The following is a 55,073-nucleotide window of genomic DNA, read 5'->3' as shown; positions in this document are numbered from 1 at the left end:
TGGTGACCAGGAAGCAGGAGAGGTCCGAATAGTCGCCGGAGAAGCCGGGGCTGGTGGTCTGCACGATGTACCAGTCGGCGAAGCCCCCGGAGGTGGTCCAGGAGGCCTTCTTGGTCACCTTCCAGCCCTCGCCATGGGCCTCGGCTTTCGACGAGATGGGATACCAGAAGTGCGAGCCGGTCTCGGGGTCGGAATAGGAGAGCGTGCCGATCAGCACGTCTTGGTCCAGCCGCTTCAGGATGTCGGTGAGCAGCGGGTTGTCGTGGTGGCGCAGCAGCGCCGCGGCCACGGCGCCGAGATGCATGGTGTAGCACATGGCCGTGGAGGGGCAGCCGTAGCGGGCGATGGTCTCCACCACCATGGCGGCGCAGACATGGTTCTCGCCGAGGCCGCCCAGCTCCGTCGGCACGTTGAGCGAGAGCAGGCCGAGCGCGGCCAGCGCCTCGAAATTCTTGCGCGGATAGATGTAGTCCGCGTCGCTCTCGACAGCATTGGCGCGCAGGGTGGATTCGCACAGGGCGATGAGCTTCGCCTGGAGCGCCTTCTGGGCCGGCGAGAGCAGCCATTGGGGGTCCCACTCGAATCCGAGCCCCCAGAACGGCTCGGCGCCCCACATCTTGGTTTCGGACATCACCTGGCTCCAGCTGCGTCTGCCGCGGGTCCCCGACCCGGCCGTTGAACAAAGGCCACCTGCTCTTCTGAGTGAATTTTTTTGACGGTGCAGAAACACCATGCCACCAGTGACGTAGCGTTCAAGTCGAAGAATTGTGCACCAATCGCCGAAATGTTGGGCGCGCCGTACCTCGATTCAGGCGCGACGGACACTTAGCGGCGCAAGGATCGGGCAAAGAGCGCCGAAAATTTCTTCTCCGGAAAAGTAATTGACACAGAAGATCGCCCCGACAAGGATGCGCGGCCGGAGCAGAACCGCGCACCGGCGCGGCGCATGGGAATCGCAGGACAGCAGGGGGAAGGCATGAGCGAGACCGTCTGGAGGCAATCCATCCTCAACGGGCGTCACCGGGAGCTGGGCTCGATGCTCGAAGAGTCCTGGAACAACATGGCGATCCCCCAGCACTACGCCACCGATCCCTATCTGGAGACCGAGGCGGTGCGCTATCGCGCCGGGCTGATCGACGTGTCGGCGCTGAAGATCATCAATGTCTCCGGCAGGGAGGCCCTCGCCTTCCTCAACCAGCTTCTCACCGCCGACATCGCCAAGATCCAGCCCGGCCGCTCCATGATCTCCTCCATCGTCGGCGAGGACGGCGGCCTGATCGACGACGTGCTGGTCTATGTGGACGGGCCGAACGACTTCCGCCTGTCCCACGGCGGCGGCGCGCTGGAGGAGGCGCTGCCCGAGGTCGCCAAGGGCTTCGACGTCGCCATCGCGCGCGACGACGACGTGCACATCCTCTCGCTCCAAGGTCCGCTGGCGCTCGACATCCTCGCGCCGCACACGCCCATGGACCTGAAGGCGCTCCCCTATTTCGGCCATGGCAGGACCACTCTGTTCGGCACGCCGGTGTCGCTGGCGCGCGGCGGCTATTCGGCCGAGCGCGGCTACGAGGTGTTCTGCGCGGCGCAGGACGCGGTGGCGCTCTGGGACCAGATCCTGGAGGCCGGCAAGCCCTTCGGCGCCATGGCGGTGTCGTGGGACTGCCTCGACATCGTGCGGGTGGAAGGCGCGCTGCTGTTCTTCCCGTTTGACATGCCGCACACGGACACCACGCCCTTCGAGGTGCTGATGGACTGGTCGGTTGACCTGTCGAAGCCGGACTTCCGCGGCAAGGCGGCGCTGGTGAAGCGCAAGGGCACCGAGCGCACCCACCAGGCCGGCATCGAGGTGCTGGCGCCCAAGGCGATCACGCCCGGCGCGAAGATCTTCAAGGACGGGCAGGAGGTGGGCGTGGTGAATTCCACCACCTACAGCCGCCACCTCATGAAATCGCTGGCGCTGGTCTCGCTCATCCCCACCGTGACCGCGCTCGGCACCGCGCTCAACGTGAAGGACGCCGACGCGACCTTCGAGGCCAACGTGGTGCGCACGCCGTTCTACGATCCCATGCGCCTGCGCACCCACCCGCTGGAGGAGCGCGGCTGAGTTCGGCTCACGGCGCGGGCGGGCTCACGGCCGGGCGCAGCAGCGCCACCAGCTCCGACTGGCGGTGGACCCCGCTCTTGCGGAACACCACCTTCAGATGGCCCCGCACGGTGTTGTCCGACACGGCGAGCGCCGCGGCGATCTCGCCGATCGCGGCCCCCTCGGCGAGCATGCGCGCCACCCGCGCTTCCGCCGGCGTCAGGTCGAACAGCGTCTGGATCACCCCGGCGTCGAGGGTCTGCGTCGCCCCCAGCTCGCTCACCACCAGGAGTGCGCCGGCGCCGGCAAAGACGTCGTGCGCGCTGCGGCGCATGGGCACCACGTGGACGACGAGCGGCCCGTGCCCTTCCCCCGCCCGCACCGGGATCGACCCCACCGCCTTCGACCACAGATCGCGATGAAGGCGCGCCAGCGCCTCGCCGAGCAGCGCATCCGCGCCGCGCTCGGCGAGGCCGAGGCGCACGCGGCGGTCCAGGAACACCGTGCCGAGGAACCGGCCGAAGCCGGGATTGGCGTCGATCATCCGCCCGCCCGGCGCCACGGTCGCCGCCGGAATGCCGAGCGCGGTGAAGGTGTTGAGCGTCGCCGCGAGCCGCTCCAGCGCGAGGCGCGTGGAGGCCACCGCCGCCCGCGCCACATGGGGCTTCATGCCGAGCAGCCAGCGCACGGCATCGTCGCCGAACGCCGCCTCGGTGCCCGGCCGCTCCAGGCTGAGGATGGTGAAGGCATCGTCCGGCAGCGGCTGCTTCAGCGCCACCGACCAGCCGACGCCGTAGCTGCGCACGGTCTGGAAATAGGGAAGCGTCTCGATCTCTTCCAAGGTGAAGAGATCCTGGTCGCGGACCACCGGCAGATCAGGCCGCGCCATGGCCCGCTCGATGCGCGGATTGTAGGCCATCGCCCCCGAGGCGACCCATTCGTCGAACTTGGCCTTCAGGTTCGGCGAAGAGAAGCCGTGCGTCTGGCCGGCTCGGGCCATGAACATCACCGCGCCGATGCCGCCGACCTGCGCGCTGCACCGGGCGATGGCCTCCGGCCACAGTTCGGGCAGCACCGCCGCCTCGTAGAGGCCGTCCAGGACATCGAGATCGTCGAATGCCGCCATTGCCGCCCTGCCGCCCCGTCCCGACTGCATTCTAGAGCGTAAAATACAACCGCAGGACACCCTTCTTCAACCTGGATTCGCCGCAACCCCTTGGGCGGATAGGGCCGGAGCCGTGCTATGCCTGCACCGGAAGACTCCACCGCAGAGGGACGCAGGCAGGATGACGACGCCGCACGAGACGCAGATCCCGCATTTTTCCTACGCCCGCTTCCAGGAGACCGCCCCGGCGGCGGTGGCGGCGCTGCGCGCCCTCACCAAGGCGGTGGAGGATGCGGGGCTGGAGAAGGACCTGATCGAGATCGTCAAGCTGCGCGTGTCGCAGATCAACGGCTGCGCCTTCTGCCTCGCTTTCCACCTTGACGTGGCGCGCCGGCTGGGGATCGCGCAGGACAAGCTCGACCTCGTCGCCGCCTGGCGCGACGCGCCGGTGTTCTCGGCCCGCGAGCGCGCCGCCCTCGCCTTCGCCGAACGGGTGACTCTGATGGCAGCGGCGCCGGTGACGGCGGACGCCCATGCCGCGCTGCTGGCGGAATTCTCCGAGGCCGAGGCGATGCACCTGATGGTGTCCATCGCCACCATCAATGCCTGGAACCGGATCGCCGGCGGCCTGCATTTCCCGCCCCTGGCGCCGCGACGGAGCTGAGTTCTCGGACACGCAGAGGCCCGGCCGGGGGGACCGGCCGGGCCTCGTCTTCGGGACCGCCTCACAGCGGCTTGAGATTGGCCTCGATCTGCGCCCGGCGCCCTTCGAGGAAGGGCGGGAGTGACAGGCTCTCGCCCAGCGTCGCCAGCGGCTCGTCGGCGGTGAAGCCGGGCTCGTCGGTGGCAAGCTCGAACAGCACGCCGTTGGGCTCGCGGAAATAGAGCGAGCGGAAGTAGAAGCGGTCCACCTTGCCCGAGTTGGGGATGCGCAATTCCTTCAGCCGCGCCGCCCAGTCGTCATATTGGTCGAAGGTGGGCACGCGGAACGCCACGTGGTGCACCGAGCCGGCGCCCTGCACGGCGGGATCGACGCCCGGCTCCACCTTCACGTGAAGCTCGGCGGCGGGGCCACCCTCGCCCATCTCGAACACATGGACCGCCCGCCCGTCCTCGCTGGCATAGTCGCGCACCTGCTTGAGGCCCATGACGTCCTTCAGGATCACGCCGGTGGAGCGCAGGTCCGGCACCGACATGGTGATCGGCCCGAGGCCGCGCACCTGATGCGTGGCGGACACCGGGCTCTTCTCCCACGGCACGCCGGGACCCTTGCCGCCGTCGACAACGAGGCCGAGGCGCTGGCCCTCGAAATCCTCGAACAGGATCTGGTTGCGCCCGTCGCGGGTCTCGATGCCGCCATGGGCGACGCCGGCGTCGGCGAGCCGGCCGGCCCAGAAATCGAGCGCCGCGTCGTCGGCGACCCGCAGATGGGTGCGCACGATGGAGTGCGTGCCGCGCCGCTCGCGCGCCACCGGCCAGTCGAAGAAGGTGAGGTCGGTGCCGGGATTGGCAAGGCCGTCCGCATAGAACAGGTGATAGGCCGAGGTGTCGTCCTGGTTCACGGTCTTCTTCACCAGCCGCATGCCGAGCGTGCCGGTATAGAAGCGGTGGTTGGCGGCGGCCTGGGCGGTCACCGCGGTGAGGTGGTGGATGCCTGTGAGCTGCATGGTGTCCTCCGGGCGGAGGATCGCCTCCGCGTCTTGTCTGCCCCGAGATAAGACGGTCGGCGCGGCGTTGCGAGAGCGCGGCACGCAAGCGGAATTTGCGCAGACGCAATACCGACTATCCTTCGACTCATCATTCTCGGCAGTAACGCAATGAAATCCACGCCCCGACAACCTTGCGTTAACCCTTTTTTCAACCTCTGCGTCGATGCGGCCGCAAATCGTCGATTGCGCAACCCGCCTCAGGCTCTGCTATAGGCTTGGGCAGGGGGGAAACCCAAGTGGCTGTTACCATGCGTAAGGAAGTCGCGCCGCTGCGCGCAGGAGCGGGGATCGGACGCCGGGCGCGGAGTTGGGCGCCGGGCGTCGTCGCGCTCGCGCTTGCCCTGGGGCTCGGCGGATGCGCCGACCGGCCCGGCCCCGATGCCCTCACCCCGATTGCCATGACCGCCGTGCCCGGCGCCAAGCAGCAGACCGTGCTGGTCGCCTCCACCCGTGCCCGCGACCCGCGGGCCGGCACCTTCTACAACGGCGAGCGCGCGCCGCTCTCCTTCGCCACGGTGCAGATGTCCGTGCCGCCGGCCCACAAGCCGGGCGAGATCGAATGGCCGAAGGCGCAGCCCGCCAATCCCGAGACCGACATGGTGGTGCGCGAGGCGGTCTATCGCGACACGCCGCAGCAATTCCTCGCCGAGCTGAACAGCGAGCTGGCGAAGCGGCCGAAGGGGCAGAAGAAGGTCTTCGTCTTCATCCACGGTTACAACACGCAATATGCCGAAGCGCTCTACCGCCTGTCGCAGATGGCGGCGGATTCCGGCGGCGAGGGCGTGCCGGTGCTGTTCACCTGGGCCTCGCGCGCCACCACCGAGGCCTATGTCTACGACAACAACAGCGCCACAGCCGCGCGCGACGCGCTGGAGGAGACGCTGCGCCTCGCCTTCGCCAGCAATGCCGAAGAGGTCTCGCTCCTGGCCCACTCCATGGGCAATTGGGTGACGGTGGAGGCGCTGCGCCAGATCCGCATCTCCGGCAAGGGGCTGCCGGTGGAGCGCGTCGGCCAGGTGATCCTCGCCGCCCCCGACATCGACGTGGACGTGTTCAAGTCCCAGTTGAAGCGCTTCGGCAAGCCGGCGAAGCCGTTCGTGGTGATCGTCTCGCGCGACGACAAGGCGCTGGGCTTCTCGGACTTCATCGCCGGCGGCAAGACCCGCCTCGGCGCCTACACCAACGACACCGAGCTGGTGGACCTCGGCGCCGTGGTCGTCGACATGACCGACGTGAAGGCGCTGGACAGCTTCAACCACGGCAAGTTCGCCCAGCTTGCCGCCATGGCGCCGGAACTGCGCGGCCGGCTGGCCAAGCAGGCGGGCTCCGGCGCCCTGCCCTCCACGGTGCAGATGGAGGGCGTGCAGATCGTCGGCCTCGACCGGGTGTCCGCCATTCCCGGCGCCCACCCCGCTCCGGCCCCGGCCCCGGCGCAATAGGCGCGCCAGAGACGCGCTGGCGCGCCGCGGGCTTCTCTCGCGGCGGCGGCTGGGCTAAAGGCGTCGGCCCATGGCCTATTCCGTGAAAGAGATGTTCAAGACGCTCCAGGGCGAGGGCGCCCAGGCGGGGCGCGCGGCCGTGTTCTGCCGCTTCGCGGGCTGCAACCTGTGGACCGGGCGCGAGGAGCACCGCGCCGAGGCGCAATGCCGCTTCTGCGACACCGACTTCGTCGGCACGGACGGGGAAGGCGGCGGGCGCTTCGCCGACGCGGCGGAGCTGGCGCGCGCCATCGCCGCCGCCTGGGACGGGGACCGCGCGCGCCGCTTCGTCGTGTTCACCGGCGGCGAGCCGCTGCTGCAGCTCGACGCGGAACTGATCGCGGCGGTGCACGCGGAAGGCTTCGAGATCGCGGTGGAGACCAACGGCACCATCGCGGCGCCCGACGGCATCGACTGGATCTGCGTCAGCCCCAAGGCCGGCACGGCGCTCGCCCAGCGGCGCGGGCAGGAGCTGAAGCTGGTTTTCCCGCAGCCGGACCTGATGCCGGAGGCGGCAGAGGAGCTCGACTTCGCCCATTTCTTCCTCCAGCCCATGGACGGGCCGGAGCGCGCCGCCCACACGCAGGCGGCGGTCGCCTATTGCCTCGGCCATCCGCGCTGGCGGCTGTCCCTCCAGACCCACAAGATGATCGGCATCCCATGACGCGCGTGAGGATCACCCAGGGCTTCACCTTCGAGGCCGCGCATTTCCTGCCGCGGGTGCCCCAGACCCACCGCTGCTTCCGCATGCACGGCCATTCCTACCGCGTGGACCTGACGCTGGAGGGCGAGGTGGATACCGCGACCGGCTTCGTCGTCGACTTCTTCGACGTGGAGGCGGCCTTCGCCCCGCTGCTCGCGCAGCTCGACCACCACTGCCTCAACGACATCGAAGGGCTGGAAAACCCCACCGCCGAGCTGATCGCCGTGTGGATCTGGGAGCGCGTGCGCCCGCGCCTGCCGCAGCTCGCGCAGGTCCGGGTCTATGAGACGCCGCTTTCGTTCGCCGACTATAGCGGCTGAAGCGCCGGTCGCGCCCCCTCGTCGGCCGCCGGCGCGCGCTCCTCGCCCGCCCAGATGCCTTCGATGGCCCGCAGCGCAGGAATGGCGAAATCGGTGAAGGCGCGCACCGCCGGCCGCATGAAGCGCACCGACGGATAGGCGATGAAGGCTTCCGTGGGCTTCACCTCGTAGTCGGCGAGGATGCGCACCAGCCGCCCCGCGCGCAGGTGCTCGCTCACCAGCAGTTCCTGCACCGGGCCCGCCGCATGCCCCTCCAGCAGGGTTGCCGCAAGGGCGTCCGCGGCATTGATCCGCAGCCGCGGGCGAACCATAACGTCGATGGTGCGTCCGCCCCGCACGAGGGGCAGCGTCTCGCATTGCGAGAGCACGCGGGGCGTGGTGACGAGGTCGATCTCGCCCAGCCGCTCCAGGGTCTCCACCGGCCCGCACCGCGCGAGGAAGTCGGGCGAGGCCACAAGGATGCGCCGGATCAGCCCGAGTCTGCGGACGATGAGGTTCTGGTCCTCGGGCCGGCCATACTTCACCGCCAGATCGAAATTCTCGTAGACGAGGTCCACGCCGCGGTTTTCCAGCACCAGATCGACCGTCACCTGCGGATGACGCCGCTGGAACGCCATGACGATGGGATGGAGGTGCCGCGCGCCGATGCAGGTGGGCGCATGCAGGCGCAGCGCGCCGTCGACGGCGCCCATGTCGCGCCGCACGCCTTCCACCGCCGCATCGATGGCGGCGAGCGCCGGGCGGCTGGCCTCGTACAGCGCCTGACCCTGCGGGGTGGCGCGCACCAGCCGGGCCGAGCGCTCCAGCAGCCGGGCGCCCACATGGCGCTCCAGGTTCCGCAGATGCTTCGTCACCGCCGGCTGGGACACGCCGAGATCGCGCGCCGCCGCGGTGACCGAACCGCGCTCCACCGTGCGGATGAAGGCGCGCAAGGCGAGGGAGATGTCCATGCATATCCGTAAGCTATGATCGTCATTACTCCATAATGTCTGGACCTGTCGGCCTCAATGCCTTTCCTTCGGCGCGCCGCGATCAGGCGGGCGGAGGAAGCACGGAGCATGATGGACAGACGCACGTTCGCCTTGGGCGGCGCGGCCTTGCTGACGGGATGCGCCGGCGCGGAGAACCGGAGCCTCGACGCCGCCGCGCCGCTGCCCGATCCCGCCCATCTGCGGATGTATGCGGCCGTCGCCGGCGAGCCGTTCGAGGTGCCGGCGGTGGACCTATCGGAGGTGGATGCGCGGTTTCTCCGGCGCGAGGTCGCCTATGCGACGCGGGAACAGCCGGGCACCATCGTCGTCGATCCCGGCGCGCGCTATGCCTATCTCGTTCTCGAACGCGGCCGCGCAATCCGCTACGGGGTCGGCGTGGGCAAGCAGGAGGGATTCAACTTCGAGGGCGCCGCCACCATCGCCCGCAAGGCCGAGTGGCCCCATTGGACCCCCACCGCCGCCATGATCCGGCGCGAGCCCGAGCGCTACGCCCAATATGCCGCCGGCCTGCCGGGCGGCCCGGGAAACCCGCTCGGGCCGCGCGCGCTCTATCTCTACCGCGACGGGCAGGACACGCTCTACCGCCTGCACGGCACGACCGAGCCCTGGAGCATCGGCACCATGGTATCGTCGGGATGCGTGCGGCTGCTCAACCAGGACATCATCGACCTCTACCGGCGCGTGCCGGTGGGATCGAAGGCGGTCGTGCTTCCGGCGGGCGGGCAGAATTCGGCCTGAGCCGCGCCGCCCCCCTAGAGATGCTTCTCCACGAAGGTCTTGAAGGCGGCGAGCTGCTTGCCGACGAAGGCGGAGGTGCCCTCGTCGACGATCGCGCCGTCCTCGATCTTCTTGTTGGCCTGGGAGATCATCACCTCCGGCATGTTCATGACCGGGGCGTCGAGCGCCACCAGCACCTGGCGCAGGTGATACTGCGCGCGGGCGCCGCCGAGCGCGCCGGGCGAGGCGGAGAGGATCAGCGTCGGCTTGCCCTTCAGCGGCTGGCGCTCCTTGATGCGCGAGAGCCAGTCGAGGGCGTTCTTCAGGCCGCCGGGCACCGAGTAGTTGTATTCCGGGGTGACGATGACGAGGCCGTCCGCGCCGGCGATCTCCCGGCCCATGGCCGTCACCGGCTCGGGCATGCCGGCGGCCTCGATGTCGCCGTCATAGATCGGCAGGCCCGCCACCGAGCCCAGGAGGTCCACTGCGACGCCTTCCGGAGCGAGCGCGGGCAACGCGCGGGCGACCGCCGCATTATAGGAGCCCTTGCGCACGCTGCCGACCAGCACAACCCATTTCATGACCTGTCTCCTCGCATCGGGCCGACCATAGCCACCCGCCGCAGGCGCCACAACGCGGGAGCCGGCGCCCTGGTCGGAACGGCGCGGAGGTCGGGGCGGTTCCCCGAGAGGCTGCCCCGCACCCCTGAGGGACGAGCGTGGGCGCCCTATCCTGGACGGCGGCCGTGCGCCGAACAGGGTCAGTAGGACAGGAACAGCGGGACCTTGGTTTCCTTCAGCATGCTCTCGGTGACGCCGCCGAGCACCCATTCGCGCATCAGCGAATGGTTGAACGCGCCCATCACCAGCATGTCGGCGCCGAACAGGTCCAGCTGATCGGCGATGGTCGCGGCGATGGAGCCCTGGGAGACGAGGTTCTTCACCGTCACGTTGACGCCGTGGCGGGCGAGGTGCGGGGCCAGCTCGGCGCCGGGGATGGACTTCGAGAGTTCCTTCTCGGAGCCGACCGCCAGCACCTCCACCGCCTCCGCCGCCTTCAGAAAGGACATGGCGTCGTTCACGGCGCGCGCGGCGCGCGGGCTCGCATCCCAGGCGACGACGATGCGCTTGCCCTTGAAGGTGTCGCAATGCTCCGGAATCACCATGACCGGACGGCCGCTCTCGAACAGCAGCGCCTCGATCAGGCCGCGGTCCGCGTTCACGGTCGCCGTCTCGCTGTCGACGATGGCGATGTCGTGCACCATGGCCTGGGCGACGAACACCTCCACAAGCTGGCCATAGGCGAGCTGGGGCGTCTCCACCGAGGCCGCGACGCCCGCTGCCGCCGCATCGCCGCGCGCCCGCTCGCCCACCGCGGCTGCCAGCTCGCGCAGGCGCCGGTTGTGCGCAGCGACCAGGTTGGCGCCCATGGAATTCACCAAGGTGCTGCCGAGCACGACCTTCAGCGACGCCGCCTGGATGGTGGCATGGGCGCCCGACTTCTCGGCCAGCGAGATGCCATAAGCGAGCGCCGCCGACGGCTCGTCGATGCCCTCTTCCGTCATGCCGATGAGTACGCTCTTGATGTTCTGCAGCATGAGCCTTCCTCCCTAAAGTACGGATTTCGTGTACCGGGAAGCGGTGTCGAAGCGCGTTGCGTTCGGTCAACCCGGTACCGGAATTTCGCTTCTTGTATCGCCGGGCCGTAACCGCCCGCCCACGGCCCGCCGGCCGCCCACAGCGGCGCCCGCGATGCCGGCCTGTTAAGCCAAGCTTGAAGATGCCATAGGTAGCGGCTTGAGGCACGCGGCATCACGACCGATCGCCGGGATGGCGCCGCCGGGAGCCGGGATCGATGACGCCGGGACCGATGACATGGTGTTGAGACGGGGCGCGGCCATCGCGCTCGCCATCGCGGTGGTGCTGCTCAGCCTCTATTTCGCGCTCGCCATCCACTACTGGCTGCCCTGGCCGGCGCCCGTGCGCACCTCCGGCGCCATCGCCTTTCCCTTGGCGGTGCTGGCGCTGTGGTTCCTGCCCGGCCGCCGCAGGACCGCCCGCCGCATCGCCGCCGCCGCCGCGCTCATCGCCATCGGCACGGCCTATGCGACCAAGCTGCCGCCGGAGCAGGACTGGGTGGCGCTCCAGGCCGAGCAGGCGCACGCCAGCATCGCCGGCGACACCATCACCATCTCCAACCTGCGCGATGCCGTCCATCGCCCCGGCGCCCCGTCCGAGCCGCGCTGGATCACGGAGCGCTTCGACCTGTCGACGCTGGAGGGCGCCGACCTCATCATCCAGCCGTTCGGCGGGGTGAAGGCGCTCGCCCACATCATGCTCTCGTTCCGCTTCGCGGACGGGCGGCACGTGGTGGTCTCCATGGAGGCGCGGCAGGCGAAGGGCGCAGCGTTCGATCCCGTCGCCGGCTTCTTCCGCCGCGACCAGCTCTATCCGGAACTCGGCACCGAGCGCGACCTGATATGGGAGCGCCTCGCCCGCACCCCGCCGGACGAGGTGCAGATCTATCCCGTCAAGGCGAGCCCGGAGGCGGTGCGGATCTATTTCCGCCGCATCATCGACTTGGTGAACGAGAGCCACCGCCAACCGCGCTTCTACTCGACGCTGCGGGAAAGCTGCATGACGACGCTGATGAACCTCGCCCCCGAGAGCTTCGCCCACGTGCCCTGGCGCGATGTCCGGCGCTGGATCCCCGGCTATTCCCTGAGCCTGTTCCAGCAGATCGGCCTCGTCGACGGCACGCTCGACGCCGACGCCCTCGCCCGGCAGGCGCGGCTGCGCGACGGTATCCGACCGCCGTCGGAATTTGCTACGGATGCCGCCTGGAGCCGCTATATCCGTGACGGGCGCCCCTGAGCCGCCGCGCCCGGCGCTTGCCCGGAGACCGAGATGATCGAGGACCTCAATCTCTTCGCCACCCAGATCATCACCCTGTGGGTGGTGCTGGAGCCGGTCAGCCACCTGTCCATGTTCCTGGGCGTGACCGGCCATCTCGACAAGGCCGAGCGGCGCAAGGCGGCGGCCATCGGGCTCGCCTTCGCCGGGCTGATCCTGGTGGTGTTCGCCGTCATCGGCCGCATGCTGCTGGAAGCCATGGGCATCTCCATCATCGCCTTCCAGATCGCCGGCGGGCTGATCCTGCTGTTCTTCTCGTTCTCGATGATCTTCTCCGATGCCAGCTCGCACGGCCCGGTGGAGGTGAGCGAGGACCGCTCGGCGGCGAGCGTCGCGGTCTATCCGCTTGCCATTCCCGTGGTGGCGGGGCCGGGGGCGATCCTCTCCGTCGTCCTGTTCGCCGACAACAACCGCGGCTCGCTGGAGGCGCAGATGGTGACGCTGGCGGCGCTGGTGACGATGATGCTCGTGCTGCTGATCGTCTTCTGGCTCGGCGACTACATCGTGCGCCTGATCGGCAAGAGCGGCGCGAACCTGCTGCGGCGGGTGATGGGCATCCTTCTGGCGGCGCTGTCGGTGAACCTCGTCCTCAACGCGCTGCAGATCTGGCTGGGCCTGCCGCCCATCTGACACGGCGGGCGCTTTCCCGGTTGGGGAAAACACCTATCCTATAGGTGAGGGCGCACCCGCCGCCCCCACACTGGACCCCGCACCGGCCGCGACCGCGGCCGGCGCGGCCCGAGGAGGACCAGCCCTTGCCTTTGCCCGCCCTGCTCGCCGAGCGCCTGCCGCTGCCCGCCATCGCCGCGCCCATGTTCCTGGTGTCAGGTCCCGACCTTGTGGTCGAGACCTGCCGCGGCGGCGTGCTCGGCACCTTCCCGGCGCTCAACGCCCGCACCACGGAGGGCTATGCCGGCTGGCTCGACGACATCGCCGCCCGGCTCGCCGCCAGCCCCGGAGCGGCGCCGTTCGGCGTCAACCTCATCGTCCACAAGTCCAACGTGCGCCTGGAGGCGGACCTCAAGGTGACGGTGGCGAAGCAGGTGCCGCTGGTCATCACCTCGCTCGGCGCGGTGCGCGATGTGGTGGACGCGGTGCACGCCTATGGCGGCCTCGTGTTCCACGACGTCGTCAATGCCCGCCATGCCCGAAAGGCGGCGGAGGCGGGGGTGGACGGCATCATCGCCGTGTGCGCCGGCGCGGGCGGGCATGCGGGCACGCTCTCGCCGTTCGCCCTGGTCTCGGAGATTCGCCGCTTCTACGACAAGACGATCGTGCTCGCGGGCTGCCTCACGGGCGGCGCCCAGATCGCGGCGGCGCAGATGATGGGCGCGGACCTCGGCTATTTCGGCACCCGCTTCATCGCCACCCGCGAGAGCCTGGCGCCTGAGGGCTACAAGCAGATGCTGCTGGCCTCGGCCGCCGACGACGTCGTCTATACCGATGCCATCTCGGGCGTGAACGCCAACTTCCTGAAGCCGTCCCTGGTCGCCGGCGGGCTCGACCCGGCCAACCTGAAGAAGCACGGCGAGCTGGACATGGCGAACGAGCACAAGGCATGGCGCGACTTCTGGTCGGCCGGCCAGGGCGTCGGCGGGGTCGGCGACGTTCCCCCTGCGGGCGAATTGTGCGCCCGCCTTGCCCGCGAATACGACGCCGCGCTCGGCGAGGCGGCGTCCCTGCTCGCGGCGCGCCTCAGCCGCCCTTGAAGCGGGCGCGGATGCGCTGCTCCAGTTCGTCGCGCACGCGCCGGTAGGCCTCCAGCCGCTGCTCGCGGTTGCCCGCCTCCAGCGTCGGGTCGGAGGTGGGCCAGTATTCGACGTCGAGGGCGTTGGTGCGCGTCAGCTCCAGCGCCTTGTGGTGTGCGTCGGGCGCCAGCGAGACCGCGAGGTCGAAGCCGAGGCCCTCGTATTCCTCAAGGTCGTCCAAGGTCTTGGCGCGGTGCTTCCTCACGTCGAGGCCGATCTCTTCCATCACCGTGTCGACGAAGGGATCGTGCTCGCCCGCATTCACGCCGGCCGAGCCCACATAGAGCGACTTGCCGAACAGATGCCGGGCGAGCGCCGCCGCCATCACCGAGCGGACGACGTTCTGGCTGCACAGGAACAGGACCGATTGCGGCCGCGCTGAGCGCCGGGTCGCCGCCGGAGGCTCCATGCGGCTACCCCTTCCAGTGCAGCGCGCAGACGAGGGTGAACAGGCGCCGGGCCGTGTCGAAATCGACCTCGACCTTGTCCTTCAGGCGCTCGCGCAGCAGCTCGGAGCCCTCGTTGTGGAGCCCGCGCCGGCCCATGTCGATGGCCTCGATTTGGCTCGGCGAGGCGGTGCGTATGGCGGCGTAGTAGCTCTCGCAGACCAGGAAATAGTCCTTCACCACCTTGCGGAAGGGCGTGAGGGAGAGATGGTGCTGCACCACCTGCTCGCCGGCCTCGCGCTTGATGTCGAACACCAGGCGGTTGTCCATCAGCGAGATGTGGAGCGCGTAGGGGCCGGTGCCGGGATCGCCGCAGGGGAAGAAGGCATTGTCCTCCACGAGGTCCCAGATGGCCGTGGCGCGCTCGTGCTCGATGTCGGGCGTGGAATGGCCGATGGAGGCCTCGTCCAGCGTGACGGCGATGAGCCGGGTGGACGGCTTCTGGGCCTTGTCCGTCATTGTCCCCCCTCCGGCGGCAAATTGGTGCGGATCGCCACCGAGCGGCCATGCGCATCGAGCCGCTCGGCGGCGGCAAGCCGCATGGCCGCCGGACCGAGCACCGCAAGCGCGTCCGGCGCGCACTTCAGGATGGACGTGCGCTTCATGAAGTCCAGCACCGAGAGGCCGGAGGAGAAGCGCGCCGAGCGGGCAGTGGGCAGCACGTGGTTGGAGCCGCCCACATAGTCGCCGATCGCCTCGGGGGTGAAGGCGCCGATGAAGATCGCCCCGGCATGGCGCACCTTGGCGGCCAGCGCGTCGGCGTCCGCGGCGTGGATTTCCAGGTGCTCGGGGGCGACGCGATCCACCAGCGCGATCGCGGCGTCGAGGCTCTCCACCTTGATGATGGCGCCGTGGTCGCGCCAGGAGGCGCGGGCGATCTCCTCGCGCGGCAGGCGGGCGAGCATGTCCTCCACCGCCGCCGTCACGTGGGCGGCGAGTTCGTCGGAATCGGTGACGAGGATGGACTGGGCGGCGGTGTCGTGCTCGGCCTGGGCGAGCAGGTCGGCGGCGACGAAGTCGGCGCTCGCCGTGCCGTCGGCGAGAATCAGCACCTCGGAGGGGCCGGCGATCATGTCGATGCCCACCTTGCCGAACACCTGGCGCTTGGCCGCCGCCACGAAGGCGTTGCCGGGGCCGACGATCTTGTCCACCGGGGCGATGGTCTCGGTCCCATAAGCGAGCGCCGCCACCGCCTGGGCGCCGCCCACCCGGTAGACCTCGTGGACGCCGGCGAGCTTCGCCGCCGCCAGCACCAGCGGCGCGATGACGCCGTCCGGGGCCGGCACCACCATGACGATGCGCGGCACGCCGGCGACCTTCGCAGGCACCGCGTTCATCAGCACCGAGGAGGGATAGGCCGCCGTGCCGCCGGGCACGTAGAGCCCCACCGCGTCGACGCTGGTCCAGCGGTGGCCGAGGGTGACGCCGAGCGCGTCGGTGTAGCTGTCGTCCGCCGGGCGCTGGCGCGCGTGGTGGCTCTCGATGCGCGCCTTGGCCAGTTCCAGCGCCGCGCGGGTCTCCGCGTCGATCGAAGCGAGCGCCGCGTCCAGCTCTGCGTCAGGCACGCGCAGGCCGAGCGCGGCGAGGTCCACCCGGTCGAAGGTGCGGGAATAGTCGGTGAGCGCCGCATCGCCCCGCGCCCGCACGTCCGCGATGATGGCGGCGGCCTTGTCGTTCACGTCCACCGAGACCTCGCGCTTGGAAGCGAGGAATTCGGCGAATCGCTGGGCGAAATCGGCGCTGGCGGTGTCGAGACGGATCGGCATGGCGCCTTGCTAGAGCAGGACGGCGCCGGTGGGAAGCCCTACCCCTGCGGGCGGGGCGGCGCGCCTGCGCTCAGGCGGCGCTGCCGGCGGCGTGCTTGGGCACGTGGGCGCAGCCCCAGGCCGGGCCGAGATCCTTCAGGCTCGCCTCGATGCATTCCACTTCGAGGCGCACCTCGGCGCCGCCGGAGAAGGTGAGCAGCACGAAGCCCGAGGGCGTGTCGGTGATCTCGAAGGTGACGGCGAGCAGGTTCAGCACCCCCTCGCGCTGGGCCTCGTCCAGGCCGCGGCACTTCACCTGCCGCACGCGCTCGAAATGCAAGCCCGCGCGGCGGCGCACGGTGTCGCCGGTGGCCGCCTTGTGGTCCCAGTCGAACCGGTTGAGCAGCAGTGCGAAGCGCTGCACGCGCGGCAGGAAGCCCATGTCGGCGCGCTTGACCAGCGCGTCCTGGAGATGGGCCGAGAGGATGGCGAGGTCTTCCTCGTCGAGGGCGAGCAGTTTCAAGGAGTTCATGGGCGCGGCCGCCTGCTTTGTGTTGAGGCGCAGATAGCGACGATGGGCCGAAGGTTCAAGGCGCGGCGCGCACTTTGCGCAGGTATCGCCTCAGGAGTGCCGCCTCAGGACAGCGTTGCCGCGGCGCCGTTCGGGCCGGCCGGCGGGCGGGCGACGGCGACAGGAACGGGTCCGCCGGCGATCAGCCGCTCCGCCTCCTCCGGCGGCAAGGGCCGGGCGAAGGCGTAGCCCTGGGCCAGCTCGCAGCCGCGCGAGCGCAGCCATTCCGCCTGCTCGCGCGTCTCCACCCCCTCGGCCACCGTGACGAGGCGCAGCGCGTGGCCGAGGCCGATCATGGAGGCGATGATCTTGCGGATCTGCGAATCCTCGCCGATGCCGCGGGTGAAGCTGGCGTCGATCTTCAGTTTGTCGAACGGAAGCTGGTGCAGGTGCGTCAGGCTGGAATAGCCGGTGCCGAAGTCGTCGAGCGAGACCCGCACGCCCTTGGCCTTGAGCGCCGCCACCGAGCGGCGCGCGGCGTCGAAGTCGATCAGCAGCGCGGTCTCGGTGATCTCCACCTCCAGCCGCCGCGGCGGAAAGCCGTATTCGTCGAGCAGATCGAGGATCGACTGGGCGAACCCCTCCTCCACCAGCTGCGGCGGCGAGGAGTTGATCGCGATGGTGAGGTGCTCGGGCCAGTCCCTGGTGTCGCGGCACACGCGGCTCACCATCTGCCGCAGTAGCGCGTCGTTGAGGCCGATATCCTCGATGATGGGCACGAACTCCGCCGGTCCCAGAAGGCCGCGCTTGGGGTGCTGCCAGCGCGCCAGCGCCTCGAAGCCCACCGGATTGAGGCTGGAGAGGCTCACCAGCGGCTGGTAGTGGGCGACGATCTCGTCATTGACGAGGGCGGTGCGGATTTCCGCCTCCAGTTCCAGCCGCTGGCGGCGGCGCGCATCGAGCGCGCCGTCGAACAGGATGTACCGGTTGCGCCCCGCGGCCTTGGCCTGCAGCATGGCCGCCTCGGCATGGAGCAGCAGGTCGTTGTCGTCGGTGGCATCGCGCGGAAACATGGCGATGCCGATGCTGACCGTGATGCCGGTGGCCCGGCCGCTCTCGTCCGGAAACGGCTGGCGCGCCACCGTGACGATACGTTCGGCGATCCGGAAGATGTCCTCGATGCCGGCGCCGTCCGTGAGCGGAAACAGGATCGCGAACTCGTCCGATCCGAGCCGCGCCAGCACGTCCTGCAGCCGCAGGACCGAGCGCACCCGGTCGGAGAAGGCGCGCAGGATGCGGTCTCCGCCCGCATGGCCGAGCAGGTCGTTCACCGAGATGAAGCGGTCGATGTCCACCACCAGCAGCGCCAGCCGGGTGTCGTGCATGCGGGCGAAGTCGAGATGGCGCTTCAGTTCCTCGCGGAACATCTGCCGGTTGGCCACGCCGGTCAGCGCATCGTAGCGGGAGAGGTCTTCCACCGCGGCTTCCGCCTGCCGGCGTCGCGCCGCCTCGCGGCTGAGGTCGCGGCTGCGCAGGATCAGCACGGCGGCGAGGGCGAAGCTGCCCACCATCCCGATCCAAAGGATCTCGTCCAGCTGATAGATCTCGTGCGCCCGGGTGAAGTCGCGGAACAACTCGAACGCATCGATGGCGATCAGGACGGCCATGCTCGCCAGGGTGGCGATGATGATTAGCGCGTAGGCGATATCGCGCCGGATGCGCGGCTCCGCCGCCGCTTCTCCCGCGAGCGGTGCATGTGGCGGCGGGTTCATATCCCTCGCGCGCCGGACGGGAGCCCCATTCTCCGATGCCAAATGCGCACACTCGCTTGGACGCAGGATGGTACTACGGAACCCCCAGAGAACGGAAGGCCGCTATCGCGCATACCTTCGTCCACTGGGTTGCATCCGCTGGATCGTTAGCCGCGGGCGGCGGAACGCTTCAGGCGCTGATGCGCTCGATCACCGCGCCGCAGCGCGAGAGTTTCTCCTCCAGCCGCTCGAAACCGCGGTCCAGATGATAGACCCGCTGCACCATGGTCTCGCCCTCGGCGGCGAGGCCGGCGATCACCAGCGATACCGAGGCGCGCAGGTCGGTGGCCATGACCGGCGCACCGGTGAGGCGCTCGCGGCCCTCGATGGTGGCGGTATCGCCGTCGAGATGGATCCGGGCGCCGAAGCGCGCCAGCTCCTGCACATGCATGAAGCGGTTCTCGAAGATGGTCTCGGTGATGCGCGAGCGCCCGCGCGCCCGGGTCATCAGCGCCATCAGCTGGGCCTGGAGGTCGGTCGGGAAGCCCGGATAGGGGGCGGTGGACACCTCCACCGGCAGGATGCCGGCGCCATTGCGGCGCACCCGGATGCCCTCGTTGGTGGCGTCGATCTCGACGCCGGCCTGGCGCAGGATGTCGAGGGCGTTGTCGAGCAGATCGGCGCGGGCGCCGGAGAGCATCACGTCGCCGCCCACCATGGCGGTGGCCATGGCATAGGTGCCGGTCTCGATGCGGTCGGGCAGCACCGCGTGGCGCGCGCCCTTCAGGCGCGGCACGCCGAGGATGTGGATGGTGGACGAGCCGGCGCCGGAGATTCGCGCGCCCATCTTCACGAGGCAGTCGGCCACGTCGACGATCTCGGGCTCGCGCGCGGCGTTCTCGATGATGGTCTCGCCGTCGGCGAGGCTCGCCGCCATGAGGGCGGTGTGGGTGGCGCCCACCGAGACCTTGGGGAACACGATGCGCCCGCCCCTGAGGCCCTTCGGGGCCTTGGCGAGCACGTAGCCGGCGTCGATCTCGATCTCGGCGCCGAGCGCGCGCAAGGCGTCCAGGTGGAAGTCCACGGGGCGCGTGCCGATGGCGCAGCCGCCGGGCAGCGACACCTTGGCGACGCCCATGCGGGCGATCAGCGGCGCGATCACCCAGAACGAGGCCCGCATGCGCGAGACGAGGTCGTAGGGGGCGGTGGTGTCGACGATGACGCGGGCGTCGATCTCCAGCGTCTGGCCGGCATGGGGATCGTCCCCGTTGCGCTTGCCGTGGGTGGTGATGTCGACGCCGTGATTGCCCAGGATGCGCTGCAGCAGCGCCACGTCCGCGAGGCGAGGCACGTTCTCCAGCACCAGCGTCTCTTCCGACAGCAGGCCGGCGATCATCAGCGGCAGGGCTGCGTTCTTGGCACCGGAGATGGGGATGATGCCGGTGAGCGCCTGTCCGCCGACGATGCGAATCTTATCCATGCTGCTCCTGTCCTCCGGCACCCGCTGCGCGCGCAGACGCGCGGGGTGGTCCCGTTACGCGCGAACGGCTAGCTTTAGCCCGGCTCGCCCTTCGAAACAATTACGCCCCCCGCTACCGGCGCAGGCGCAGCGTCTTCGTCCGCCGGGGGCGCGGGCGCCGGCGCCGCGGCCTTGCGGGCGCGGGCCTGGCTCTTGCGGCGGGCGAGATTGGCGCGCAGAGCGGCGGCGAGCCGCTCCGCCTTCTCGTCGGGGGCGGTCATGGTGCGAAGGTACGCCGCCCTGCGGAAGCCGCGCAAGGCCGAGCGGCGCGATGCGCTCAGACCCCTGCCGGCGCAAGCGGCGCGCGACCGGCGGCGGGCGTGCCGGCGGCCTCTTCGGTCGGGCAGACGAGCACGACCGCGTTCGGAATCGCCGCCTCCAGGTCCGCCTTCATGACGTTGATGCGCTGCTGCACCACGCCCATGCTCAGCGCCGGATCGTAGCCGAGCAGCACCTCGACGAAATGCACCCCGCCCGCGCGCCGGGTGCGCACGCCATGGAACGCCTCGTAATCGTCGAAGCGGGCGGCGAGCACGCGCATCAGGGCCAGCTGGAGCTGCTCCTCCAGGGCCCGGTCCACCAGGTCGAAGACCGATCCCGACGCCATGGCCCAGATCTGGTAGAGGAAGAAGATGCACAGGCCGATGGCGGTGACCGGATCGATGTAGAGCGCCCACGCCGCGTCCTTGAACCAGGCGGCGACCGACAGGGGGATCACCAGGGCCAGGCTGTCGGCGATGCTCATCTGGTAATAGCGTCGCTGGGCATCCATCACCGGCGACTGCCCGGCAGGGCCGAGCCGGCGCACCCGCAGCCACAGCGCGGAGAACATCCCGATCGCGACGATGTTCAGGATGATGGCCGCAGCGGTCCCTTCCAGCGGCTCCGGGCGGCTGAGGCCGTCAATCACCTTGGCCAGCACGAAGACCACGAACACGAGGTTCGCAAGCGCGAAGCAGAGCGCCAGCAGGTTCTCGTATTTGTCGAAGCCGTAATTGTAGGTCTCCGTGCGCCCCTGCTTCAGCCGGCGGATCACGTGCCAGGACAGGTACATGGCGCCGGTGTCCATGGCGAGATTCAGGCCGTCGGCGAGCACGGCGGAAGAGTTGGACGCGAGCACCGCATAGGCCATGGGCACCAGCAGAGCGAAGCTGGCGAAGAAGCCCTGGCGCGTGATCCGCTCCTTCTCCTCCAGGGACGTCATGGCTCTGCCCCGCGGCGCCGGCCGCAGCGGCGGGCCCCTCGTCAGCCAAGCTAGAGGTGCCCGCTCGGGGATTGAACCTGACTAATTGGGGGATGCCGCCCCGGACGGGGGAGGACGAGGACGCACCCCGCAAGGCCGACGCGCCGCTCACAGCCCGAGGAAGCGCGGGCGGTGGCCGTCGGGCTCCGGGCCGTCCGGCTCGGGACCGGGGTCGTCCGGCAGCGGCGGCATGGCGACGATGGTCTCGGCGCGGGGGGTGCGCGCACCCGGCGCGCGGCCCGCGCCGCCGGGACCGCCGAACGCGGTGCCGAGCGAAGCGCCCGGCGGCGGCAGGCGCACCACGCGGTCCATGTCGTCCCCGCGGGCTGGGGGAGCGGCCGTCTCCGGCGCCTGTTCCGCCGGTTTGGCCGCGAATCCGGCGGCGGGCTCGGGCTCGCCCTTCGCGTCGTTCCCCGCGGCCTCCCCGCCCACCGGGGGGACCGGGGCCGCGACGGCATCGGGCCTGGGGGCGGACAGCGCGGCCGGAACCACCCGATCAGGCGCCTTGGCCGGCGCCGGCGCGACCAGCGGAGCCGACGGCGCGGCAGCGGCGGAGGGCGCTGGTGGCGTATCCGACGGGGGCGGCGCGGCGGCGACGACCGATGCCTCGGCCGCCTGCGCGGCCTGAGCCTCAGCCTGGGCCTGGGCCTGAGCCTCAGCCTGCGCTCGCGCCTGCGCCTCGGCATCCGCCGCCAAAGCGGCGGCCTTGGCCTCCTCGCTGGCGCGCACTGCGGCGATGGCCGCTTTCACGCGCTCGGCCTCGTGCTCCAGGATCGGCGTCGCCGAGACGCCGGGCGGCACGGCCCAGACGAAGGCGTCGAGCTTGCCGGAAATGGGGGAGACCGGCGCCCAGTGGTCGGAGACCACGCCGTCGGCGATCCAGGCCGGATCGCGATTGGCGCGCACCGCGCGGGCGGTCCATTCGCGCGCCTTGCCGATGTCGGCATGCTCGGCCGCCTCCAGCTCCGCCATCAGCAGGCACACGCGCTGGCTGGGATCGGCGAGCAGCGGCTCCAGCACCAGGCGGGCGTGCTTGAATTCCTGGGCGTCGATGGCGGCGCGCGCCAGCGCGATGGCGCTCTCGCGGGCGCTCGGCGCCTTGTTCGCCAGCACGCGGATGCGCTTCAGCCGGTCCAGCGCCGCATCGCCGGGGCGCAGGTGCGCCTCCACCTCGGCCAGTTCGGGATGGGGATTGGCGGCGAACGCGGTCTCGACGATCTTCGCCGCCTTCTTCAGCTCGCCTGCGGCGCCGAGCAGGCGGCCGGCGCAGGCGGCGGCGGGCACGAGGGTCGGGGCGAGGCGCACCGCCTCGGTGGCACGCTCGCGCGCCACCAGCGGGTCGGTGTGCTCCAGCGCCACCGCCTCGGCGGCAAGCAGCACGGCACGGCGGCGGCGATACTGCGTCTTGTCGATGCCCTTCTGCGCCATCTGGCGCTCCAGCACCGCGCGGGCGCCGGGGAAGTCGCCGGCAGCGCAGCGCGCCTCGATCACCGCATCCACGGCCCAGGCGAGCGCGGGCGCGGCCGCGGCAGCCTCCTCGGCGATCACCGCGGCGGCGCGCTGGTCACCGGCGCGCCGCGCCTCCATGTGCAGGCCGCGCAGGCCGAGCAGCCGGGTCTCGGAGCGCTCCGCCATGGCATGGAACTCGGCCACCGCCGCCTCGCGGTGGCCGTCGAACTGGGCGGTCTGCGCCGTCAGCAGCCGGGTCAGCGGCTCGTTGGGCAGCAGCCGGGCCGCGTCGGTGCGCGCCTGCCGCGCGGCGGCGACGTCGCCGGTGCCGATGGCGAGCAGGCCGCGCGTCACCGCGTCCCAGCCCTTGTCGCGGCGGCGGCGGCGGGAATGGCGCGCCATCATCTGCGGCGAGCGCAGCAGCAGCGAGAGCACGCGCCACAGCCCCATGAGCGCGGCGGTGAGGACGGCGAGCGCGGCGAGCGCCACCGGCACGGTGGTCTCCACGCGCCAGCCCTCCCAGGCGAGGTGGATCTCGCCCGGCCGGTCGGCGAGCCAGCCGATGCCGAAGGCGAGCGCGGCGAGGACGACCAAAAGGATGACGAGGCGGATCACGGCGTCTTCCCCGAAATGGCGGCGAGCGATTGCTGGGTCAGCACGGCGACGGCGTCGGCCGCCGCCTTGCGCGCGGCGATCTTCGCGGTGGCGTCGGCGAGCTTGGCCTGCACCTCGGGCGGCAGGCGCTTGAGCGCGGCGAGCGCGGCGCCGAGGGCGCCGGCGCGGGTCTGCGCCACCGCCTCATCGAGCGGCGCGCGGGCGTCGCCGGGCGCGGCGTCGCCCTCGCGGTGCACCTTCACGAGGGTGCCGGCGCTGGCGGCGAGGCGGGCGAACAGTCCGTCCTCCTGGGTGGCCGGCGCTGTGGCGGTGCGCGCGGCGAAGGCCGCCTCGCCTTGCTCCGCCAGCGCGCGGGCGAGCGCGGCATTGGTGGGAAGGCCCATCTTGGCGTCGGCCGCGACCGCATCGAGCGGCTGCGCCACCGGGCCGAGCACCGCGCGGGCGGCGTCCAGCTCCGCGGCGAACGGCCGGCCGGAGGCGGCGGCCTTGTTCAGTTCCGCCAGCACCACCAGAGCGGTGGCGGCCCGCGCCAGCTTCACCGAGGAGGCCGAGGTCTCCTTCAACTGGGCGTCGAAGGCATCGAGGCGCGGCGCCAGCGCGCCGGACTGGCGCGCGGCGGCGTCGATGGCGGTCTTCAGCGCGTCCTGGCCGCGGGCTAAGGCGGCCTGCGCCTTGTCGAGGGCGTCCTGGCCCTGGCGCAATTGGGCGATCTCGCCGCGCGCGCCGTCGAGCGCCGTGCGGGCGGCCGATACCTGGCCCTTCAGGGCGTCGATGGCGGGCTGGAGATCGGCAGCCGCGGACGGCGACGACGCCGACGCGGGCGCCGCCTTGGCGGCATCCTCCAGGGCGGCGAGGCCGGAGCGGATCGCGGCAAGGCTCGCCTCGGCGGCATCGAGCCGCCCGGAGACGTCGGACGCCGTCCCGGCGGGGCGCGCCTCCAGCGCCGCGAGGCGGCCGGTGAGGGACTTGAGATCGGCGGCGAAGGCGGCGGGCACCTCGGCGACCGGCGCGGGCACCGGCCGCGGCGCCAGCAGGCGCGTCACCGCGCCCCCGGCGACGCCGCCGCCCACCAGGCCGGCGATGAGCGCGGCCACCAGCGCCAGCGCGCCGGACGAGCGGCGCGGCGCCTCGGGCGCGGGCGCGGCCGGGGTCTCGGCGACGGCCTCGGGCTCGGGCGCGCCATCGGCGGGACGGGCATCGGCGGCATCGGCATCGGAAGGGGCGGCCTCGGGCGCGGGATCGGCCGAAGCGTCGAGAGCGGTATCGGAAGGCGGACCGTCATCCGTCGGGACGCTGGCGGACGCGTCCTTCTCCGCGACAGGATGATCCGCGACCGGATGATCGGCGGTCGAACCGGCCCCGCTTGTGCCGCCCTGCGGCGCGGCCTTGATCTCCTCCGCCGTCAGATCGAGGGTCGGCGGCGTGGGACGCGATCGGGGAGAAGCGCCCGCAGGGTTCGGATCATCGCTCGCCATCATCGTCCGCCATTGGCCTCCTCGCGATCCGCTTCCCCAATCGGATAGACCGCCGGGCGCCGCGCCGCAACCGCCACGCCTCAGAGCAGGGCGAGCAGCGCGTCCTCGTTCGGGGCGTCCGCGATCTCGACGCTGGGGCAGGCGCCGAGCACCGCCGCCACCTGCGCCGACAGGCACAGATGCCGCATTCCGCGCAAGGCCCCGTCGAGCTTCGCAGCGTTCGCGCAGGCAAGCAAAGTCTTTACCGTACGGGGAGAAAAATGCAGCGCGGCGCCGATGGTTCCACCGCCGAGCGCGGCGCGGGCCGCCGCGGACAGGCCGTTCGCGGGCAAGGCGGCATAGACCACCGCCAGCGTGACGCAAACCCCGGGACCTTCGAGCAGCGCGCCGAGGTCGGCCGCCCGTTCCTCCCCCGCCGGGTGCAGCACCCGCGCGCCGGCCGGCAGGTCGGCGGCAAGGCGCCCGGCCAAAGCGGCCGCATCGCCGTCGCAGTCCGTCACCGCGGCGAAGCCCGCCTCAAGCGCTTCCCGCGCCGTGCGCGGGCCGACCGCGAACGCCGGCAGCGCCGAAAGCCGCGCGAAATCCCGATGCGCCGCCAGCGCCTTCACCCCGTTGACCGAGGTGAAGGCCACCGCGTCGAAGCGCCCCTGCGGCAGCGCCGCGCCGGTGGGGACGATGCGCAGCATGGGATCGACCAGCGCAGCGTGACCCATGGCTTCGAGCCGCGCCGCCGTCTGGTGCGCCGCCGACTCGGGACGGGTGACGAGCACCAGCATCCCCGCCCCCTAGAGCCCCAAGACGCGGGCCGGCGCGCTCGCGCGCAGCCGCGTGCCGAGCGCATGGCCGACCGCCGCCGCCGCGGCCACCTCGCCCGCCTCCACCCCCTCGGCGGCATCCGAGCCGTCCGGCGCGAGCACGAGGCCGGCGAGGCTCACGCGCCCCTGCGAAACCGTCGCCAGCCCGCCGATGGGCGTGCGGCACGAGCCGTCGAGCGCCGCCAGGAACGCGCGCTCGGCGGTCACCGCGATGCCGGTGGGGACGCAGGCGATGGCGGCGATGGCGGCATTGGTGGCGGGATCGTCGACGCGGCATTCGATCGCCACCGCCCCCTGCCCCACCGCCGGCAGGAAGGCGTCGGTGGAGAGCACCGCGTCCGCCTCGTGCGCGAGGCCGAGCCGGGTGAGGCCGGCGAGCGCCAGCAGCGTGGCGTCGAGGTCGCCCTCGCGCACCCGCTTGAGGCGGGTATGGACGTTGCCGCGCAGCAGCTCCACGTGAAGGTCCGGCCGCAGGCGCCGCAGCTGCGCCTCGCGCCGCAGCGAGGCGGTGCCCACCCGCGCGCCGCGCGGAAGGTCGTCGAGCCCCGCCCCGCGCTTCAGGATCAGCGCGTCGCGCACGTCGGCGCGCGGCAGGTAGCCGGCGAGGTGCAGCCCGTCGGGCAGCGCGGTCGCCACGTCCTTGGCGGAATGCACCGCGAGGTCCACGTCGGCGGAGAGGAGCTGGTCCTCGATCTCCTTGGTGAACAGGCCCTTGCCGCCGGCCTGTGACAGCGCGCGGTCCTGGATCGCGTCGCCCGAGGTGCGGATCACCTTGATAACGATGGCGTCCTTCTCGCGCTTGAGCGCGGCGGCCAGCGCGTCGCGCACCGCGTTCGCCTGCCACAGCGCCAAGGGGCTGCCGCGCGTGCCGATGGTGAGGCGCGCGGGCGCGCCGGTCTCAGGGCCGCCGGTCCGGCGGTTCGTGTTCTCGCTCATGGATGCGTAGAATGCGCATTGGAATCAAAATGGATAGAGCGGCGTTGCGGCGCAGCCGGAACATTGCGCGGGAAAGGGCGGCACGGTGGGCGAACTCCTGGTGCTCGGCATCGAGACCACATGCGACGAGACCTCGGCGGCGGTGGTCAGCCGCTCCCTGACCGGGTCGGGCGAGATCCGCTCCAACGTCATCCGCTCGCAGGTGGAGGTCCATGCCCCGTTCGGCGGCGTGGTGCCGGAAATCGCGGCGCGCGCCCATGTGGAGGTGCTCGACCACGTGATCGCCGAGGCCATGAAGCAGGCCGGCATCGCCTATCGCGACCTGTCGGGCATCGCGGCGGCGGCGGGGCCGGGCCTCATTGGCGGCGTCATCGTCGGGCTCACCACCGCCAAGGCGCTGGCGCTGGCGGCGCGCAAGCCGCTGATCGCGGTCAACCACCTGGAGGCGCATGCGCTCACCGCACGCCTCACCGACGGCGTGCAGTTCCCGTTCCTCCTGCTGCTGGTGTCCGGCGGGCACACCCAGCTTGTCGCGGTGGAGGAGGTGGGGCGCTACACCCGCATCGGCACCACGCTCGACGACGCCATCGGCGAGGCGTTCGACAAGGTGGCGAAGATGCTGAGCCTGCCCTATCCCGGCGGGCCGCACGTGGAAGAGGAGGCGGCGCGCGGCGACGCCGAGCGCTTCATGTTCCCGCGCCCGCTCATGGGAAGGCGCGAGCCGGACTTCTCGCTCTCCGGCCTCAAGACCGCGGTGCGGCTGGAGGCGGACCGCCTCGCTCCGCTCACCGACGACGACGTGGCGGACCTGTGCGCCTCGTTCCAGGCCGCGGTGGTGGAGGTGATCGCCGACCGGGTGCGGGCCGGCGCCCGCGTGTTCCGCGAGAAGATGGGGCGCGGCCCCTCGGCGCTGGTGGTGGCGGGCGGCGTCGCCGCCAACGGCGCGATCCGCGCCCGGCTCAAGCAGATCGCCGCCGAGCTGAACACCCGCCTCGCCATTCCCGCCCCGGCTCTGTGCACCGACAACGGCGCCATGATCGCCTGGGCCGGCGCCGAGCGCCTCGCGCGCCAGCTGATCGACCCGCTCGACGTGAGCCCGCGCGCCCGCTGGCCGCTCGATCCCGTGGCCGCCGGCCCCATGGCGCGGGCCTGAGCATGGCGGGGATCGAGACCATCGGCGTGGTCGGCGCCGGCGCCTGGGGCACCGCGCTCGCCAATGCCGCCGCCCGCGCCGGCCGCCGCGCCGTGCTGTGGGCGCGCGACGAAGCGCAGGTCATCGACATGGCGGCGCGCCGCGAGAACGAGCGCGCTTTGCCCGGCATCCGCTTCGACGACCGGGTGGCGGTGACGGCGCGCCTCGCCGAGGCCGCGGCGGCGGACGCGGTGCTGCTGGTGGTGCCGGCGCAGGCCTGCCGCGAGGTGGCGCGCGCGCTGGCGCCGCTGGTCGCGCCGGGCACGCCGCTCGTCTGCTGCGCCAAGGGCATCGAGCGCGGCACGCGGCATTTCATGAGCGAGGTGCTGGCGGCCGAGGCGCCTGCCGCCGCCCCCGCCGTGCTCTCCGGGCCGAGCTTCGCCAGCGACGTGGCGGCGGGCCTGCCCACCGCCGTCACCCTCGCCGCTTATGAGGCGGGCCTCGCACAGCGGCTGTGCGACGCGCTCGGCGGCCCGGCGCTGCGGCTCTATTACTCCACCGACGTGCGCGGCGTCGAGATCGGCGGCGCGGCGAAGAACGTGCTCGCCATCGCCGCCGGCATCGTCGAGGGGCGCCGGCTCGGGGCGAGCGCCAAGGCGGCGCTGATCGCCCGCGGCTTCGCCGAGCTGGTGCGCTTCGGCCGCGCCTTCGGGGCGAAGCCGGCGACGCTCACCGGCCTGTCGGGGCTCGGCGACCTGATCCTCACCGCCTCCGGCCCGCAGTCGCGCAACTTCGCGCTCGGCCAGGCGCTGGGCGCGGGCGCGGCACCGCAGGGCAAGCTCGCCGAGGGCGCCTTCACCGCCAAGGTGCTGGTGGAGATGGCGGGCACCGCCGGCATCGACATGCCCGTGAGCGCGGCGGTGGACGCGGTGCTGTCCGGCCGGCTGACCGTCGACGGCGCCATCGACGCGCTGATGGCGCGGCCGCAGAAGGCGGAGGCGTAACGCCTCAGGCCAGGCCCAGCCGGACGAAGGCGGCGCCCATGTCGGCGCGCACCGCGCGGTCGGCCGCGGCCGGCATCATGAAATCCTCGCCGGCGCGGAACGCGGCTTCGCCATCCGCATGGGCGAGCGCGAGGCGCAGCGCGCCCACCAGATCGTAGACGCCCCAGGGCAGGCCGGCATCGTGCAGCGCCGATTGCAGCGCGCTCTGCACCAGGCCCCGCACCGCCCGGTGCGCGCCCGACACCGGCACGTCCTCGGCGCCGCCGCACAGGGCCGAGACGCACGCCTCCTTGTCGAACGAGGCGTGGCCCCGGCAGGCCATGGGCCGCACCGGATAGATCACGCACAGGCCCTCGGCGAGAAACGGGCATTCGCGGCCGAGCGCCATGGGATGCGCCGGTTCCTCCGCCGGCCCGGCGCCGGCAAGGCGGCCCCGGAGGTCCACCCCCACTCTGCCGAAGCCACCGGCCATGGCGCGCACATAGCGCGCCACCATCAGCACCTCCGGCATGGTCGCCACCACCTGGAGCTGGCAGCAGGTGCCGCAGCCCTTGTGGCAGGCGAGCTGAGGCATCCCCTCGGTCTCGACCTCCACATTGTGCTCGAAGGAGCTGAACGCCTGCATCCACATGCGGTCGAGCAGATCGGGCCGGCCCGCGAAGCGGGCGAGCGTATCGCGAAAGGCGGCGCGCTGGGCGTGGAAGAAGTCCGCCGGACCGGGGCCGTCGCTGGAAGTGCTGGAGGCCATGCGCCGCTCCCGTGCGCGGCGCCGCCGCGGCGCCGATCGGAAGACGGCTAAGCCGCGCCGGCCGGCGCCGCATTGAGCGAGCGCAACGGCCGGCGGGCAAAGGGGGGAGCCGGGGGCCGGCTCAGAAGCAGGTGAGCGCGTCGGAGAAATGCTCCACCTGGGGCGGGCTCGCGAAATGCGGACTGGCGAGGCGGCGCCATTCCTGGAATTCCGGCGCGCCGCGGAAATGGACGGTGTGGTCCTCGACCGTGTCCCACTTCACCACCAGCACGTAGCGGCTGGGGTTCTCCACCGAGCGCTGGAGCGCCATGCCCGAGCAGCCGCGCGCCTTCTGGAAATAGGGGGCGGCCTCCTTCACGGCGGCCTCGAAGGCGGCTTCGCTGCCTTCCTTCACCTCGATCACGGCTCTCTCATAGACCATGCGTCTTCTCCCTGGCGCCCGTCGTCCGGCGCGCCGGCACCATAGCCACGCGGCACGGCGAGGCAAGGCGGCGAAGGCACCCCGGCCGACTGGAACGGAGCGTCAGCGTAGTGGAAGGAGAGCCGGGGCCCGGCGCAAGGGATGCGCCGGAGGCGGCCATGCCCGCCGCAGGCTGTGCACCAGAGGTTTGGCCGGCTTCGCCGGGCTTTCCCCTGGACCCCGGCTCGGCGCTCCGGCTGCGCCGTCGCTTGGCCGGGGAGCGGCTCCGGCTGCGCCGTCGCTGGCCCGGGGCACGGGCGCCGGCCTTGCCAAGCCTCATTGAAGCCGGCAAGACGGAGGCCTTGCGGTCGGCCGCCCGGCCGCCTGTCCTGCCCCCTTATCCCAGCCGCGAGCGCGCCATGGCCCACTGGCTCTACAAGTCCGAACCGTTCAAGTGGTCGTGGGAGATGCAGGTGAAGGCCGGCGCCAAGGGCACCCACTGGGACGGCGTGCGCAACCACCTCGCCAAGCAGCAGCTGATGGCGATGAAGAAGGGCGACAGGGGCTTCTTCTACCACTCCAACGAGGGCAAGGAGATCGTCGGCATCGTCGAGGTCATCAAGGAGGCCTATCCCGACCCCTCCGACGAAACCGCCAAGTTCGTCATGGTCGACATCAAGGCGGTGAAGGCGCTGAAGACGCCGGTGACGCTCGCCGCCATCAAGGCCGAGCCGCGCCTCCACGAGATGGCGCTGCTGAAATATTCCCGCCTCTCGGTGCAGCCGGTGACCGACGCGGAATGGGACATCGTGTGCGCCATGGGCGGCCTTTGAGCCGCGCCATCGCCGATCCCGAAGCGTTCATCCGCGCCGAGACGCGCCTGCGCCCCGTCCCGCTGGTGCCCGAGATCGCGCTTCACGTCGCCGACGAGGCGGTGCCGATCTGGCACCGCACAGAGGAGGAACTGGGCGAGATGGGCCTGCCACCGCCCTTCTGGGCCTTCGCCTGGGCCGGCGGCCAGGCGCTGGCGCGCCACGTGCTCGACCATCCCGGCCTGGTGGCGGGCCGGCGGGTGCTGGACTTCGCCTCCGGCTCCGGCCTCGTCGGCATCGCCGCCATGAAGGCGGGGGCGCTGAGCGCGGACTGCGCCGACATCGACCCGTTCGCGCGCGCCGCCATCGCCCTCAACGGGGCGTCGAACGGCGTCGCGCTCACGCCGCGGGGCGCGGACCTGATCGGCGCGGACGAGGGCTGGGACGTCGTGCTCGCCGGCGACATCGCCTATGAGCGCGACCTCGCGGCGCGCGTGTTCGCCTGGCTGCTGGCGCTCGCGGCGCGCGGGGCGGTGGTGCTGATCGGCGACCCGGGGCGCACCTATCTGCCGAAGGACCGGCTGGAGAAGCTCGCCGACTACAGCGTGCCGGTGACGCGCGAGCTGGAGGACATGGAGATCAAGCGCACCAGCGTCTTTCGGCCGCGCGCCTGACCCGGCGGGGAACCATCGCCGCGCCCGCGCCGTTGCCCTTGAAACCCGAACGAGGAGGCGCGGCGATGGACGTTCACGAGATCTGGCGCAAGATGGCCAAGCAGCGCGACTGCATGCTGGTGGACCGCGACGGCGAACGCCTGCGCGCACGGCCCATGGCGCCGGTAGTCGAGGCGGAGGCGCGCACCATCTGGTTCGTCACGGACCGGCGCAGCGCCAAGGACGACGAGATCACCCGCGATCCGCAGGTGTGCCTGACCTTCGTGGACCATTCGGACCACTTCCATCTCTCGGTGTCCGGCCGGGCACGCGTGGTGGAGGACCGGGCGAAGGTGAAGGACATCTGGTCCGCCTACATGGAGGCCTTCTTCCCCGGCGGCCCGGACGATCCGAACGCCATCCTGCTGAAGGTCGAGCCCGAGGCGGCGGAATACTGGGACGGCAAGGGCGACATCGCCAGCGCCTTCGAGCTGGCGAAGAGCATGGTCACCGACACGCCCCCCGATCTGGGCGACAACGCCAAGGTCCGCCTCTGAGGCTGGGGCGGCCTTCCCCCACCGTCGCCCTTTGCCCCGCACCGCGCCCCCTCGCCTCGTCGGCCCACTCACCACCGTCGCTCTCACCGCCGTCGCCTCCGACTTGATCGGAGGGCCCATGCTGCGGCCGGGCGCGCGGCGCGAAGGTGCCACGGACGCTCCGGTCAAGCCGGAGCATGACGGCGGTCTAGGGAGACGCGGCGGGCTCTTGCCCCCCGCCGCACGTCTCGCTGCCTACGCCTTCCGCGCGAACAGCGCGGCCACCGCGGCCACCAGCCAGCCCAGGATCATCAGCGTTCCGCCGAACGGCGCGCTGCCGCCCAGGAGCTTGACTTCCATCAGGGCGCGCGCCGCCAGGTCGCCGGAAAAAAGCAGGCCGCCGAGCGCGATCAACCCCGCGGCGATGACGAGGGCCGCGCGCCCGCGCCCGAGCTGGAGCGCCACGGCGACGAGGCCGGCGATAGCGGCGGCGTCGAACAGCAGGAAATGCGAGGCCGTGGCGAGATTTTCCCCGCCGCCCACATGGGCCGCGGCCGCCGCGGCGGCGACGCCCGCCGCGCCCATCAGGCCAGCGACGAGGAGGAGAAGGCGACTGAAGAGGTCCATGGGATGCCTCGCTCGCGGGGGCGCGCGCCGTCCGGCAGCCCTCGCGCACCTGTCTACATGCCGGCGGCCGCGCGGGGAAACCGGGCGCCCTGCGGCATGGCGGAGCACCCCTGCACCGCCCCGCGCATCCGGGGCGACGAAGGGCTATAAACCCAAAGTCTGCCTTGCGGTGCCTTGTGGAGGCGCAGCCTCCTCACCATAATCCGCCGCAAGAATGCACGGCTGAAGCTGTGCGCGTGCACAGGCGGGCTCACGCCCGTGTCAGGGAGGCAAAGGCCATGTCCGACAAGGTGTATGACGTTCCGGCCGCGTGGGCGCACAAGGCCTATGTGGACGATGCCAAGTACAAGGCCATGTACGAGGCCTCGGTGAAGGACCCGAACGCCTTCTGGGCGGAGCATGGCAAGCGGATCGACTGGTTCCACCCCTTCACCAAGGTGAAGAACACGTCGTACGATCCCGGCCACGTCTCCATCAAGTGGTTCGAGGACGGCATCACCAATGTCGCCTACAATTGCGTCGACCGGCACCTCGCCGAGCGCGGCGACCAGGTGGCGATCATCTGGGAAGGCGACGACCCGTCCGAATCGAAGAAGATCACCTACCGCGAGCTGTCCGCCGAGGTGAACAAATTCGCCAACGTGCTGCGCAACCGCGGCGTGGAGAAGGGCGACCGCGTCACCATCTATCTGCCGATGATCCCCGAGGCGGCCTATGCCATGCTCGCCTGCGCGCGGCTCGGTGCCGTGCATTCCGTGGTGTTCGGCGGCTTCTCTCCCGACAGCCTCTCGGGCCGGGTCGCGGACTGCGCGTCGAAATGCATCATCACCGCCGACGAGGGCCTGCGCGGCGGCCGCAAGGTGCCGCTGAAGGCCAATGTGGATGCCGCCATCAACCTGCTGCCGCCCGACAGCGTGGACCATGTGGTGGTGGTGCGCCGCACCGGCGCCGCGGTGGACATGACGCCCGGCCGCGACGTCTATTACGACGAGGCGGCGGCGCTGGTGACCGACGAATGCCCGGCCGAGCACATGAACGCGGAAGACCCGCTGTTCATCCTCTACACCTCCGGCTCCACCGGCAAGCCGAAGGGCGTGCTGCACACCACCGGCGGCTATCTGGTCTATGCGTCCATGACGCACCAGTACGTGTTCGACTATCACCCCGGCGAGATCTACTGGTGCACCGCGGACGTGGGCTGGGTGACCGGCCACTCCTACATCCTCTACGGACCGCTCGCCAACGGCGCCACCACGCTGATGTTCGAGGGCGTGCCCAACTATCCGAGCGTCTCCCGCTTCTGGGAGGTGATCGACAAGCACCAGGTCAACATCTTCTACACCGCCCCCACCGCGATCCGCTCGCTGATGCAGGCGGGCGAGGAGCCGGTGAAGAAGACCTCGCGGTCCTCCCTGCGCCTGCTCGGCTCGGTGGGCGAGCCGATCAATCCCGAGGCCTGGGAGTGGTACCACCGCGTGGTGGGCGACAACCGCTGCCCGATCGTCGACACCTGGTGGCAGACCGAGACCGGCGGCATCCTCATCACCCCGCTGCCGGGCGCCATCAAGCTGAAGCCCGGCTCGGCCACCCTGCCGTTCTTCGGCGTGGTGCCCGAGGTGGTGGATGCGGAAGGCAAGGTGCTGAGCGGCGCCTGCGAGGGCAACCTCGTGATCGCCGATAGCTGGCCGGGCCAGATGCGTACTGTCTATGGCGACCACGAGCGCTTCGAGCAGACCTATTTCTCCACCTATCCCGGCAAGTACTTCACCGGCGACGGCTGCCGGCGCGACGCGGACGGCTATTACTGGATCACCGGGCGCGTGGACGACGTCATCAACGTCTCCGGCCACCGCATGGGCACCGCCGAGGTGGAGAGCGCCCTCGTCGCCCATCCGAAGGTGTCCGAGGCCGCAGTGGTCGGCTTCCCGCACGACATCAAGGGCCAGGGCATCTATGCCTATGTGACGCTGATGGCGGGCGAGGAGCCCACCGAGGCGCTGCGCAAGGAGCTGGTCGCCTGGGTGCGCAAGGAGATCGGCCCGATCGCCTCGCCGGACCTGATCCAGTTCGCGCCGGGCCTGCCCAAGACCCGCTCGGGCAAGATCATGCGCCGCATCCTGCGCAAGATCGCCGAGGACCAGTTCGAGAGCCTCGGCGACACCTCGACGCTGGCCGATCCCGGCGTGGTGGACGACCTCATCTCCAACCGCCAGAACAAGCGCTCCGCCGCCTGAGGCGGAGCGTCCTCCAGCGGAACGTCATCCAGGGAAACGTCATGGCCGGGCTTGTCCCGGCCATCCACACCTTGCGGCCGGGGGCGCGACGTCGATACCGGCCGCCACAGTCCGCGCGGCCCCTGCCTCTCAGGCCATCCGCTGCGCCGCGGCGGCATGCGCCGGCGGCACCGGCTCCAGCACGGCGGCGGGGATCTCCTCCATGGCGTCGAACAGGTGGTCGGGCCGCGCCGCCTCCAGCACGTCGCGCCGCATATAGCCCCAGGAGACCGCGCCGCAGGCGATGCCGGCGCGCCGGGCGGCGGTGATGTCGCGCGTCTCGTCGCCGATGCACAGCGCCTCGCGCGGCATGACGCCCTGCTGCGCCAGCACGCGGGCGAACTTGCGCGCCTTGCCGAACAGCGCCGCGCCGCAGGCGAACTGGTCCACCCGGCCGGAGATGCCCGGGCCAAGCACGTGGCGCACCGTCTCCTCGCCGTTGGAGGAGACCACCGCCACCTTCACCCCGGCCTCGTCCAGCGCGGCGACGATGGCCTCGGCTCCGGGGAACAGGCGGAACGTGTCCTTCTCGCGCTCGGCGCGCTTCCTGAGGTGGCGGGCGATCAGCGGCACCTTCCAGCGGGCGATGGCGAGGTATTCGAGCAGCTCGCGCGCGTCGAGCCCGCGCATGAAGTGCGTCTCCTCCGGCACCGCGCGCCGGAAGCGGAAGCGGTCGGCGGTGGGATTCACCACCGTCGCGAACCAGGGGAAGGTGTCCGCGAGGGTCCCGTCGAAATCGAAGATGACGAGCCGGTAAACCGGTTTCGGCGGGAAGGCGGGGACGATCTCCATAGGTCGGAAGATGGCGGCTTCGCCTCGCTGGGACAAGCGCGCAACTGCATGCAATAGAGAAATTTATGCGGCAAATTGCTCAATTTTTAATCGGTATGTTCACGCTCCTGGCAGACGTGCGGCGCACGGCCACACCAACTCATTGAAAAATAAAACGACTACAATTGGCATGGCGGTTGCACAAAGGAACATCGAGTTGGTGGCTAGGGTTCCGGCGTCCCCAGATCGGGGGGGCGCGCTGGTCCGAGAGCTGCCACCGCGCCGGGAGACATCCGGCACGGGTGCACGGCGGGACAAAAGCCCGGGAGACCTCAGTGGCCAAGGAATTGGCGGCACTGGTCTCGCCAATTCCCAATCGTTCGACGCGAACCGAAGGGGAATTTCATGCGCACGCCATTCTCGATCCAGCACCGCCTCAAGTCCTGCGCCACCGGCCTCCTCGGCGCGATTGCGCTCGTCGGCCTCGCGCTCGCCGCCCCGCCGGCGCTCGCCGCGCCGAAGAAGGAATTCAAGGTCGCGTGGTCGATCTATGTGGGCTGGATGCCCTGGGGCTATGCCGCCGACGCCGGCATCGTCAAGAAGTGGGCCGACAAATACGGCATCAAGATCGACGTCGTGCAGTTCAACGACTACGTGGAGAGCATCAACCAGTACACCGCCGGCGCCTTCGACGCGCTCACCGTCACCAACATGGACGCGCTCTCCGTGCCGGCCGCCGGCGGCGTCGACACCACCGCGGTGATCGTCGGCGACTTCTCCAACGGCAATGACGCAGTGATCCTGAAGGGCAAGAAGGACCTCGCCGCCATCAAGGGGCAGAAGGTCAACCTGGTCGAGTTCTCGGTCTCCCACTATCTGCTCGCCCGCGCGCTCGAGTCCGTGAAGCTGCGCGAGCGCGACGTGAAGGTGGTGAACACCTCCGACGCCGACATGGTGGCCGCCTTCAAGACCAAGGACGTGACCGCGGTGGTCACCTGGAACCCGCTGGTGTCCGAGATCCTCGGCGACAAGGGCGCGCACAACGTGTTCGATTCGTCGAAGATTCCCGGCGAGATCATGGACCTCATGGTCGCGAACACCCAGACGCTCAAGGACAATCCCGACTTCGGCAAGGCCCTCGCCGGCATCTGGTACGAGACGACCGCTTTGTTCACCGCCGACACGCCCGAGGGCAAGGCCGCGCGCGAGGCCATGGGCAAGGCCTCCGGCACCGACCTTGCCGGTTTCGAGGCCCAGCTCGCCGCCACCAAATTGTTCGCCAAGCCCGCCGAGGCGGTGGCCTTCGTGCGCTCGCCGGCGGTGGGCACCACCATGGACCTGGTGCGCAAGTTCCTGTTCGCCAAGGAGCTGCTCGGCTCCGGCGCCAAGTCCGCCGACGCGGTGGGCATCGAGCTTCCCGGCGGCAAGGTTCTGGGCGCCGCGAAGAACGTGAAGTTCCGCTTCTCCGACACCTATATGGGCATGGCCGCCGACGGGAAGCTGTGAGGCGGGGGCGTTCTTCCTCGCGCCCCGGACAAGCGAAGGCGCAGCCTGAGCGCTGATCCGGGGCCCAGCGCAAGACTCCCCGCGCAGCGGGCAAAACCCAGGGCGGTCGGGGTTCAGAAGCGCCTTCGGCGGTTCCTTGCGCTGGGCCCCGGCTTGACCGGAGGACCCAGGGGATGCCGCGGCTTCCCCTCTCCCCTTGCGGGAGAGGGTGCCGAGTGCAGCGAGGCGGGTGAGGGGTCCGCGCGACGCACACGCCTTCCTCCGCCCCCGGCGCCGCGACACCCCTCACCCTGCCCTCTCCCACAAGGGGAGAGGGTGGCCCGGCGGCGGGGCCGCCGCGCAACACGCAACACACAGGAGCCGCGCGGATGCGCCTCATCAATGTCAGGCCGGACCGGGGAACGGCGCTGGTGCTCGCCATCCTGCCGTTCGCGCTGGTGATCCTCGCTTACGTGCTGGGCTCGGCCGAGCGCCTCGCGCTGAACCCGGACGACAAGCTCCTGCCGAGCTTCGGCACCATCGGCGACGCCATCGTGAAGATGGCCTTTACCGCCGACAACCGCACCGGCGACTATCTCCTGTGGTCCGACACCGCGGCGAGCCTCGGCCGGCTCCTTGCCGCGCTCGCCATCTCCACCGCCGTCGCACTCGTGGTGGGCGTGCTGATCGGCATGCTGCCCGCGGTGCGGGCCTTCCTCGCGCCGTTCGTCGGCATGGTCTCCATGGTGCCGCCGCTGGCGCTGCTGCCTATCCTGTTCATCGTCATGGGGCTCGGCGAGGAATCGAAGATCGCGCTGATCGCCATCGGTATCACGCCCTTCCTCATCCGCGACCTCGCCATGCGGGTGGAGGAACTGCCGCACGAGCAGCTCATCAAGGCGCAGACCATGGGCGCCTCCTCCTGGCTGATCGCGCTGCGCGTGGTGCTGCCGCAGATCGCCCCGCGCCTCATGGACGCGCTGCGCCTCTCGCTCGGGCCGGCCTTCCTGTTCCTGATCGCCGCCGAGGCGATCGCCTCCGACAGCGGCCTCGGCTACCGCATCTTCCTGGTGCGGCGCTATCTCGCCATGGACGTGATCCTGCCCTACGTCGCCTGGATCACGCTGCTCGCGGTGCTGATGGACTTCGCGCTCGTGAAGGCGCGGCGCCTCATCTTCCCCTGGTTCGGAGCCGCGAAATGACCGCCATCAGCGTGCGCCACCTGTGGAAGGAATATGGCGACCAGATCGTCCTTGAGGACATCTGCCTCGACTTCGCGCCGCGCTCCTTCGTCGCTTTGGTCGGCCCCTCCGGCTGCGGCAAGACCACCTTCCTGCGCATTCTGCTGTCGCAGGAGCACGCGACCCGCGGCGAGGTGCTGATCGACGGCCGCCCCATCGCTCCCGAGCCGGACGCGGACCGCGGCGTCGTGTTCCAGCGCTATTCGGTGTTCCCGCATCTCACCGTGCTCGGCAACGTGCTGCTCGCCGCGGAACTCGCCGAGGCGCCGCTCTCGGGCCGCCTGTTCGGCGCCCGCCGCCGGCAGGCAGAGGAGGAGGCGCGCGCGCTGATCGCCGAGGTCGGCCTCAAGGGCGCGGAGGACAAATATCCCGCCGCCCTCTCCGGCGGCATGCAGCAGCGCCTCGCGCTGGCGCAGGCGATCATGCGCAAGCCGAAGATCCTGCTGCTGGACGAGCCGTTCGGCGCGCTCGACCCCGGCATCCGCGCCGACATCCACGTGCTCATGAAGGCGCTGTGGAACGCCTGCGAGATGAGCGTGGTGATGGTGACGCACGATCTGCGCGAGGCCTTCACCCTCGCCACCCGCATCATCGCCTTCGAGCGTCGCCGCAATCGCCCGGAAGAGGCGGCGCGCTATGGCGCCACCGTCGCCAAGGACATCGAGGTCTGGCCCAAGCGGATCGCGGGCACGCGCAACCCGGCAACCGGAGTGGGCGGCAGCCCCGACACCCCTCACAGCCCCGGCCGGGACGACCCGGCCACTTCCTCGGGCACCGGCCGGGACGACCCGGCGCTGAAGACGGCTTGAGGAGACAGAAATGACCGTCAGCGTCGAAACCCAGACCTTCATCGCAGAGAACAAGCGCCGCTACGAGGAATTGAAGGCCGCCGGCCAGCAGCATGCGCCCAAGGCCCTGCCCGGCCCGACGCCGCGCGGCTCGGCTTCCATCATGCCCGGCGCGGTGCTGCACACCGAGACCATTCCCGGCGGCTGGTACTCGTCCACGCCGCTGAAGGCGGGCGAGGCCTTGCGCATCCATCTGGCGCACGGGCCAGCGGCGGTCTCCATGATCGCCTGGTCAGCCACCGACGCCTCCGAGCGGCTGAACTATGCCGACACGGTGAAGGTGCAATGGACCTCTGCCCTCGGAAAGGGCCGCGTGCTGTTCTCCGACATGGGCCGGGTGATGTTCTCCCTCATCGAGGACACCACCGGCATGCATGACGTGCTGGTGGGCGGCTCCACCCCCGCCTCCAACCGCGCCCGCTATGGCGACACCGTGCTGCGCAACACCCGCGACAACTTCATCCTTGAAGCGCTGAAACGCGGCCTCGACAAGCGCGACATCCCGCCCGCGCTCACCTTCTTCGCCCCCGTGCGCACGGACGCGGAGGGCAATTTCCGCTGGATCGAGGACGCACGCCAGCAGGGCGATTTCGTGGACCTGCGGGCGGAGATGGACCTCATCGTCGCCCTCTCCAACTGCCCCCATCCCATGGACCCGGCGCCGGACTATGCCCCGCCCCCGGTGGAGGCCATCCGCTTCCAGCCGCCCGCCCCCGCCGCCGACGATCTGTGCCGCACCGCCACCATCGAGGCCGTGCGCGGCTTCGAGAACAACGCGCGCTGAGGGAGGCATTCATGACCCGGTTCTTTGCTTCTCCCGTCCGCGATGCGTCTTCTGCTTTGCGCGATTACTTCGTGCCCGCCAACGCGCCCTTCTCCTGCCTCGTGAAGGCCGGCGAGAGCGTGCGCATCGTCGATCTCGAAGGTCAGCAGGCGGTGGATACCTTGTTCTACAAGGCCGATGACTTCGCCGAGCGCTATTCCTCGCAGGATACGCTGCGGGTGCAGGGCTCGGCCTATGTCTCCACCGGCACGAAGCTGATCTCCAGCGAAGGCAATGTGATGCTGACCGTGACGGCCGACACAAGCGGCCGTCACGACACCTCGGCGGGCGCCTGCTCGTGCGAGGCGAATACGGTGCGCTTCGGCCATCAGGTGAAGTATCTGCACGCCTGCCGCGAGAATTTCGTGCTCGAAGTGGCGAAGCACGGCATGACGAAGCGGGACATCGTGCCCAACATCAACTTCTTCATGAACGTGCCGGTGGAGCCCACCGGCGAACTCGCCATCGTGGACGGCATCTCCGGCCCCGGCGACTATGTGGAGATGCGCGCGGAGATGGATGTTCTCCTCGTCATCTCCAATTGCCCGCAGATCAACAATCCCTGCAACGGCTTCAACCCGACGCCCATCCAGGTGCTCGTGTTCGGCGCGGAGGATTGAGATGTTCTCGAAAATCCTCATCGCCAACCGCGGCGAGATCGCGCGGCGGGTGATCCGCACCGCGCGGGCCATGGGCATCAGGTCCGTGGCCGTGCATTCGGATGCCGACCGCTTCACCCGCGGCGTGCTGGAGGCGGACGAGGCCGTGCGCCTCGGTCCCGCACCGGCCGCCGAGAGCTATCTGAACGTCGATGCCGTCATCGCCGCCTGCAAGGCGACGGGGGCTGAGGCGGTGCATCCCGGCTACGGCTTCCTGTCGGAGAACGTTCGCTTCGCCAAGCGCCTCGCGGAGGAGGGCATCGCCTTCATCGGCCCGAAGCCGGAGCACCTGGAAGCCTTCGGCCTCAAGCACACCGCGCGCGAGCTGGCCAAGGCGAGCGGCGTGCCCCTGCTGCCGGGCACCGACCTCCTCGACAGCGCGGAAGAGGCGCTGAAGGCGGCGGAGGCCATCACCTATCCGGTGATGCTGAAGTCCACCGCCGGCGGTGGCGGCATCGGTATGCAGCTCTGCCACACGCCGGAGGAATTGCGCGACGCGTTCGAGCGCGTCCAGCGCACGGCCCGCGCCTCCTTCGGCGATGCGCGCGTCTATCTGGAGCGCTTCGTCTCGGAAGCGCGCCATGTGGAGGTGCAGATCTTCGGTGACGGCAAGGGCCGCGTCGTGGCGCTGGGCGAGCGCGACTGCTCGCTCCAGCGGCGGAACCAGAAGGTGGTGGAGGAAACCCCCGCTCCCCTCCTCTCCGACGCGGTGCGCGCCCGCCTCCACGCCGCCGCCGTGCAGCTCGGCGAGAGCGTCAGTTACGAGAGCGCCGGCACGGTGGAGTTCATCTACGACCCGGCGCGGCAGGAATTCTATTTCCTGGAGGTGAACACCCGCCTGCAGGTGGAGCACCCCGTCACCGAGGCGGTGTTCGGCATCGACCTCGTGGAATGGATGATCCGACAGGCGGCGGGGGAAGACCCCATCGCCGCTGCCGGCCCGCTCGCGCCCAAGGGCGCGGCGATGGAGGTGCGCGTCTATGCGGAAATTCCCCACGCCAATTTCCAGCCCTCCGCCGGCCTGCTCACCGAGGTGAAATTCCCCGCGTGGGCGCGCATCGACGGCTGGATCGAGACCGGCACGGAGGTGACGCCCTTTTACGATCCCATGCTCGCCAAGGTGATCGTAAAAGCGGACGACCGCCCCGGCGCCATCGCCGCTTTGCAGAAGGCGCTCACCGAAACCTCCATCTGCGGCATCGAGACGAACCTTCAATATCTCTCGGCCATCGCCGCCTCCGACCTCCTCGCCTCCGGCAAGGTGGCGACCACCGCGCTGAAGGACTTCGCCTTCTGCCCCACCAGCGTGGAAGTGGTCGTGCCCGGCGCGCAATCCAGCCTTCAGGAATTCCCGGGGCGGCTGAATTTGTGGCACGTGGGCGTGCCGCCGTCCGGCCCCATGGACGAACACTCCTTCCGCCGCGCCAACGCCCTCGTGGGCAACGCCGAGGTGGCGTGCGCGCTGGAAATGACCGTCAACGGCCCCACCCTGCGCTTCCACGACGATGCGGTTGTGGCCATCTCCGGCGCCCACATGCCGGCGAGGCTCGACGGCGCCGTGGTGCCGCACGACGCCGCCTTCCCGGTGAAGGCGGGGCAGATGCTCGCCGTCGGCACCATCGAGGGTGCCGGCCAGCGGGCCTATCTGGCGGTGGCCGGGGCCTTCCAGGCGCCGGAAGTGCTGGGCTCGCGGGCGACCTTCGCGCTGGGCCAGTTCGGCGGCCATGCCACCGGCACGCTGAAGGCGGGCGACGCGCTCCACCTCGCACCCAAAGCCGAGCGTCCGACCGGCCCGGCGGCGCAAGTGCCCGCCCCCGCCCCGCTGACGCGGGACTGGGAGATCGGCGCCGTCTACGGCCCCCACGGCGCCCCGGACTTCTTCCAGGACGACGATATCGCCGACCTGTTCTCGGCCACCTACGAGGTGCATTTCAACAGCGCCCGCACCGGCGTCCGCCTGATGGGGCCGACGCCCCGCTGGGCGCGCACCGACGGCGGGGAGGCGGGGCTCCACCCCTCCAACCTCCACGACAACGCCTATGCCATCGGCGCCATCGACTTCACCGGGGACATGCCCATCATCCTCGGCCCGGACGGCCCCTCCCTGGGCGGCTTCGTCTGCCCGGCGGTGATCGCCCGCGACGAGCAGTGGAAGATGGGCCAGCTGAAGCCCGGCGACCGTGTGCGCTTCCTCCCCCTTCCCCGGCCGGAAGACCCCATCGCCGGACCGTCCATCGTCGGCGCGCCGGAGGAGACCTCCTCCCCCATCCTCGCCATCCACGAGGACGGGCCGGTGCGCGTGGTCTATCGCCGGCAGGGCGACGACAATCTGCTGGTCGAGTTCGGCGACATGCACCTCGACGTGGCGCTGCGCCTGCGCGCGCACCTCATGGCCGAGGCGGTGCAGCAGGCGAGGCTCCCCGGCCTCATCGACCTCACCCCCGGCATCCGCTCGCTGCAGATCCATTATGACGGCGCGAGCCTGCCCCGCACCAAGCTGCTCGACGCCCTCGCGGAGATCGAGAAGGGCCTGCCGGCGGCTGAGGACGTGGTGGTGCCGAGCCGCATCGTCCACCTGCCGCTGTCCTGGAACGACCCGCAGGCGCAGCTCGCCATGCGCAAGTATCAGGAGCTGGTGCGGCCCAATGCGCCGTGGTGCCCGGACAACATCGAGTTCATCCGCCGCATCAACGGGCTCGAAAACGAGCAGGCGGTGAAGGACATCATCTTCGGCGCCAGCTATCAGGTGCTGGGGCTGGGCGACGTCTATCTCGGCGCGCCGGTGGCGACCCCCATCGATCCGCGCCACCGCCTCGTCACCACCAAGTACAACCCGGCCCGCACCTGGACGCCGGAAAACGCCGTGGGCATCGGTGGCGCCTATATGTGCATCTATGGCATGGAGGGGCCGGGCGGCTACCAGCTGTTCGGCCGGACCATCCAGATGTGGAACACATGGCGGCGCACGCCTGCGTTCGAACACAACCCGTGGCTGCTGCGCTTCTTCGACGAAATCCGCTTCTTCGAGGTCTCCCATCAGGAGCTGATGGAGGCGCGCGCCGCCTTTCCGCACGGGGCCTATCCCGTGCGCATCGAGGAGAGCCGCTTCTCCTATGCGGACTATGCCGCGAACCTTGCCGCCAATTCCGGCGCCATCGCCGCCGGCAAGGCCCGCCAGCAGGCCGCCTTCGAGGCGGAGCGCGCGCGCTGGAAGGCGGAGGGGCTGGACTCGTTCGTCGTCGAGGACGGCGCCGGGATGCTGGGCGAGGGCGAGATGCCCGACGGCTGCTTCGGGGTTTCCGCCAACGTGCCGGGCAATGTCTGGAAGGTGCTGGTGGAAGAGGAAGCGGTGGTCGCCGTGGGCGACACCATCGCCATCATCGAGAGCATGAAGATGGAGATTTCCATCACCGCCCACGCGGCGGGACGGGTGCGGGAAATCCGCGCCGCGCCCGGCCGCACCGTGCGTTCCGGCGACGTGGTCGCCGTGCTGGAAGATTTGTGAGGATGCCCATGACCACGCGCACGCCGCTCAGCGGCCGTCTCCTCGCCCCCGAGGGCTCAGGCACCCTGCCCGCCGCCGAGGCGGTGCCCATCGCCGTGGTGGGGGCCCACCTTTCCGGCATGCCGCTCAATGCCGAGCTGATCGAGGCCGGCGGCGTGCTGCTGAAGCGCTGCCGCACGGCGCCGGACTACCGGCTCTACGTGCTGCCGGACACCAGCCCCATGAAGCCGGGCGTGGTGCGCGCGCCGGGCTTTTCCGGGCCGGGGCTGGAGGTGGAGGTGTGGGCGCTCGCGCCCGACGCCTTCGGCCGCTTCGTCGCCCGCATCCCGGCGCCGCTGGGCATCGGCAAGGTGCGCCTGGAGGATGGCACGGAGGTGCCCGGCTTCCTGTGCGAGGCCCATGCGGTGGCGCAGGCGCAGGAGATCACCGCGCTCGGCGGCTGGCGCGCCTTCATGGCCTCCCGCGCGGGCTGAATGAGCGGCGGCCGCGGCTCAGTGGCCGTGGCCGTCGCCATGCCCGTGGCCGCCTTGGCCATAGACCGCTTGCGGGTCGAAGCGCGGCGCGTCGTCGGTGAAGGCGAGCCGCGTTTCCGGCGAGGGCGCGGCGCCGAGCGGCACGGTGCGGTAGAAGCAGGAGCGGCGCCCGGTGTGGCACGAGGCACCGGTGCCGCCCACCTCCACCTTGATGACCACCGCGTCCTGGTCGCAGTCGATGCGCATCTCCTTCACCGCCTGCACATGGCCGGAGGTCTCGCCCTTCTTCCAGAGCCGGCCGCGCGAGCGGCTGAAATAGTGCGCCTCGCCGGTTTCGATGGTGAGCGCCAGCGCCTGCGCATTCATGTGCGCCAGCATCAGCACCTCGCCGGTCGACGCGTCGACGCAGACGCAGGTCACGAGCCCCGCCGCATCGAAGCGGGGCGAGAGCACTGTGCCCTCTTCAAGCGCGGCACCCCGCGCGGGCGGGGCGAAAGGGGAGGTGTCGGCGCTCATGGTGCGATCCTGGCGCGAGAGAAATCCCGCCGGATGCTGGCGCGGGATTTCAATAGCATGAAGGTTTGAAGACGATGAGGGCGCGCAGAACTTGTTATCGTTCGATGCGCGCCCTGCCATCGCGAGATGGTCTTGCAAGCCCGATATACGGGAACTGCACAGATGTAGGTGCTCGCCGGTGGCGCGTCAATCCACAAGCCCCAATGCCGCAAGGACGCCCTTGCGTATGCTTGCGAGGTCGTCAGCCGATATCATCGGTGCCTCGAAGCGACGATGACCCACATGGAATCGATCCAGCCGGGCAAAGCTGACGCTGCTCACCAGATCGCACTTCGCCCAAACCGGAAGATCGTCTGGCTCATTCGGGTGGTAGTTCTTCAGAAGCCGCACGTGAAAAGGCTGCATCGAGCGCGGCTCGGTGGTGCTCGTCGGAACGACCATGGCGAGCTGGTCGCGATTGGCGAGACGGGGAGTGATCACGACCACGGGTCGGCGCTTGTTTATTTCAGGTGGCACCGCGCCCCGGAAATCGCACATCAGCAGCGTGCCAGCCCGCGGATGAAAATTGATGCCCATGCGGTCGCCGGCAGTTGCTGCGCTCCGGATCGGGACGATCCGCGCATCCCTGAATAGGTCCAGCGGAATATAGCAACTTGGGGCCGGAACCGAACAAAAAAGACTGTCCGCCGCCCCTACCGCCCCCCGCGCAGCAGCGTGATGAAGCGCACCTGCTCGGCCGGGTCGTCGCGGAAGATGCCGGTGAACTGGGTGGTGATGGTGGAGACGCCCTGCTTGGCGATGCCGCGCATGGACATGCACATGTGCTCGGCCTCGATCATCACCGCCACGCCGCGCGGGCGCAGGCCCTCGTCGAGCGCGGTGATGACCTGCGAGGTCAGATGCTCCTGAGTCTGCAGGCGGCGGGCATAGATTTCCACCACGCGGGCGATCTTGGACAGGCCCACCACCCGCTCCACCGGGAAATAGGCCACGTGCGCCTTGCCCACGAACGGCACCATGTGGTGCTCGCAGTGGGAATGGAAGGGAATGTCGCGCACCAGCACGAAGTCGTCGAAGCTGCCGATCTCGCCGAAGGTGCGGTCGAGCAGCGCGGTCGCGTCCTCGCCATAGCCGGAGAACAGCTCGTCATAGGCCGCCACCACCCGGCGCGGCGTGTCGAGCAGGCCCTCGCGGGCGGGGTCCTCGCCGATGTAAGCAAGCAGGGTGCGAACCGCCGCCTCCGCCTCGCCGCGCGACGGGCGCGGCGTGCCGTCCGGCAGCAAGGGGGCGATGGTCTGGTGCAGGACGGCGGTGGTGCCGGGCTCCTCGGCCTCGGTCCCGATCTTCGCCCGGCGCGCCGCCTCCTCGGCGCGCGCCTTCGCCTCCTGCTCGGCCTGAGCCATGAAGAGCTTCACCACCGCGTCCATGACCAACTCCGTTCGACCCTCACGCTGACGCGAGAGGGAGTGTCACCGGGTGTCGGCTACGCACGCGCGGGTCCTCGGGATCATCCGCGCCCCGCCGATCGTTCGGCGGCGGCCTTGCCGTCCTCGTTCCATCCGGGTGCGCCGGAAGGCGCAGACCCAGCTTAATCATGCTGCCGCGCGCCCCGTGGCGCAAGGGGAGCCGCCGGAGCGGCCTTGCGCGCCGGCCTTCAAACCGGCCGGCGCGCGCTATATATATGCGGACATGCCGCCGCCGGAAGAGGCGTCGGCGCAAGGACGGAACCGGCCCAGCCGGCGGGAATGCCCATGCTCGACGACGTCTACAATGCCCGCATCCTCGCCCTCGCGGCCGACATCCCCCGGCTCGGGCGGCTCGACGCACCTGAGGCGAGCGCCCGCGCCCATTCGCGCCTGTGCGGCTCCACCGTGACCATCGACCTGGTGCTCGACGGCGATAAGGTGGCCGACTTCGCCCATGAGGTGCGCGCCTGCGCGCTCGGGCAGGCCTCCTCCTCGCTCATGGCGCGGCACATCATCGGCGCCACCACCGCCGAGCTGCGCGCGCTGCGCGAGAGCGTGGCCCACATGCTGCGGGAGAACGGCCCGCCGCCCGAGGGCAAGTGGGCGGACTTCGCGGTGCTGGAGCCGGTGCGGGAGTATCGCGCCCGCCATGCCTCGACCCTGCTCACGTTCGATGCGGTGGTGGATGCCATCGGCCAGATCGAGGCCGCGCGCGCCAAGGCCGCCGCCGCCGCGGAGTGAGCCTCAAACCGGGGCCGGCTGCGCCGCGATCGCCTCAAGCGCGGCCGTCGCGGCGGCATCGAACGCCGCGTCCAGCGCCGCCGAAACGCCCGTGAGCCCGGCCGCCACCTCGCGTGCCCAGGCCACATAGGCGACGGCGCGGGCCGCCTCCCAGTCCACAGGCGGGTCCTCGGCGAGGGAGCGCAGGTTCGCCACCTTGTCGGCGAGCTTCAGCAGCTTGCCGCGCGCCGACAAATGCGGGGCGTGGACCACCTGGAGCCGCTTGCGCTCCTCGGGCGCGAGCGCCTTGTCGTCGGTGACCTCGGCCACGAGATGGGCCACATCGGCGCCGAAAGTGGCGGCGATCTCGGCCAGGGCGACGCCCTGGTCCTCCACCACGTCGTGGAGCAGAGCGGCGGCGACCAGTTCGGCATCCGCGCCGCCGGTGGCCTCGCTCACCAGCAGTGCCACCTCCGCGAGGTGGTTCACGTAGGGCTCGGCGCGGCGGCCCTTGCGGCGCTGGTCGGTGTGGCGCAGCGTCGCGAAGGCGAGCGCGCGCACGGCCAGGGCAAGAGGTGCGGGCGCGGCGTCCGCCAAGGGATCGGGCTGCGGCGCAAGTCGGTCGGGTACAAGTGGGTCGGGTACAGGTCGGTCGATCATCGGTCACCTCGCGAAATCAGGTGCCGAAGCCGACGGGTCCGCCGGACCCGCCGGCCCGGCTCGAAGGAAGGGAAAGTGTCGAAGGCCATGAAGGCCCCGGAACGCGACGATTTTGAGGCGGCGCTGGCCGCCGCGCGGCCGCGCGCGCCTGCGCCGTCCGCGACGCCGGAAGGCCGGCTGGGGCGGGTCCTCGGCGCGCTGAAGCTCGTCCCGCGCACCGTGCTGCGCCTGCCGATTCTCGCCTACCGCTATACGCTCTCCTCGTTCATGGGCCGGCAGTGCCGCTATCTGCCCACCTGCTCGGACTATGCCGACACCGCGATCCGCCGCCATGGCGCCTATGCCGGCTTCTTCATGGCCGCCGCCCGCATCTGCCGCTGCCACCCCTGGGGCGGGCACGGCTACGACCCGGTGCCGGAGCGCCTGCCCGCAGGCGGGCATGCGCTCGCGCCCTGGCGCTACGGCGTCTGGCGGATGCCGCCCGAAGGCGGCGCGGGCGAGGAGGGTGCGGGCGAGGACGGTGCGGACAAGGACGGCGGCAGGGCCGGCGCAGGCTGAGCTGCGGCCGTCGTCCTCAGGCAGGCCTTGGACGGCGTCGCGAGCGCCGTCCACACCGCCGCGATCTCGCGATCGTTGCTGCACAGGCCTCCCCCGCTTCCGGCCCACCCGCTTTTGCCCTCCGCGCTTTTGGCCTGGGCGCTCTTGGTCTGCTCGCGCAGATTGATCTGCACCGGCTTCGAGAGCCACCAGCTCATGGCGACGGCGCGGATGTCCTGGCGCTTCGGCTCGGGGGGACAGGTGCCGGCCAGCGTCTCCGGCGCCACCTTGATATGGGCCATGTGCGGCCCGCAGGTCGCGGCGAGGCGGGCGCCGAGAAAGGCCCGCGCGTCCGCCTGGGCAAGCCGGCCGCGCCCGCCCCGCACCGCGCTGACCGCGCCGAGCGGGCCGGCCACCTCGCCGAGCCACAGCGTGTCGGCGGCCTCCGGCTGGGCGGTGCCCTCGCCGGCGCCCGCCTCGCCCAGCGTCACCTGCGGATCATTGGAGATGACCAGGATGAAGGGCGCGAGCCCCGGCTCCAGCGCGACGATGGCCTTGGCGAGATCGAGCGCGCTCTCCACGCCGTAATTCTCGAAATAGCCGCCGTCGACGATGCGGTCGGCCACCTTGCTCTTTCGGCCTTGAATGGCGCCGGGCGGCGAGATCACCGGGAAGCGGGCGGAATTGCTCGCCGCGGTGGACAGCGCCACGTCCTTGCGTTCGGGAATGAGGGCGTGGAAGTCGAGCGCATGGGTGAAGATGGGGCAGCGCTCCGGCGGACCGCCGGTGAGGCAGGGCGCGGCGGCCATGGTGGGATCGAGGTCGGTGGTGACGATGCGCTGGCCGGTGTCCACCGAGGTGCCGTTGAGCACCAGGAACGGCACCCAGCTGGCCGCCGAGCGCGGCAGAGCGAGGAAGGGCTGCGCCAGCCGCTCGGCGGCCTTCTGGCCGTCGGGGCGCTGGGCGTCGGCGGCGGCCACGGCCGGCGCCTGCGACACGAGGTCGGCGAAGCGCGCTTCCCAGGCCTTTTCCAGCAGGGTGGCGCGGTCCTCCACCCAGAGCTGCACCTGGTCGTGGAAGGCGAGGCCGAAGAACACGGCGGTGAGATAATCCCCGGCGGTGAGCGCCTCCAGGCAGTCGCGCCAGGTGTTGATCTTCTCGCCGAACCAGTAGCCCTGCGCTTCGCGCGGGCACGGCACCGCCCCGCCCGGCGGCCCGGTCGCGGCGAGCGCGCCGGCGATCACCGCCGCCCCATAGGCGCTGCCCGAGACGCCCGATATGGCGAAGATGCGGTTGCGCACCTGGGCGCCGTTGAGCACGGGTTGGCCGTCTGCCTTGCCGGCGAGGCGGCCGTCGTCGAGCGGGGCGTGCACCGTCTTGGTCTGGTCGGCCTGGGTGTGGACCGAGCCCTTCCTGAACGTGTCCACATCCAGGAAGTGGCCGATGACGCTGGCGGTGAAGAAGCCGGCGCGGCTCGCGCCGCCGGCGCCGGCGACGATGACCGGGCGCGGGCAGTCCTGTGGCTTGCCCGCGCAGCCGTTGGCCTCCATCCACATGTCGAGGCCCTGGCGCAGGCTCGCCCGCGCGGGCGGCGCCGCGTCGCGCAGGCGCACCGCATGGTTGTCGCCGAACACGGCGACCCCGGCCACGCCGAGGGCGAACAGCGTCAGCAGGAAGGGGAAATGCAGGCGCCGGCCGAGCGCGGAGAAAAAGGACAGGAGCGGCACCCAGCCGCCGAACACCAGCGGCACGGCGGCGGCCAGCGGCAGCGCCCTGGCGAGGTCGACCGGGTTGGCCACCAACACCACGGCGACCCCCACCGCATAGATCAGCAGCGTGAGGCGCCCGGTGGCGTGGAGTTCACCCGCCGGATCGTCCGCGCGCGCGCCGAGACCGATGCGCCGGAAGACGCCGGCAACCCGCGGCGCAAGCCAGCGGTCGAGGTCGGCCAGCGGCCCGGACTTCACCATCCGCACCCGGACCGCCGCATAGGCGAAGAACGCCGGAACGCCGGCGAGCATCAGCCACGACACATAGCCGAGCTGCGCCCGCGCCGCCGCCACCACCGGCGTGTCGTCGATGGTGGGCAGGTTGGCGATCGCCTGCCGGGCGCCGATGGCGAACGCCACGAAGGTGAGCGCGCCCAGCACCCGCGGCACCAGGAGGATGACCCAGCCGAGCGCACCCGAGGCCGCGGCGGCCCGCGCCCCCGGCCCCGCCTTCGCCACAGGCGCGATCCGCGCCGCGAGCCCGCGATCGGTCTCCAGCAGCAGCCGGGCGGCATAGTGCACGGGCATGGCCCAGAACAGGAAGGTGGAGGCAAACAGCTGCACCAGCTCCCACGAGATCCAGGCCCGCTTGGCGAGCGGGGCGCCCGCCATCGCCACGTGCACCATCACGTCCTGCGCCTCGGTGATGGCGGCCATCAGGAGCAGGCCGGCGGCGACGCTCACCAGCGGAACGCGGACCACCCACAGGACCAGCGCGAAATCCAGGATCTCGCCCCATGCCTGCGCGAGGCGGGAGCCGGCCGGTTGCAGCGCCTTCGTCGTCACGGCTCACGCCTCCGCATTGGCAGGCAAGGGGATTCGGCATGCGGCCCGGCCGCAGATGCAACCATAGCATGCATTGAGGCCCCCGGGGAGCTTGGGCGGTCCCGGCGGGAACGGGCAGGACCCGGAGGGATTTTTTCGCGATCTTGTCGTCCCCTGCGCCCGCCGTTCGTCGTTATGGCAGGATGGCCGAAACCGGCCGCCCGTGCGAGCAGGAGACGAGACGATGCGCGTTATGGTTCTGGTCAAGGCCACCAAGGACAGCGAAGCGGGCCTAATGCCCTCGGCGGAATTGCTTGAAGCCATGGGCAAATTCAACGAAGCGCTGGTCGAGGCCGGCATCCTCGTGGCGGGCGACGGGCTGAAGCCCTCCGTGCAGGGCAAGCGGGTCGCCTTCGACGGGGCCTCCCGCATGGTCATCGACGGTCCGTTCGCCGAGACCAAGGAGCTGGTCGCCGGCTATTGGCTTTGGGAAGTCAAGGACTTGGACGAAGCGGTGGCGTGGGTGAAGCGCTGCCCCAACCCCATGCCCGGCCCGAGCGAGATCGAGATTCGCCCGCTCTACGAACTGGCCGACTTCGGCGATGCCGTCACCCCCGAAGTGCTGGAGAATGACCGCCGTCTGCGTGAGAAGATCGGCGGCGCCTGACCCCGCGCGCCCCAGGACCAGCCGGGGATTCGTGCGGTCTTTCATTCCCTTGGGTGAGAGCACAAAAGCCCGCCGGCCCGTTGCGCCGGGCTGGCGGCCGACCCATGTGAAGGGGAAAGGCGAGGTGCCGATGTTCCCCTTTTCCCATCGATCGTCCGGTCCCTCCGGCGAATGCGAGGCGGCACCCGAGCGAGAGGATGTGGAGCGCGCGGAACGAGCCGCGCCCGGCCGCAGCCAGCCGGCCGTGGGCATCGCGCTCGGCGGCGGCGCTGCCCGCGGCTTCGCCCATATCGGCGTGCTGCGGGTGCTGGAGAAGAACGGCATCCGCCCCCAGGTGGTGGCCGGCACCTCCATCGGGGCGGTGGTGGGCGGCATCTGGGCCGCCGGCAAGCTCGACCGGCTGGAGGACTGGGCGCGCAGCCTGACCAAGCGCAACGTGCTGGGATTGATGGACTTCGCGCTCGGCGGGCCAGGCCTGATCGCGGGCCGCCGGCTGGTCGAGCTGATGCGCCGCGACGTGGGCGACCTCGCCATCGACGATTTGCCGCTCACCTTCGCCGCCATCGCCACCGAGCTCGGCACAGGCCACGAGATCTGGCTCACCCGCGGCGACTTCGTGGAGGCGATCCGCGCCTCCTACGCATTGCCCGGCATCTTCACTCCGGTGAAGGTGGGCGGGCGCTGGCTGATGGACGGCGCGCTGGTGAACCCGATTCCCGTCTCGCCCACCCGGGCGCTGGGCGCGCGCATGGTGATCGCGGTGAACCTCAATGCCGACGTGTTCGGCCGCGGCACCGTGATCCAGGACCATGGCGGCGTGGTGGAGGACGCCGCCGAGGCGGTCATCACCGAGAAGAAGGAAGGCATCGCCGCCATGCTCAGCCCGGAGCGGCTGCGGCGGCAGTTCTTCGCCGGAAACGGCGTGCCTGACGGCCCGCGCGGCCTGTCCACGGTGATGATCGACGCCTTCAACATCATCCAGGACCGCATCGCCCGGTCGCGGCTCGCCGGCGACCCGCCGGACGTGACGCTCAACCCCAAGCTTGGGCGCATCGGCCTGTTCGACTTCCACCGGGCGGAGGAGGCTATCGCCGCCGGCGCCGAGGCGGCCGAGCGGTCGCTCGAAGACATCCGCGCCGCCATGGTGGCGCTGGGCTGATTTTCGGACGGAGACCGGGAAGACGGCGCCGCGGCGCCGTCAGGCCTTCTCCACCAGGGCCGCGCCCTCGCCGCGCCAGTGGCCGACGCAGGTCACGACGGCCCGCGCGACCGCACCGCCGCCGGCCTCCACGGGATCGCCCGCCAGCACCGGGAACAGTTCGCCCTGCGAGACCGCCAGGGCGGCCAGAGCCAGCCCGGCCGGGAACTGGGCCTCGAATCCGTGGCCGAGGCGGTTCGCCACCGCGCGCACCGGCAGGCCGCTGGCCTTCAGGGCCTCGGCCTCGGCCGGGGTCGCCGCGCGGCCGCCGGCGGCGCAGGAGAGCACCGCCGTGCCCGGCCCGGCTTCCGCCTTCTCCAGCAGCTCGGCCACCTTGCGCGTGGTCGCGCCCGGCTCGGATCGGCGCGCCCGCTCGGACCACACGCCCGAGAGCCGGGCGATGGGCGCCGCGCCCCGCGCCTTGGCATGGTCCGCCGATTCGAGCACCAGGAACGCGCCCATTGAGCCGGAGGGGATGCCCGGCGCCTCGGTCGAGAATACCGGCCGGAACGCGCCCTTCATGCAGAAGTCGTCGAGCACGTTGAGCAGCAGCGTGTCCTCGCGCTCGGCATTATAGGCGCCGCCCACGAGGCCGATCTCGCTCTGCCCGGAGGCAATGCGCGAGAAGGCGACCCGCACGGCGTCCACGCCCGAGCTTTCCTCGCCCATGAAGGTGCGCGAGGAGCCGGTGACGCCATGGACGATGGATATGTTGCCGGCCAGCAGGTTGGAAAGCTGCGCCAGCGACAGCGTCGGCCGCAGGTCCGACAGCAGGCGCTCGTTCAGCAGCCGGCCGGGATCGTTGGAGCTGGCGAGGTCGCTGAGGATGGAGGCGTCCACCGCCGCGTCGCGCTCGCCGCCGCCGGCGGCCACGACCATGTCGGTCTTCGACAGGATGTCGGGATTCTTGGCGATGCCCGCCGCGTCCAGCGCGAGGCCGGCCGCATAGGTGCCGATGCGCTGCCAGGGCTCCATCTGCCGCTGATCGCCCTTCTTGGGAATCTGGCGGTCATAGTCGAGCTTGACGATCGGGTGCACCACGTAGGGCGCGAACGTCTCCGCATCGGTGACGGGCGCCGCGCCGCCCATGAGGGCGCTCCAGTGCGCCTCAGGTCCCTCGCCGAGCGAGGAGACGAGGCCGATGCCGGTAATCCAGACGTCGCGCCGGGAGGCAGTCTCAGGCATCGGCATAGTCCGCAAGAGGGAAGCTCACATGCTCGGCCACCTTCAGCACCACGGCCTTCATCTTGCCCTCGGGCCAGGGCAGGACGCGGAAGGAGAGGTCGGCCGAGCAGATCTGCTTGCCGTCGAGCTTGGCCTCGGTCTTGGCCACCACATAGCCCGAGCCTTCGTGCTCGATTCGCGAATAGAGATCGAGATTGGCGCCCGGCAGCACGAAGGTGCGCAGCTTGGCCTCCTTCACCGAGGCGAGGAAGGGCATCCGCTCGAAGCGGTTGCGCGCCAGCACCAGCCAGCCCGTGGTCTGCGCCATGGCCTCGATCAGCAGCACGCCGGGCATGATCGGGTGGCCCGGGAAATGCCCCTCGAAGATGGAGCTTTCCTGAGGCACGAGGCCCTGGCAGTGGATGGTGTCGAGCGACGGGTCGATGGTGACGACCCGGTCGATCATCTTGAAGACTTCAGGGCGCATGGTCCCCGTCCGGCCTCAGGCCGACTTCGCAGCGACCAGCTCGTCGATGCGCGCGCAGAGGTTCTTGAGCACGAAATACTGCTCGGTGGTGGCCTTGCCGTCGTTGACCTCCTGGGTCCACTGCTCCAGCGGCAGCTTGATGCCGAAGGCCTTGTCGATGGCGAAGGCAATGTCCAGGAAGTCCAGGCTGTCGATGCCCAGATCGTCGATGGCGTGGCTCTCCGGCGTGATCGTGTCACGCGGAATGTCGCAGGTCTCCGCGATGATGTTGGCCACCGTGTCGAACGTCGAAGACATGGACTGACGCCTCTCGTGTGCTCGGCCGCTTCTGGGCGCGACCGGCTCGCGCGGATTTGCGAGGGCTGCGGCCATGGCCGAGGGTTCGGCCTGAAGGCCCCTTCGGATGAGTTGATGGCCCCTATAGCGAACGCCGCCGTAGGTTTCAATGGCCGGCCGCACAGGCGAGCCTCACACGTCGAGCGCGCGCTCCACCAAATGGCCGGCGCAGGGGCCGACATCATTGGTTCCGTAGGGCCCGCGCGGACGGCCGAGGCGGGTGGCCACAAAGGCCTCCGTGATCTCGGCGGGCGCCGCCTCGCTCATCGCGGCGGCAGCGGCGAGATGATAGAGCCGATGCGCCGCCCAGCGCGCCTGCGGCTCGCTGTCGGGACCTGCGAGCGCGGCGGCCACGTCGCTGGCGGCCGCCCGCGCCTCGGGAATGCCGTCGCAATCGCGCACCAGGCCGTCCAGGACCAGAGCGAGCGCATCGGGCTCCCGCTGGGCCGCGCGCACCAGATCGAGCGCCGTGACCGCGCCGGTGCCTTCCCAGATGGCGTTGACCGGCGCCTCCCGATAGAGGCGC

At 70.7% G+C, this 55,073-nt stretch carries 56 protein-coding genes, 1 pseudogene and 1 riboswitch (2 of these 58 cut by a window edge); of the genes and pseudogenes, 26 read left to right on the top strand and 31 right to left on the bottom strand.

The genetic code is table 11. The features are described 5' to 3' along the window. Window positions 1-631, bottom strand: partial view of an acyl-CoA dehydrogenase family protein gene (locus D9R14_RS15080; RefSeq protein ID WP_121624161.1) — the beginning only. It extends 773 nt beyond the left edge of the window; only the first 631 of its 1,404 coding nucleotides appear in the window; its start codon is at window positions 629-631; its stop codon lies off the left edge, out of view. Between the two features lie 345 nt (window positions 632-976). Here D9R14_RS15080 and D9R14_RS15075 point away from each other — a divergent pair, with 345 nt between their 5' ends. Further along, window positions 977-2,104 (top strand): aminomethyl transferase family protein, encoded by a 1,128-nt coding sequence (locus D9R14_RS15075; protein WP_121624160.1) that lies wholly within the window; start codon window positions 977-979, stop codon window positions 2,102-2,104. Window positions 2,105-2,111: 7 nt separating this feature from the next. On the opposite strand, the gene D9R14_RS15070 is transcribed toward D9R14_RS15075, so the two are convergent. Then, complete coding sequence (locus tag D9R14_RS15070; RefSeq protein WP_170168627.1) at window positions 2,112-3,209, bottom strand: helix-turn-helix transcriptional regulator; 1,098 nt, start codon at window positions 3,207-3,209, stop codon at window positions 2,112-2,114. 160 nt (window positions 3,210-3,369) lie between these two features. Here D9R14_RS15070 and D9R14_RS15065 point away from each other — a divergent pair, with 160 nt between their 5' ends. Next, on the top strand, window positions 3,370-3,852 hold the full coding sequence (locus tag D9R14_RS15065) for a carboxymuconolactone decarboxylase family protein (protein WP_121624158.1): 483 nt from the start codon (window positions 3,370-3,372) through the stop codon (window positions 3,850-3,852). A gap of 61 nt (window positions 3,853-3,913) precedes the next feature. On the opposite strand, the gene D9R14_RS15060 is transcribed toward D9R14_RS15065, so the two are convergent. Beyond that, window positions 3,914-4,855, bottom strand: a complete 942-nt coding sequence (locus D9R14_RS15060; protein WP_121624157.1) for a ring-cleaving dioxygenase — start codon at window positions 4,853-4,855, stop codon at window positions 3,914-3,916. 290 nt (window positions 4,856-5,145) lie between these two features. Here D9R14_RS15060 and D9R14_RS15055 point away from each other — a divergent pair, with 290 nt between their 5' ends. The 3 genes from D9R14_RS15055 (at window position 5,146) to queD (ending at window position 7,398) form a co-directional block, all read left to right on the top strand. Beyond that, complete coding sequence (locus tag D9R14_RS15055) at window positions 5,146-6,336, top strand: alpha/beta hydrolase (RefSeq protein WP_121624156.1); 1,191 nt, start codon at window positions 5,146-5,148, stop codon at window positions 6,334-6,336. 70 nt (window positions 6,337-6,406) lie between these two features. Then, window positions 6,407-7,039, top strand: coding sequence for a 7-carboxy-7-deazaguanine synthase (queE, locus tag D9R14_RS15050; protein WP_121624155.1), 633 nt, complete (start codon window positions 6,407-6,409; stop codon window positions 7,037-7,039). 5 nt (window positions 7,040-7,044) lie between these two features. Then, a complete protein-coding gene (queD, locus tag D9R14_RS15045; RefSeq protein ID WP_121624205.1) occupies window positions 7,045-7,398 on the top strand; it encodes a 6-carboxytetrahydropterin synthase QueD in 354 nt (117 codons plus the stop codon). Here the strand turns inward: queD and D9R14_RS15040 are convergent. After that, a complete protein-coding gene (locus D9R14_RS15040; protein WP_121624154.1) occupies window positions 7,386-8,348 on the bottom strand; it encodes a LysR family transcriptional regulator in 963 nt (320 codons plus the stop codon). The two genes, queD and D9R14_RS15040, sit on opposite strands and share 13 nt — an antisense overlap. A gap of 108 nt (window positions 8,349-8,456) precedes the next feature. On the opposite strand from D9R14_RS15040, the gene D9R14_RS15035 reads away from it, so the two are divergent. Beyond that, window positions 8,457-9,128 (top strand): L,D-transpeptidase, encoded by a 672-nt coding sequence (locus D9R14_RS15035; RefSeq protein WP_121624153.1) that lies wholly within the window; start codon window positions 8,457-8,459, stop codon window positions 9,126-9,128. A gap of 14 nt (window positions 9,129-9,142) precedes the next feature. On the opposite strand, the gene D9R14_RS15030 is transcribed toward D9R14_RS15035, so the two are convergent. Continuing rightward, window positions 9,143-9,688 carry an NADPH-dependent FMN reductase gene (locus D9R14_RS15030; RefSeq protein ID WP_121624152.1) on the bottom strand — a complete coding sequence of 182 codons (546 nt, stop codon included), beginning with the start codon at window positions 9,686-9,688 and terminating at the stop codon, window positions 9,143-9,145. Between the two features lie 179 nt (window positions 9,689-9,867). Then, complete coding sequence (locus D9R14_RS15025; RefSeq protein ID WP_121624151.1) at window positions 9,868-10,704, bottom strand: universal stress protein; 837 nt, start codon at window positions 10,702-10,704, stop codon at window positions 9,868-9,870. 277 nt (window positions 10,705-10,981) lie between these two features. On the opposite strand from D9R14_RS15025, the gene D9R14_RS15020 reads away from it, so the two are divergent. From D9R14_RS15020 to D9R14_RS15010, 3 genes are all read left to right on the top strand, one after another. Continuing rightward, on the top strand, window positions 10,982-11,980 hold the full coding sequence (locus D9R14_RS15020) for a lipoprotein N-acyltransferase Lnb domain-containing protein (RefSeq protein ID WP_121624204.1): 999 nt from the start codon (window positions 10,982-10,984) through the stop codon (window positions 11,978-11,980). A 33-nt stretch (window positions 11,981-12,013) separates the two neighbouring features. After that, window positions 12,014-12,649, top strand: a complete 636-nt coding sequence (locus D9R14_RS15015) for a MarC family protein (RefSeq protein ID WP_121624150.1) — start codon at window positions 12,014-12,016, stop codon at window positions 12,647-12,649. Between the two features lie 125 nt (window positions 12,650-12,774). Continuing rightward, on the top strand, window positions 12,775-13,728 hold the full coding sequence (locus D9R14_RS15010) for an NAD(P)H-dependent flavin oxidoreductase (RefSeq protein WP_121624149.1): 954 nt from the start codon (window positions 12,775-12,777) through the stop codon (window positions 13,726-13,728). Here the strand turns inward: D9R14_RS15010 and D9R14_RS15005 are convergent. The 12 genes from D9R14_RS15005 to hemC form a co-directional block, all read right to left on the bottom strand. Continuing rightward, window positions 13,715-14,176, bottom strand: coding sequence for an arsenate-mycothiol transferase ArsC (locus D9R14_RS15005; protein ID WP_121624148.1), 462 nt, complete (start codon window positions 14,174-14,176; stop codon window positions 13,715-13,717). The genes D9R14_RS15010 and D9R14_RS15005 overlap by 14 nt on opposite strands. Before the next feature lie 4 nt (window positions 14,177-14,180). Next, a complete protein-coding gene (locus D9R14_RS15000; protein WP_121624147.1) occupies window positions 14,181-14,672 on the bottom strand; it encodes a UPF0262 family protein in 492 nt (163 codons plus the stop codon). After that, window positions 14,669-15,979, bottom strand: a complete 1,311-nt coding sequence (gene hisD, locus D9R14_RS14995; protein ID WP_121624146.1) for a histidinol dehydrogenase — start codon at window positions 15,977-15,979, stop codon at window positions 14,669-14,671. Before hisD ends, D9R14_RS15000 begins: the two co-directional genes overlap by 4 nt. Before the next feature lie 70 nt (window positions 15,980-16,049). Next, window positions 16,050-16,490 (bottom strand): DUF2948 family protein, encoded by a 441-nt coding sequence (locus tag D9R14_RS14990; RefSeq protein ID WP_121624145.1) that lies wholly within the window; start codon window positions 16,488-16,490, stop codon window positions 16,050-16,052. A gap of 104 nt (window positions 16,491-16,594) precedes the next feature. After that, window positions 16,595-18,241, bottom strand: a complete 1,647-nt coding sequence (locus D9R14_RS14985) for a putative bifunctional diguanylate cyclase/phosphodiesterase (protein WP_121624144.1) — start codon at window positions 18,239-18,241, stop codon at window positions 16,595-16,597. Between the two features lie 169 nt (window positions 18,242-18,410). Then, window positions 18,411-19,700, bottom strand: coding sequence for a UDP-N-acetylglucosamine 1-carboxyvinyltransferase (murA, locus tag D9R14_RS14980; protein ID WP_121624143.1), 1,290 nt, complete (start codon window positions 19,698-19,700; stop codon window positions 18,411-18,413). A 74-nt stretch (window positions 19,701-19,774) separates the two neighbouring features. Continuing rightward, entirely contained in the window at window positions 19,775-19,960 is a 186-nt protein-coding gene (locus D9R14_RS14975; protein WP_121624142.1) for a hypothetical protein, read from the bottom strand. 56 nt (window positions 19,961-20,016) lie between these two features. Further along, a complete protein-coding gene (locus tag D9R14_RS14970; RefSeq protein WP_121624141.1) occupies window positions 20,017-20,943 on the bottom strand; it encodes a cation diffusion facilitator family transporter in 927 nt (308 codons plus the stop codon). 147 nt (window positions 20,944-21,090) lie between these two features. After that, on the bottom strand, window positions 21,091-23,046 hold the full coding sequence (locus D9R14_RS14965; RefSeq protein WP_121624140.1) for a heme biosynthesis protein HemY: 1,956 nt from the start codon (window positions 23,044-23,046) through the stop codon (window positions 21,091-21,093). Further along, on the bottom strand, window positions 23,043-24,524 hold the full coding sequence (locus tag D9R14_RS23285; protein WP_184759661.1) for a hypothetical protein: 1,482 nt from the start codon (window positions 24,522-24,524) through the stop codon (window positions 23,043-23,045). Before D9R14_RS23285 ends, D9R14_RS14965 begins: the two co-directional genes overlap by 4 nt. Window positions 24,525-24,601: 77 nt before the next feature. Then, a complete protein-coding gene (locus D9R14_RS14955; RefSeq protein ID WP_121624139.1) occupies window positions 24,602-25,297 on the bottom strand; it encodes a uroporphyrinogen-III synthase in 696 nt (231 codons plus the stop codon). A gap of 9 nt (window positions 25,298-25,306) precedes the next feature. Beyond that, window positions 25,307-26,272, bottom strand: a complete 966-nt coding sequence (hemC, locus tag D9R14_RS14950) for a hydroxymethylbilane synthase (protein ID WP_121624138.1) — start codon at window positions 26,270-26,272, stop codon at window positions 25,307-25,309. An 85-nt stretch (window positions 26,273-26,357) separates the two neighbouring features. On the opposite strand from hemC, the gene tsaD reads away from it, so the two are divergent. Then, a complete protein-coding gene (gene tsaD, locus D9R14_RS14945) occupies window positions 26,358-27,425 on the top strand; it encodes a tRNA (adenosine(37)-N6)-threonylcarbamoyltransferase complex transferase subunit TsaD (RefSeq protein WP_121624137.1) in 1,068 nt (355 codons plus the stop codon). Between the two features lie 2 nt (window positions 27,426-27,427). Next, window positions 27,428-28,408 carry an NAD(P)H-dependent glycerol-3-phosphate dehydrogenase gene (locus tag D9R14_RS14940; RefSeq protein WP_121624136.1) on the top strand — a complete coding sequence of 327 codons (981 nt, stop codon included), beginning with the start codon at window positions 27,428-27,430 and terminating at the stop codon, window positions 28,406-28,408. A 4-nt stretch (window positions 28,409-28,412) separates the two neighbouring features. Here the strand turns inward: D9R14_RS14940 and D9R14_RS14935 are convergent, their stop codons facing one another. Then, the gene (locus tag D9R14_RS14935) at window positions 28,413-29,156 is read right to left on the bottom strand and encodes a YkgJ family cysteine cluster protein (protein WP_121624135.1); all 744 of its coding nucleotides are present in this window, start codon (window positions 29,154-29,156) and stop codon (window positions 28,413-28,415) included. A 121-nt stretch (window positions 29,157-29,277) separates the two neighbouring features. Further along, window positions 29,278-29,577, bottom strand: a complete 300-nt coding sequence (locus tag D9R14_RS14930; protein WP_121624134.1) for an antibiotic biosynthesis monooxygenase family protein — start codon at window positions 29,575-29,577, stop codon at window positions 29,278-29,280. Window positions 29,578-29,975: 398 nt separating this feature from the next. Between D9R14_RS14930 and D9R14_RS14925 the strand changes: the two genes are divergently transcribed. The 3 genes from D9R14_RS14925 (at window position 29,976) to D9R14_RS14915 (ending at window position 31,578) form a co-directional block, all read left to right on the top strand. Then, on the top strand, window positions 29,976-30,389 hold the full coding sequence (locus D9R14_RS14925) for an EVE domain-containing protein (RefSeq protein WP_121624133.1): 414 nt from the start codon (window positions 29,976-29,978) through the stop codon (window positions 30,387-30,389). After that, on the top strand, window positions 30,386-31,042 hold the full coding sequence (locus D9R14_RS14920; protein WP_394096744.1) for a class I SAM-dependent methyltransferase: 657 nt from the start codon (window positions 30,386-30,388) through the stop codon (window positions 31,040-31,042). Before D9R14_RS14925 ends, D9R14_RS14920 begins: the two co-directional genes overlap by 4 nt. 65 nt (window positions 31,043-31,107) lie before the next feature. Next, window positions 31,108-31,578 (top strand): pyridoxamine 5'-phosphate oxidase family protein, encoded by a 471-nt coding sequence (locus D9R14_RS14915; RefSeq protein ID WP_121624131.1) that lies wholly within the window; start codon window positions 31,108-31,110, stop codon window positions 31,576-31,578. A 234-nt stretch (window positions 31,579-31,812) separates the two neighbouring features. Here D9R14_RS14915 and D9R14_RS14910 read toward each other — a convergent pair whose 3' ends face one another. Beyond that, window positions 31,813-32,184 (bottom strand): DUF423 domain-containing protein, encoded by a 372-nt coding sequence (locus D9R14_RS14910; protein ID WP_121624130.1) that lies wholly within the window; start codon window positions 32,182-32,184, stop codon window positions 31,813-31,815. Window positions 32,185-32,462: 278 nt separating this feature from the next. Here D9R14_RS14910 and acs point away from each other — a divergent pair, with 278 nt between their 5' ends. Further along, on the top strand, window positions 32,463-34,418 hold the full coding sequence (gene acs, locus D9R14_RS14905) for an acetate--CoA ligase (protein ID WP_121624129.1): 1,956 nt from the start codon (window positions 32,463-32,465) through the stop codon (window positions 34,416-34,418). A 129-nt stretch (window positions 34,419-34,547) separates the two neighbouring features. On the opposite strand, the gene D9R14_RS14900 is transcribed toward acs, so the two are convergent. Next, entirely contained in the window at window positions 34,548-35,285 is a 738-nt protein-coding gene (locus tag D9R14_RS14900) for an HAD hydrolase-like protein (protein WP_245420819.1), read from the bottom strand. 156 nt (window positions 35,286-35,441) lie between these two features. Continuing rightward, window positions 35,442-35,559, top strand: a riboswitch (guanidine-I (ykkC/yxkD leader). A 74-nt stretch (window positions 35,560-35,633) separates the two neighbouring features. Here D9R14_RS14900 and D9R14_RS14895 point away from each other — a divergent pair. The 7 genes and pseudogenes from D9R14_RS14895 to D9R14_RS14865 all read left to right on the top strand — a co-directional run. After that, entirely contained in the window at window positions 35,634-36,734 is a 1,101-nt protein-coding gene (locus tag D9R14_RS14895; RefSeq protein WP_121624127.1) for a putative urea ABC transporter substrate-binding protein, read from the top strand. Between the two features lie 368 nt (window positions 36,735-37,102). Next, on the top strand, window positions 37,103-37,915 hold the full coding sequence (locus tag D9R14_RS14890; protein ID WP_121624126.1) for an ABC transporter permease: 813 nt from the start codon (window positions 37,103-37,105) through the stop codon (window positions 37,913-37,915). Beyond that, on the top strand, window positions 37,912-38,763 hold the full coding sequence (locus D9R14_RS14885) for an ABC transporter ATP-binding protein (RefSeq protein ID WP_121624125.1): 852 nt from the start codon (window positions 37,912-37,914) through the stop codon (window positions 38,761-38,763). Before D9R14_RS14890 ends, D9R14_RS14885 begins: the two co-directional genes overlap by 4 nt. Window positions 38,764-38,773: 10 nt before the next feature. Beyond that, entirely contained in the window at window positions 38,774-39,586 is an 813-nt protein-coding gene (locus D9R14_RS14880) for an urea amidolyase associated protein UAAP1 (protein WP_121624124.1), read from the top strand. 11 nt (window positions 39,587-39,597) lie between these two features. Next, window positions 39,598-40,245, top strand: a complete 648-nt coding sequence (locus D9R14_RS14875; RefSeq protein WP_121624123.1) for an urea amidolyase associated protein UAAP2 — start codon at window positions 39,598-39,600, stop codon at window positions 40,243-40,245. Between the two features lies 1 nt (window position 40,246). Beyond that, window positions 40,247-43,789, top strand: a complete 3,543-nt coding sequence (gene uca / locus D9R14_RS14870; protein ID WP_121624122.1) for an urea carboxylase — start codon at window positions 40,247-40,249, stop codon at window positions 43,787-43,789. Between the two features lie 47 nt (window positions 43,790-43,836). Then, window positions 43,837-44,262: pseudogene (locus tag D9R14_RS14865) on the top strand (allophanate hydrolase-related protein); the annotation flags it as partial. Between the two features lie 18 nt (window positions 44,263-44,280). Here the strand turns inward: D9R14_RS14865 and hisI are convergent. From hisI to folE, 3 genes are all read right to left on the bottom strand, one after another. After that, the gene (gene hisI, locus D9R14_RS14860) at window positions 44,281-44,778 is read right to left on the bottom strand and encodes a phosphoribosyl-AMP cyclohydrolase (protein ID WP_121624121.1); all 498 of its coding nucleotides are present in this window, start codon (window positions 44,776-44,778) and stop codon (window positions 44,281-44,283) included. A 186-nt stretch (window positions 44,779-44,964) separates the two neighbouring features. Beyond that, window positions 44,965-45,354: a type II toxin-antitoxin system PemK/MazF family toxin gene (locus D9R14_RS14855; RefSeq protein WP_121624120.1), complete on the bottom strand. Its 390-nt coding sequence runs from the start codon at window positions 45,352-45,354 to the stop codon at window positions 44,965-44,967. Between the two features lie 116 nt (window positions 45,355-45,470). Then, window positions 45,471-46,205 (bottom strand): GTP cyclohydrolase I FolE, encoded by a 735-nt coding sequence (gene folE, locus D9R14_RS14850; protein WP_184759659.1) that lies wholly within the window; start codon window positions 46,203-46,205, stop codon window positions 45,471-45,473. A gap of 324 nt (window positions 46,206-46,529) precedes the next feature. Here folE and D9R14_RS14845 point away from each other — a divergent pair, with 324 nt between their 5' ends. Further along, window positions 46,530-46,985: an iron-sulfur cluster assembly scaffold protein gene (locus D9R14_RS14845; protein ID WP_121624201.1), complete on the top strand. Its 456-nt coding sequence runs from the start codon at window positions 46,530-46,532 to the stop codon at window positions 46,983-46,985. A 3-nt stretch (window positions 46,986-46,988) separates the two neighbouring features. On the opposite strand, the gene D9R14_RS14840 is transcribed toward D9R14_RS14845, so the two are convergent. Then, the gene (locus D9R14_RS14840; RefSeq protein WP_245420818.1) at window positions 46,989-47,561 is read right to left on the bottom strand and encodes an HD domain-containing protein; all 573 of its coding nucleotides are present in this window, start codon (window positions 47,559-47,561) and stop codon (window positions 46,989-46,991) included. Between the two features lie 138 nt (window positions 47,562-47,699). Between D9R14_RS14840 and yidD the strand changes: the two genes are divergently transcribed. Further along, window positions 47,700-48,182 (top strand): membrane protein insertion efficiency factor YidD, encoded by a 483-nt coding sequence (gene yidD / locus D9R14_RS23555; RefSeq protein WP_342634790.1) that lies wholly within the window; start codon window positions 47,700-47,702, stop codon window positions 48,180-48,182. Here the strand turns inward: yidD and D9R14_RS14830 are convergent. After that, window positions 48,083-50,716 carry a hypothetical protein gene (locus D9R14_RS14830; RefSeq protein WP_121624118.1) on the bottom strand — a complete coding sequence of 878 codons (2,634 nt, stop codon included), beginning with the start codon at window positions 50,714-50,716 and terminating at the stop codon, window positions 48,083-48,085. The genes yidD and D9R14_RS14830 overlap by 100 nt on opposite strands. Window positions 50,717-50,939: 223 nt before the next feature. Here D9R14_RS14830 and D9R14_RS14825 point away from each other — a divergent pair, with 223 nt between their 5' ends. Both D9R14_RS14825 and D9R14_RS14820 read left to right on the top strand, forming a co-directional pair. Further along, entirely contained in the window at window positions 50,940-51,362 is a 423-nt protein-coding gene (locus D9R14_RS14825; protein ID WP_121624117.1) for a YciI family protein, read from the top strand. A 130-nt stretch (window positions 51,363-51,492) separates the two neighbouring features. Continuing rightward, the gene (locus D9R14_RS14820) at window positions 51,493-52,521 is read left to right on the top strand and encodes a patatin-like phospholipase family protein (protein ID WP_121624116.1); all 1,029 of its coding nucleotides are present in this window, start codon (window positions 51,493-51,495) and stop codon (window positions 52,519-52,521) included. A gap of 39 nt (window positions 52,522-52,560) precedes the next feature. On the opposite strand, the gene D9R14_RS14815 is transcribed toward D9R14_RS14820, so the two are convergent. From D9R14_RS14815 to D9R14_RS14800, 4 genes are all read right to left on the bottom strand, one after another. Next, window positions 52,561-53,745, bottom strand: coding sequence for a beta-ketoacyl-ACP synthase (locus D9R14_RS14815; protein WP_121624199.1), 1,185 nt, complete (start codon window positions 53,743-53,745; stop codon window positions 52,561-52,563). Beyond that, window positions 53,738-54,211 (bottom strand): 3-hydroxyacyl-ACP dehydratase FabZ family protein, encoded by a 474-nt coding sequence (locus D9R14_RS14810; RefSeq protein WP_121624115.1) that lies wholly within the window; start codon window positions 54,209-54,211, stop codon window positions 53,738-53,740. Before D9R14_RS14810 ends, D9R14_RS14815 begins: the two co-directional genes overlap by 8 nt. Before the next feature lie 15 nt (window positions 54,212-54,226). Then, window positions 54,227-54,508: an acyl carrier protein gene (locus D9R14_RS14805; protein ID WP_121624114.1), complete on the bottom strand. Its 282-nt coding sequence runs from the start codon at window positions 54,506-54,508 to the stop codon at window positions 54,227-54,229. Between the two features lie 171 nt (window positions 54,509-54,679). Then, window positions 54,680-55,073: the 3' portion of an acyl-CoA dehydrogenase family protein gene (locus D9R14_RS14800; RefSeq protein ID WP_121624113.1), read on the bottom strand. 1,229 nt of this gene lie beyond the right edge of the window; the window shows 394 of its 1,623 coding nt (coding positions 1,230-1,623); its start codon lies off the right edge, out of view; it ends in the stop codon at window positions 54,680-54,682.

It is taken from the genome of Xanthobacter tagetidis (genome assembly GCF_003667445.1).
Classification (GTDB): Bacteria; Pseudomonadota; Alphaproteobacteria; order Rhizobiales; family Xanthobacteraceae; genus Xanthobacter; species Xanthobacter tagetidis.
This window is presented reverse-complemented; position numbering and strand designations above follow the sequence as displayed.

Bases quoted from the DNA above. Each gene is read 5' to 3' on its own strand.
- murA (WP_121624143.1), bottom strand. From the start codon at position 19,700: ATGGATAAGATTCGCATCGTCGGCGGACAGGCGCTCACCGGCATCATC.
- D9R14_RS15005 (WP_121624148.1), bottom strand. From the start codon at position 14,176: ATGGAGCCTCCGGCGGCGACCCGGCGCTCAGCGCGGCCGCAATCGGTC.
- D9R14_RS15070 (WP_170168627.1), bottom strand. From the start codon at position 3,209: ATGGCGGCATTCGACGATCTCGATGTCCTGGACGGCCTCTACGAGGCG.
- D9R14_RS23285 (WP_184759661.1), bottom strand. From the start codon at position 24,524: ATGATGGCGAGCGATGATCCGAACCCTGCGGGCGCTTCTCCCCGATCG.
- D9R14_RS15065 (WP_121624158.1), top strand. From the start codon at position 3,370: ATGACGACGCCGCACGAGACGCAGATCCCGCATTTTTCCTACGCCCGC.
- D9R14_RS14875 (WP_121624123.1), top strand. From the start codon at position 39,598: ATGACCCGGTTCTTTGCTTCTCCCGTCCGCGATGCGTCTTCTGCTTTG.
- D9R14_RS14885 (WP_121624125.1), top strand. From the start codon at position 37,912: ATGACCGCCATCAGCGTGCGCCACCTGTGGAAGGAATATGGCGACCAG.
- acs (WP_121624129.1), top strand. From the start codon at position 32,463: ATGTCCGACAAGGTGTATGACGTTCCGGCCGCGTGGGCGCACAAGGCC.
- D9R14_RS14895 (WP_121624127.1), top strand. From the start codon at position 35,634: ATGCGCACGCCATTCTCGATCCAGCACCGCCTCAAGTCCTGCGCCACC.
- hisD (WP_121624146.1), bottom strand. From the start codon at position 15,979: ATGCCGATCCGTCTCGACACCGCCAGCGCCGATTTCGCCCAGCGATTC.
- hemC (WP_121624138.1), bottom strand. From the start codon at position 26,272: ATGAGCGAGAACACGAACCGCCGGACCGGCGGCCCTGAGACCGGCGCG.
- D9R14_RS14910 (WP_121624130.1), bottom strand. From the start codon at position 32,184: ATGGACCTCTTCAGTCGCCTTCTCCTCCTCGTCGCTGGCCTGATGGGC.
- D9R14_RS14935 (WP_121624135.1), bottom strand. From the start codon at position 29,156: ATGGCCTCCAGCACTTCCAGCGACGGCCCCGGTCCGGCGGACTTCTTC.
- D9R14_RS14970 (WP_121624141.1), bottom strand. From the start codon at position 20,943: ATGACGTCCCTGGAGGAGAAGGAGCGGATCACGCGCCAGGGCTTCTTC.
- D9R14_RS15025 (WP_121624151.1), bottom strand. From the start codon at position 10,704: ATGCTGCAGAACATCAAGAGCGTACTCATCGGCATGACGGAAGAGGGC.
- D9R14_RS14890 (WP_121624126.1), top strand. From the start codon at position 37,103: ATGCGCCTCATCAATGTCAGGCCGGACCGGGGAACGGCGCTGGTGCTC.
- D9R14_RS14930 (WP_121624134.1), bottom strand. From the start codon at position 29,577: ATGGTCTATGAGAGAGCCGTGATCGAGGTGAAGGAAGGCAGCGAAGCC.
- D9R14_RS15060 (WP_121624157.1), bottom strand. From the start codon at position 4,855: ATGCAGCTCACAGGCATCCACCACCTCACCGCGGTGACCGCCCAGGCC.
- D9R14_RS15055 (WP_121624156.1), top strand. From the start codon at position 5,146: ATGCGTAAGGAAGTCGCGCCGCTGCGCGCAGGAGCGGGGATCGGACGC.
- hisI (WP_121624121.1), bottom strand. From the start codon at position 44,778: ATGAGCGCCGACACCTCCCCTTTCGCCCCGCCCGCGCGGGGTGCCGCG.
- D9R14_RS15040 (WP_121624154.1), bottom strand. From the start codon at position 8,348: ATGGACATCTCCCTCGCCTTGCGCGCCTTCATCCGCACGGTGGAGCGC.
- D9R14_RS14990 (WP_121624145.1), bottom strand. From the start codon at position 16,490: ATGAACTCCTTGAAACTGCTCGCCCTCGACGAGGAAGACCTCGCCATC.
- queE (WP_121624155.1), top strand. From the start codon at position 6,407: ATGGCCTATTCCGTGAAAGAGATGTTCAAGACGCTCCAGGGCGAGGGC.
- D9R14_RS14985 (WP_121624144.1), bottom strand. From the start codon at position 18,241: ATGAACCCGCCGCCACATGCACCGCTCGCGGGAGAAGCGGCGGCGGAG.
- D9R14_RS14810 (WP_121624115.1), bottom strand. From the start codon at position 54,211: ATGCGCCCTGAAGTCTTCAAGATGATCGACCGGGTCGTCACCATCGAC.
- D9R14_RS15015 (WP_121624150.1), top strand. From the start codon at position 12,014: ATGATCGAGGACCTCAATCTCTTCGCCACCCAGATCATCACCCTGTGG.
- D9R14_RS14925 (WP_121624133.1), top strand. From the start codon at position 29,976: ATGGCCCACTGGCTCTACAAGTCCGAACCGTTCAAGTGGTCGTGGGAG.
- D9R14_RS14975 (WP_121624142.1), bottom strand. From the start codon at position 19,960: ATGACCGCCCCCGACGAGAAGGCGGAGCGGCTCGCCGCCGCTCTGCGC.
- D9R14_RS15035 (WP_121624153.1), top strand. From the start codon at position 8,457: ATGATGGACAGACGCACGTTCGCCTTGGGCGGCGCGGCCTTGCTGACG.
- D9R14_RS14955 (WP_121624139.1), bottom strand. From the start codon at position 25,297: ATGCTGGTGCTCGTCACCCGTCCCGAGTCGGCGGCGCACCAGACGGCG.
- D9R14_RS14940 (WP_121624136.1), top strand. From the start codon at position 27,428: ATGGCGGGGATCGAGACCATCGGCGTGGTCGGCGCCGGCGCCTGGGGC.
- D9R14_RS14915 (WP_121624131.1), top strand. From the start codon at position 31,108: ATGGACGTTCACGAGATCTGGCGCAAGATGGCCAAGCAGCGCGACTGC.
- D9R14_RS14845 (WP_121624201.1), top strand. From the start codon at position 46,530: ATGCTCGACGACGTCTACAATGCCCGCATCCTCGCCCTCGCGGCCGAC.
- D9R14_RS15000 (WP_121624147.1), bottom strand. From the start codon at position 14,672: ATGACGGACAAGGCCCAGAAGCCGTCCACCCGGCTCATCGCCGTCACG.
- folE (WP_184759659.1), bottom strand. From the start codon at position 46,205: ATGGACGCGGTGGTGAAGCTCTTCATGGCTCAGGCCGAGCAGGAGGCG.
- D9R14_RS14805 (WP_121624114.1), bottom strand. From the start codon at position 54,508: ATGTCTTCGACGTTCGACACGGTGGCCAACATCATCGCGGAGACCTGC.
- D9R14_RS14820 (WP_121624116.1), top strand. From the start codon at position 51,493: ATGTTCCCCTTTTCCCATCGATCGTCCGGTCCCTCCGGCGAATGCGAG.
- D9R14_RS15075 (WP_121624160.1), top strand. From the start codon at position 977: ATGAGCGAGACCGTCTGGAGGCAATCCATCCTCAACGGGCGTCACCGG.
- D9R14_RS15030 (WP_121624152.1), bottom strand. From the start codon at position 9,688: ATGAAATGGGTTGTGCTGGTCGGCAGCGTGCGCAAGGGCTCCTATAAT.
- D9R14_RS14880 (WP_121624124.1), top strand. From the start codon at position 38,774: ATGACCGTCAGCGTCGAAACCCAGACCTTCATCGCAGAGAACAAGCGC.
- D9R14_RS14825 (WP_121624117.1), top strand. From the start codon at position 50,940: ATGCGCGTTATGGTTCTGGTCAAGGCCACCAAGGACAGCGAAGCGGGC.
- D9R14_RS15020 (WP_121624204.1), top strand. From the start codon at position 10,982: ATGGTGTTGAGACGGGGCGCGGCCATCGCGCTCGCCATCGCGGTGGTG.
- D9R14_RS14855 (WP_121624120.1), bottom strand. From the start codon at position 45,354: ATGGGCATCAATTTTCATCCGCGGGCTGGCACGCTGCTGATGTGCGAT.
- D9R14_RS14815 (WP_121624199.1), bottom strand. From the start codon at position 53,745: ATGCCTGAGACTGCCTCCCGGCGCGACGTCTGGATTACCGGCATCGGC.
- uca (WP_121624122.1), top strand. From the start codon at position 40,247: ATGTTCTCGAAAATCCTCATCGCCAACCGCGGCGAGATCGCGCGGCGG.